Genomic DNA, 56,610 nt, shown 5'->3' with positions numbered 1-56,610 from the left:
GCGCTCCTGGTACTCGCGCGTTTGATGCAGGGCCTGTCGGTCGGCGGAGAATATGGCGCCAGCGCGACCTATCTGTCGGAGATGGCGGGCAAGGACCGGCGCGGCTTCTTCTCGTCCTTCCAATATGTCACGCTGATTTCGGGCCAGTTGCTCGCGATCTGCGTCCTGCTGATCCTGCAATCGACGCTGACCGAGGCGGCGCTGGACGAATGGGGCTGGCGCATCCCCTTCGCGCTGGGGGCGGTTCTGGCGATCGTCGTGTTCTACATCCGGCGCGGCCTCTCGGAGACCAAGAGCTTCGAGAACGTCAAGAAGGCGGGACAGCCCAAGTCCGGCCTTATCCAGCTCTTCACCAAACACCCCAAGGAAACGATGACGGTCATGCTGCTGACCGCCGGGGGTACGCTCGCCTTCTACGCCTATTCGATCTACATGCAGAAGTTCCTGGTCAACACCAGCGGCTTCAGCCGCGAGGTCGCGAGCCAGATCAACGCGGTCACCCTGTTCGTCTTCATGCTGCTCCAGCCGGCGGCGGGTGGGCTGTCCGACAGGATCGGGCGCAAGCCGTTGATGGTGGCGTTCGGGATCGCGGGCGTGCTGCTCACCTATCCCATCTTTTCGACGCTGGAGACGACGCGCGATCCGCTGGTGGCGGGTGCGCTGGTGATGGGCGCGCTGATCATCGTCACCGGCTACACCTCGATCAACGCGGTGGTGAAGGCGGAACTGTTCCCCGCGCATATCCGAGCGCTGGGCGTCGCCCTGCCCTATGCGCTGGCCAACACCATCTTTGGCGGCACCGCCGAGACGGTCGCGCTGCTGTTCAAGAAATGGGGCTTCGAGCAGGGCTTCTACTGGTACGTCACCGCGATGATCGGCATCTCGCTGATCGTTTACCTGCGGATGCGCGATACGGCGAAGAACAGCCAGATCGTCGAGGACTGATCCTCAAACCCCGCGTGCGGCAAGCACCCGCGACACGATCGGGCCGAGGCTTTCCGCCTTGGCCCGGTCCATGTGCGACCCGTGGGTGATCAGCGCCTGATCGAGCACGGTATCGATCGGTGACGGCGTCCTCTCGCTGGGCAGGATCGCGGCGAGCGCCACGACCAGGCTCCGCGCGACCGCCGCGTTGGTGCCGAGTTGTGCCAGCACCGCATCGACCTCGACATGCGCCTCGCCCTCGCGCCAGCAGTCATAGTCGGTGACCATGCCGATCAGCGCATAGGGCAGCTCTGCCTCGCGCGCGAGCTTCGCCTCCGGCATGGCGGTCATCCCGATCACGTCGGCACCCCATTGGCGGTACAGATGGCTTTCGGCGCGGGTCGAGAATTGCGGCCCCTCCATCGCCAGATAGGTTCCGCCGTGAACCATCCGCGCCCCGGCGCGCTCGCCGGCCTGCGCCGCCATGGTCGACAGCCTCGGACATACCGGATCGGCCATCGAGACATGGGCGACGAGGCCGGATCCGAAGAAGCTGGTATCGCGGTGGACGGTGCGGTCGATGAACTGATCGACGGCCACGAAGCAGCCGGGCGACAGTTCCTCGCGCAACGACCCGATCGCCGATATGGCGAGAACGTCCGTGCAGCCCGCAAGCTTCAGCGCATGGATATTGGCACGGGCATTGACGTCGGTCGGCGACAGCCGGTGTCCGCGCCCATGACGCGGCAGGAAGACGAAACGGACGTCGCCGATCCTGCCGCGCACCAGCGCATCGGATGGCGGGCCCCATGGCGTTTCGGGCGTGATCGTCTCGACATCCTCGAGGGCGTCGATCCCGTAAAGTCCGGACCCGCCAATAATCCCGATCGTCCAGCCCGTCATCTCGCGCTCCCCTGTCATCGACGGGCGGGTTAGGCGCATGTCGATGACAAAGCAAAGGGGCGCACGGGACGACATCCCGCACGCCCCCCGGCTCGAGCGCGACGGCTGGGAGGGGCTAGCCGTTCGTCGGAACCATGTTCGCCTGGCTCGTTTCACGCAGGCCACCGCCGAGCGCCACATAGAGCGTCACGTCGTTCTGGAGCGCGGCGCTGCGCAGCGTCAGCAACTGTTGCTCAGCGGAGAACAGGTTGCGTTCCGCGTCGAGCACTTCGAGATAGATGGCTATGCCATTGGTGTAGCGCAGACGTGCCGTGCGTGCGAGGCGACGCTGGGCATCGACCGCCCGGGTCTGCGCCTCGATCTGCTCGGCATAGCGGCGGCGAGCGACCAGCGCATCGGCGACCTCGCGGAATGCGCCCTGCACCGTCCGCTGATAGGCGGCGGTCAGCTCGTCGGCCTGCGCACGGCTGAGCCTGAGTTGCGCGTTGCGCCGCCCCCAGTCGAAGATCGGCAGCAGCGCGGCCCCCTGCACCTGATATTGCCTGGAACCGCCATCGATCAGGCTGCTCAAGGCCGGCGACACGAATCCCGCCAGGCCCGTCAGCGAGATGCTGGGCAGGAACGCCGCGCGCGCCGCCCCGATATTGGCGTTCGCAGCCAGCAATTGCTGCTCCGCCTGAAGCACATCGGGCCGGTTGACCAGCAGCGCGGAGGGCAGGCCGGGCTCGATATCGGCGAATTGCTTCTGATCGTTCAGCCGCCGCCCGACGGGCAGCGTGCTCGTCACCGGTCCTCCGACCAGCACGGTCAGTAGGTTCTGCGACTGCGCCACGGTGCGGCGCAGTTCGGCAAGCTGGGTCTCCGCCTGGGTCAGCAGCGCCGCCGCCTGGTCGTAATCGACGCTGGAAGTGACGCCCGCCTCCATCCGCCGCCTGGCGATGCCCAGCCCCTCGCGACGGCTGGTGACGGTCCGCTCCGCGAGCGCGATCTGCTCGTCGGCGGCACGGATCTGGAGATAGGTCGCCGCGACCTGCCCGACCAGCGAGAGGCGGAAGGCCCGCTCCGCCTCGACGGTCGCCAGATATTGCCGCCGCTGCGCCTCGGCGAGGTTGCGGACGCGCCCCCAGAAATCGAGTTCGAAGCTCGACACGCGGGCGCCCACCGCGAACTGGTTGTAGGTGATCGAGGTCGGGTTCTCCGCATCGCCCCCGCCCGGCAGGGCATCGCCGAAGCCGAGCGAGTTGAGCGGAACACGGGTCCGCGACGCCGACGCCGACGCGTCCAGCGACGGCAGCCGCTGCGCATCCTGGATCCGGTACTGCGCCCGCGCCTGCGCGACGCGTGCCACTGCCTGGGCGAGGTCGCGATTGTTGGCGAGCGCGGCGGCGATATAGGCCTTTAGCTGCTCGTCCGCGAAGAACTCGCGCCAGCCGATCTCGGCCGCCGTCCGGCTGCCCGTCACCGCCTCGGGATAGGTGGCGGAGACCGGCGCGACCGGCTGGTGATAGCGTGGGGCCAGGTTGCAGGCGGTCAGGCCGCTGGTCAGCGCCAGCATGGCGGCGATATGCGAAAAGCGCTTACGCATGGGCCGTGGCCTCCTCATCGTCGGTTCGCCGGTCGCGCTCGCGCGCCTCCTCCTCGGCATCCTCGGCCTCATGATCGGTCTCGCGCGCGAGCCATTTCTTGGCGGCGATGTAGAAGACCGGCGTGAAGAAGATGCCGAACGCGGTCGCCGCGATCATGCCACCCATCACGCCAGTGCCCACCGCCCTTCGGCTGGCCGCGCCCGCACCGCTGGCGATGAACAGCGGCACCATACCGAGGATAAAGGCCAGGCTGGTCATCAGGATCGGACGGAGGCGCTGGCGGGCCGCCTCGACCGTCGCCTCGAACGGCGAACGGCCCGCCTGCTGATCCTCGATGGCGAACTCGACGATCAGGATGGCGTTCTTGGCCGCCAGCCCGATGATCGTGATCAGCCCGACGTTGAAATACACGTCCGCCGAGAAGCCGCGCACGATCGTCATCAGCACCGCGCCGAGCACGCCGAACGGCACCACCAGCAGCACCGCCAGCGGGATCGCCCAGCTTTCATACAGCGCCGCGAGCAGCAGGAAGACGACGACCAGCGACAGACCCAGCAACAGACCGATCTGGCCGCCCGCCTGGCGTTCCTCGAACGCGGTGCCGGTCCATTCGAAGCTCATGCCGGGCGGCATCACTTCGCGCGCGATCTTCTCCATCTCGCCAAGCGCGGTTCCGGTCGACTGCCCCTGAGCCGCCATGCCCGACACGGTCAGCGACGGATACCCGTTATACCGCTCGAGCTGCTGCGGACCGTTTTGCCAGCGGACCTTCGTGAAGGACGAGAAGGGCACCATATTGCCCTGCGCATTGCGCACGCGCAGCGCCAGCACGTCCTCGGGCGACATGCGCTGCGGTGCATCCGCCTGAAGATAGACGCGCAACACATTGCCTTCACGAACGAAGTCGTTGGCATAGGCCGAGCCGAAGGCGATCGACAGCGTCTGGTTCACGTCCGCGATCTGGAGGCCGAGCGCGCGCGCCTGGATACGATCGATGTCGACATAGAGCTGCGGCGCGGGCCCCAGTCCTTCAGGGCGAACCCCCATCAGGACGGGGTTCTTCGACGCCTTGGCCAGGATCGCGCCCTGCGCCTGTTGAAGCGCCGCCTCGCCCAGCCCCGAGCGATCCTCGATCTTCATCGAGAAGCCGGTGGCGTTGCCCAGCGCCTGGATCGGCGGCGGGTCGAGCGCGAAGATGGTCGCCTCCGGGATCGACTGAACGAAGCCCATCGTCTTGCCCACCAGCGTCGTCGAGTTGTTCGCCGTCCCCTTGCGCTCCGCCCACGGCTTCAGATTGACGAAGGAGATACCCGCCGCCTGCCCCTGGCCGAAGAAGTTGAAGCCCGCGACCGACACGATGTCGGACACCTGCGGCTGGGCATGGAGGAAGTTCTCGACCTTGGTGATCGCCTCGCCCGTCCGCTCCAGCGTCGCGCCGGGGGCCGCGTCATAGGACACGAAGATATACCCCTGATCCTCGGTCGGCAGGAAGCCGCCGGGAATGCGCGTGAACATCACGCCGGTGATGACCACGACGACCGCGAACACCGCCAGCCAGCGGACGGGGCGCGCCATCATCCGCTTGACGCCGCCGCCATATTTCTCGGTTCCGCGACCGAACCTGTCGTTGAACCAGTTGAAGAAGCGCTGCGGCAGGCCTCGCACGCCGGGCCTGGGCTCGCGGCGATCCCCGGTATGCGCGTCCTCGTGCTTTAACAGCGTTGCGCACAGCGCGGGCGTCAGCGTCAGCGCCAGTACCGCCGAGAAGAAGATCGACACGGCCAGCGTCACCGAGAACTGTCGATAGATTCCCCCCGTCGAGCCGGGGAAGAAGGCCATCGGAATGAACACCGCGACCAGCACCAGCGTGATGCCGATGATCGCCCCGGTGATCTGTCCCATGGCCTTCACCGTCGCCCGGCGCGGGCTGAGCCCCTCTTCCGACATGATCCGCTCGACATTCTCGACGACGACGATCGCATCGTCGACCAGAATGCCGATCGCCACCACCATGCCGAACAGCGACAGCGTGTTGATCGAGAAACCGAACGCCAGCAGCCCGATACAGGCACCGCCGAGCGCGATCGGCACGACGATCGCCGGGATCAGCGTCGCACGCCAGTTCTGCAGGAACAGGAACATCACGAGGAACACGAGGATCATCGCCTCGACCAGCGTATGGATCACGCTGTCGACGGAGGCGGTGATAAACGGCGTCGTGGTGAAGGGCACGCTCCAGGTCACGTCGGCCGGGAAGCTCGACTGGAGCTGCTTCATCTTGGCGGTCACCGCGTCCGCCGTCGCCAGCGCGTTGGCCCCGCTGGCGAGCTGGACCGCCAGGCCGACCGTCTCCTTGCCGTTCAAGGTCAGGCGAAAGCCGTAATTGTCCTTGCCCAACTCGACCCGCGCGACATCGCCCAGCCGGATCGCCGAGCCGTCGGGATTGGCGCGGATGATGATCTGCCGGAACTGTTCGGGCGTCGCGAAGCGGTTCTGGGTAATGATCTGTGCGGTGAATTCCGCCGTCCGGTTCAGCGGCTGCGCGCCGATCGAGCCGCCCGCCGTCTGGCTGTTCTGCTCCTGCACCGCCGCCAGCGCCTCCGACGCCGACAGGCCGTACCCCGCCAGCTTCTGCGGATCGAGCCAGATGCGCATCGCATAGGGCGAGCCGAACAGCTGCACGTCGCCAACGCCGTCGATCCGGCGCAGCTCGTTACGGATATTGTTCTCGGCGAAGTTGCCCATCTCGACCGGGCTGGTCCTGCCCGACTTGGAACTGAGCGTGATGACCTCGAGGAAGCCCGCCGATCCTTCGGTCACCTGGATGCCCAGCGCGCGCACCTCCTGCGGCAGGCGGGGTTCGGCGCGGCTCAACCGGTCCTGGATCTGCGTGCGTGCGACGTCCAGATCGGTGCCGGGCTTGAAGGTGACGGTGATCTGCGCCGTGCCGTTGGAACGGCTGGTCGACGCCATGTAGAGGAAATTGTCGACGCCATTCAGTTCCTTTTCGATGACCGCGGTCACCGAACGGTCCATCACTTCGGCATCGGCGCCGTTATAGCTGATCGCAAGGTTCAGCGCGGGCGGCGCGACCGACGGATAGCTTTCGATCGGCAACAGTCGGAGCGCGATCACGCCGAATAGCGCAATGAAGAGCGCGATCACCCAGGCGAAGACCGGATGATAGACGAAGAAGCGGTTCATGCTGTTTTACTCCGGCGATCAGCGGGCCGCGGGCGGCTGGCCACCCTGCTGCCCCTGCGCCTGCTGCGCGCCTTGCTGGCTCGATGGCTGGATGCGGACCTTCTGGCCCGGCTGCACCTTCTGCCAGCCTTCCGTGACGACCTTCTCTCCGGGCTTCAGGCCGGACAGGATCACCCAGTTGCTGCCGACCTGCCCGCCCAGCGTGACCGGACGAGTCTGAACCGTGCCCGATCCGTCGACGACCATGACCGAGGCGGCCTGGTTGCTGAGCTGGACCGAACGCTGCGGAACCGCGATACCGTTTCGGATGGTCCCGGCATTGACGTGGGCGCGAACGAACTGGCCCGGCAGCAGCATGCGGTTGCCGTTGGGGAAGCGCGCACGAAGCTGTTGGCTGCCGGTCGTCGGGTCGACGGTCTGCCCCGCAAAGTCGAGCTGTCCCGTCGGGCCATATTCGCTGCCGTCCTCCAGGGTCAGGCGGACCGTGATATGCGACAGATCGGGCAGCGCCAGCCCACCCGAGCGGGCCTGCTGGATCAGGTTGGTCAGGGCGGCGTTCGACTGGGTGAAGACGGCATAGATGGGCGACATCTGGTCCACCTGGGTCAGCGGGGTGGCCTGTGTCGCGCTGACCAGCGCGCCCTCGGTCACCTGCGCGCGGCCGACCCGACCGGCGATCGGAGCGCGGACGATGGTGTAGCTGAGTTGCAGCTGCGCCCGCGACAGCGCCGCGCGCGCATCGGCGACGCTGGCATCGGCCTGACGCAGGTCCGATTGCGCGGCATCGAATTCCTGCGCGCTGACCGCTCGCTCGGCGACCAGCGGCTGATAACGACGGACGATCGAGGCGGCGTTCGCCCGCGCCGCCTGCGCCCGCGCCAGCGTCGCCTGCGCCTGCGTCACCTGCGCCCGGTAGTCGCGCTGGTCGATGCGGAACAGCGGCTGCCCCTCGGCGACGTCGGTCCCCTCGCGATAGAGCCGCGCCTCGACGATGCCGTCGGTGCGCGCGCGGACTTCGGCGGTACGCATCGCCTCGATCCGGCCGGGGAGTTCGATGATGTTGGGCACCGCGGCCGCCTGGACGGTCACCGCCGTGACCAGGGGCGGCGGCGGGGCGGCCTGCTGCTGCTGTTCGCCTTGCCCACATGCGGCCAGCGCAAAGGCCATCGCAAGCGACGACACGAAGCCGGAAAATTTGGACACGCCCTGAAACTCCCTGAACCACATGACGTTTTAGTCATCCGGTTCCCTGTACCTCGCACCTGCACAAAAGCAACGATTAGGTACAATTAAATTTGACCTATACCCATGGAGGCCGCAAAGGGGGATCATGGCCATCATCAAACGGACTGCTGGACGCCCGACGCGAGAACAGGCCCAGCATATCGACGACATCATCCTGACCGGCGCGAGAGAGGCGTTTTGCTGCCGGGGTATCGAGGGCACCTCGATGGAGGAGATCGCCCTGTCCGTGGGGGTCAGCAAGCACACCATCTATCGGCGCTATGCGGGGAAGATGGCGTTGCTCGACGCAGTGGTGAACCGCGATCTCGAACGGCTCAGCCGGGCTGTGCTGGATGTTGCGTCCGATCCGGACCCGCTCGAACGCCTGCACCTCGCCGCGCGCCGCTTCTTCTTCTTCTGCGTCGAGCCGGAGTCGATCCGCTTCATGGCCTTCCTGACCTCCGAGGCGGTATTTTCGGACGAGCTGCGCCAGCGCTTCGCGACGTGGGACCGGATCATCTCCGATCCGCTGATCTCCTGTATGCGCGACGCGCAGGATGCGGGCGAGTTGCGCACGGACGAGACGCCGCTCAGCCTCTTCAACCTTCTGACCGACATGCTCGACGGTCCCAGCCGCCGCATGCAGTTCGCGCTGCCCGACCCGTTCGGCGGCCTCACTCCCGATGCCTTTTTCGAGCATCGCTGGTCGGTCTTCCTCAAGGTGGCGACGGCAGGCTGAGCGGGAACGCCTTGGGCGCTGCGGACGTTGGCGGGCGCATGGCCGACGACCTGCTGATCTTTCGCCCCGATGATGTCGATCTCTCGCGATCCCCGCTTCGCCGGGGCATAGCCGAGCCCACCTATGTGCTGGGGGCGTTCAATCCCGGAATGACGCGGCTGGCGAACGGCAACCTGCTGCTGATGGTCCGTGTCGCGGAAGCATTGAGCCAGCCGGTCGACGGCGCTCACGTCCGTGCGATCCGCTGGACCGAGAGCGGCTATGTCCTCGACCGCTATCCACTCGACGCGGTCGACATGACCGATCCCCGCCAGTTCGCGATCCGTGGCAGCGCACACCGCATCCTCGCCCTCACCTCGCTGTCCTGGCTGCTGCCGGTCGAGCTTTCGGCCGACGCAAGCCGGATCGTGGCGGTGCATTACGACAAGGCGATCGAGCCCGCCGCGACGTGGCAGGATTATGGCGTCGAGGATGCGCGGATCAGCCGTATCGGAGACCGCTGGTACATGACGACCTGTTCGGTCTCGGCCGAGCGGCACTCGACCACGCTCCATATCTCGGACAACGGTCTGGATTACCGGCTGGCGGGCATCATCCTCGACCACCAGAACAAGGACATGCTGTTCTTCGAGGGACTGGTCGACGGCCGCTTCATGGCGCTGACCCGCCCGCTGGGCGAGGTCTATTTCGCCTATCCCGGCGAGAGCCCCTTCGTCGGCGGGCCATCGATCAACTTCGCGACATCGCCCGACGCGCTCCACTGGAAGCCCGTCGAGGCACCCGGCATCCGGGCGCGAAAGGCCGCGACCTCCGCGATGAAGGTCGGTGGCGGCACACCCCCGATCCTGACCGATCAAGGGTGGCTGACCCTTTATCACGGGGTGGAGCGGCGCGAGTCGGTCGGCATCTATCGAAGCTTCTGGGCGCTGTTCGACGTCGACGATCCGACCCGCATCCTGCGGATCGAGGACGACGCGCCGATCCTCGAAGCCGATCCGGCACTGACAGCGTCGATCGCGCACCAGATGTATCTGCCGACGCCGGTCGTCTTCTCGACCGGCATTGTCGACATGGGCGACCATTATCTGGTCGCGAGCGGCGAGGCGGATCTCGCCTGTCGCATGACCCGCCTTTCCAAGGGCCTGTTCGCATGACCAGGCGCCCCTGGTGGCAGTCGGCCGTTCTCTATCAGATCTACCCCTGGTCCTTTCAGGACAGCGATGGCGACGGCATCGGCGACCTTCGCGGGATCGAGAGCCGCCTCGACTATCTGGTCGAGCTTGGCATCGATGTGATCTGGCTTTCGCCCATATTTCCGTCACCTATGGCGGACTTCGGATATGATGTCGCCGATTATTGCGGAGTCGATCCGCGGTTCGGTACGCTAGCCGATTTCGACTCGTTGCTGGCATCGGCGCATGCGCGCGGATTGAAGCTGCTGCTCGACTTCGTACCCAATCACAGCTCCAGCCAGCACCCCTGGTTCATCGAGAGCCGAGCCTCGCGCGACAATCCGAAGCGCGACTGGTATATCTGGCGCGACGCGGCGCCGGGTGGCGGCCCTCCCAACAACTGGATCAGCGACTTCGGCGGACCCGCCTGGACATGGGACGACGCCACCGGCCAATATTATTACCATGCCTTTCTGAAGGAACAGCCCGACCTCAACTGGCGCAACCCGGCGGTGCGCGCCGCGATGCTGGACGTGCTCCGCTTCTGGTTCGCGCGCGGGGTCGACGGGTTCCGGATCGACGTCCTCTGGCACATCGTCAAACATGCGGCGTTTCCCGACAATCCGCTCAACCCAAATTGGGATCCGGCGACGGGCGAGATGAACCGCGTATTCCAGCTGCATTCCACCGACCAGCCGGAAGTCCATGACATCGCCGCCGATATGCGAGCGATCGCGGATGCCTTCGGTCGTGAGGGCGACGACCGCGTCCTGATCGGCGAGATCTACCTGCCGGTCGAACGGCTGATGCGCTATTACGGCCAGCAGGGCGAAGGGGTGCATCTGCCCTTCAATTTCCAGTTGATCGACGCGCCATGGGATGCGCGGCATCTGGCGCGGATGATCGCCGAATATGAGGCCGCGCTGCCGTCCGGCGGTTGGCCGAACTGGGTGCTCGGCAACCACGACCGCCCGCGGAGCGCGACCAAGCGCGGGGCCGCGCAGGCACGGGTGGCGGCGACGCTGCTCCTGACTTTGCGCGGCACGCCGACGCTTTATTATGGCGACGAGATCGGCATGGAGAACGGCACGATCCCAGCCGACCGGGTCCGCGACCCCCGCGAACTGCGCGAGCCGGGGCTCGGGCTGGGACGCGATCCGGTCCGCACGCCGATGCCTTGGGACGACAGCGACCATGGCGGCTTTTCGACCGGCGAACCCTGGCTGCCGCTCGGTGGGGACTGGCGGCAGCGCAACGTCGCGGCCGAAATGGCGGACCCCCATTCGATGCTTGCGCTTCACCGTGCGTTGCTGGCGCTGCGGCGGGTCACGCCCGCGCTGGCGACCGGCACCATCCGCCTGATCGAGTCGAGCGGCCCGGTTCTCGCCTATGCGCGCGAGCAGGACGGCGAATGCTATGTCGTCGCGCTCAACCTGAGCCATGACGCCGCCGTGGTGTCCTTGCCGCAGGGCCGGGTGGTATTGTCCACCCTCCCCGGCACGCTCCCCCCGCACGCCCCTTCCCAGCTCCGCCCCGACGAGGGCCTGATCCTGAAAGTCGACCGCCCAGTATGAAGATCGCGATGATCGCCCCCATCGCGTGGCGCACGCCGCCACGCGCCTATGGTCCATGGGAGTTGGTGACCAGCCTGCTGACCGAGGCGCTGGTGGCGCGCGGGGTCGACGTGACATTGTTCGCGACTCAGGACAGCCTGACCAAGGCGACGCTCGCCGGACCCGTTCCCGCCCCCTATTCCGAAGACCCCAGCGTCGATGCCAAGGTCTGGGAAATGCGCCACCTGGCCGCCGTATTCGAACGCGCGGACGAATTCGATCTGATCCACAATCAGGCGGACTTTCCCGCCCATGCCTTTGCCGGGCTGGTCGACACGCCGATGGTCACCACCATCCACGGCTTTTCCTCCGACCGGATCGTGCCGATGTACGAACCCTATCAGGATCGCGTGCACTATGTCGCGATCTCCGATGCGGACCGTCATCCCCGGCTGCGCTATGCCGACACCATTCACCATGGCATACCGATCGAAGATTTTCCTTTCGATCCAGCAGGTAGCGACGATCTTCTATTTTTCGGTCGCATCCACCCCGACAAGGGTGCGGCAGAGGCGATCGCCGTCGCGAAGGCAACCGGACGGCGCCTCGTCATGGCGGGGATCGTGCAGGACCAGGGCTATTGGGAGCGAGAGGTCGCGCCGCATGTCGATGGCGAGTGCATCGTCTATCGCGGGCCTGTCGGCGGCGTGGATCGGACCGCGACGCTGGGCCGGGCCAAGGCGTTGCTGCACCTCATCAATTTCGACGAACCCTTCGGACTGTCGGTGGTCGAGGCCATGGCCTGTGGCACGCCGGTCATCGCCATCCGCAGGGGATCGATGCCCGAATTGATCGAGGACGGGGTCAACGGCTTCCTCGTCGACTCGGTCGAGGAGGCGGTCGCGGCACTGGCGCGGATCGACACGATCGACCGGGAAGCCTGTCGCGCCGCGGCGGCCGCCCGTTTCTCGGTCGATCGCATGGCCGATCGCTATATCGCGCTCTATCGCCGCATACTCGGTCGGTAACGCGCGAGCTTACCCGCGCAGCGACAGCGCCTTGGCATCGATCCGCTGGAGCATCGCGACGAAGCTGTCCAGTTCCTCCGGCGCGAAGCCTGCGAAGAGCTGCGCCTCCAGTTCCAGTGCCTTGGGTGCGACATCGGCATAGAGCGTCCGCCCCGCATCGGTCAGGACCAGCAGGTGCGAGCGGCGGTCGCCGTCATGCGCGGTACGGTCGAGCAGCCCCCGGCCGACCATCGCGATCGCCGCGCGCGAGACCGTCACCTTGTCCATCCGGCTGCGCTCGCAGACCGCCGATTGCGCGACCCCGCCTTCCTCCGCCACGATCGCGATCAGGCGCCACTCGGGAATGGTGAGCCCGAAGAGCTGCTGATACGCGCTGGCGATATGGTCGCTGACCAGGTTCGAGGTGATCGACAGGCGATAGGGAAGAAAGCCGTCCAGCCGCAATTCGCGAGATCGTAACATTTGACACCAATTCCCCGTTCTGCGATCTAGTAACCCACGATACTGGATCAGGAGTTGGACGTCATGGCAACCACCCCGAACAATCCGCTGGGCCTGGACGGCTTCGCATTCTGCGAATTCACGACCCCCGAGCCGGAGGCACTGGCGCGCCAGTTCGACATGATGGGGTTCGTCCCCACCCACCGCCATCCCGACAAAGCGATCACCCGCTACAAGCAGGGGCGCATCACGCTGCTGCTCAATGTCGAGGGCAAGGGGCAGGCGGCCGACTTCCGTGCCGAGCATGGCCCTTCGGCCAGCGGCATGGGCTTCTACGTCGCCGACCCGGTCGAAGCGTTCGACCATGCGGTGCGCGGCGGGGCCACGCCGGTCGACGCCGCACAAGGCTGCCTGAGCCCCGATGCAAAGGCGATCGAGGGGATCGGCGGCAGCTACCTCTATCTCGTCAAGGCGGGGCAAGACCTGTTCGCCGACTGGAACGAGATCAGCGGCTGGCAGGACGCCGAGGCCGAGAAGAATGTCGGTCTCGACCTGCTCGATCACCTGACCCACAATGTCCGTCGTGGCGAGATGCGGACCTGGTCGGGCTTCTACTCCAAGCTGTTCGGCTTCGAGGAGCAGAAGTATTTCGATATCAAGGGCAAGGCGACCGGCCTGTTCAGCCAGGCGATGATCGCCCCCGACAAGGCGATCCGCATCCCCCTGAACGAGAGCCAGGACGAGAAGAGCCAGATCGAGGAATTCATCCGCGAATATAATGGCGAGGGCATCCAGCACCTCGCGCTGACCACCGACAACATCTTCGAGACGGTCGAAAAGCTGCGCGCCAACGGTGTCCGGCTGCAGGACACGATCGAGACCTATTACGAGCTGGTCGACAAGCGCGTGCCCGGCCATGGCGAGGACCTCGAGCGCCTGAAGCGCAACCGCATCCTGATCGATGGCAATGTCGGTGAGGAAGGCATCCTGCTCCAGATCTTTACCGAGAATATGATCGGCCCGATCTTCTTCGAGATCATCCAGCGCAAGGGCAACGAAGGCTTCGGCAACGGCAATTTCCAGGCGCTGTTCGAGTCGATCGAACTGGATCAGATCCGGCGCGGCGTCATCACGGTGGATGCCTGAGCATCCGCCGATGCGCGCACGACGGTGCGCGAGCAAGTCCGGCCAGCGCGGTCGAGCCAGCGCATAGCGCGCGGAGCGACCGCGTCTGACGCGCTGGCGTGTTGTGGAGAGGAAAGCGATGACGACGTCCTACATCCCCGGCTTCGGCAATCACGTCGCGACCGAGGCGGTTCCCGGTGCCCTTCCCATCGGCCGCAACTCGCCGCAGCGCCCCGCCTATGGCCTCTATGCCGAGCAGCTCTCGGGCACCGCGTTCACCGCGCCGCGCCACGAAAACCGCCGCTCCTGGCTGTATCGCCTTCGCCCGACCGCCGAGCATCCGCCCTATGAGCGCTATGACGGCGCACCCCGCTTCGCCCCTGGTACGGCCGATGCCCCCCTGCCCCCCAACCGGCTGCGCTGGGATCCGATGGCGATGCCGGAGGCGGGGACGGACTGGATCGACGGAATGACGACGATGCTCGCCAATCGCGATCCCGCCGATCTCGAAGGCGTGGCCGTGCATGTCTATGCCTGCAACCGCGACATGGACCGGGTCTTCCTTGATGCGGACGGCGAACTGGTCTTCCTGCCGCAGGCGGGGCGGCTCGCCATCCTGACCGAGCTCGGACGCATCGACATCGCGCCGGGCCAGATCGCGCTGGTTCCGCGCGGCGTTCGGTTCCGTGTCGAGTTGCCCGATGGCGAAGCGGCGGGCTATGTCGCGGAAAACCACGGCAGCCTGTTCCGCCTTCCCGATCTGGGCCCGATCGGCGCCAACGGCCTTGGCAACCCCCGCGATTTCGAGACGCCCGTCGCCTGGTTCGAGGATCGCGACGAACCCACGCAGGTCGTCCAGAAATTCCTCGGTTCGTTGTGGACGATGACGCTCGATCACAGCCCGCTCGACGTGGTGGCGTGGCATGGCAATCTGGTGCCGTGGCGCTACGACCTGTCGCGCTTCAACACGATCAATACGGTCAGCTTCGACCATCCCGATCCGTCGATCTTCACCCTGCTGACCTCGCCCAGCGACGTACCGGGTCGCGCCAATGCCGACCTCGTCCTGTTCCCCCCGCGCTGGATGGTGGCGGAGGATACCTTCCGGCCACCCTGGTTCCACCGCAACGTCATGTCGGAGGCGATGGGCCTGATAACCGGAGCCTATGACGCCAAGGCGGAGGGTTTCCGTCCCGGCGGCCTGTCGCTCCACAATCTGATGGCGGGCCATGGCCCGGATTTGGCTAGCTGGCATGGCGCGAGCGCCGCCGATCTCAAGCCGCACCGGATCGAGGGCACCATGGCCTTCATGGTCGAGAGTTGCTGGCCCTACCGCCCGACCGCCCATGCCCTGACCCACGCGCAACTCGATTACGACGCGGTGTGGAAGGATTTTCCCAAGGCCAGGCTGCCATGAGCCTGACGCTGCACGGCTATTGGCGGTCGAGCGCCGCCTATCGCGTGCGACTGGCACTGGCGCTGAAAGGTCTGTCCTATACCAGCATCGCGCACGACCTCCGCATCGGGGCGCAGCGCGCGGAGCCGTATCGGGCGCTACAACCGCAGGGGCTCGTCCCGGCGCTGGAGGGTCCGGACGGCACGCTGATCCAGAGTCCCGCGATCCTCGAATGGATCGAGGAGCGCTATCCCGATCCCCCGCTGCTCCCCGGCGACAGCGCCGGGCGGGCCGTCGTTCGTGCGATGGCGGCGATCGTCGCCTGCGACATCCATCCGATCAACAATCTGCGCGTCCTGGCGATGCTGCGGACGGATCTCGGTGCCGATGAGGATGCCGTCCGTCGCTGGATCGCGCATTGGGTGGCCGAGGGTTTCCAGGCGCTCGAAACACTGATCGCGCGTCACGGTTCGGGCTATGCCTATGGCGACACGCCGACGCTGGCGGACTGCCATCTGCTGCCCCAGGTGTATAATGCCGAGCGGTTCGGCGTCGATCTCGCGCCCTACCCCAAGTTGCTCGCCTCGGCGGCCAAGCTGCGCCGCCGCGTGCCCGAAGCGGCGCCCGAGGTGCAGGGCGACGCCGGATGAGCGACGAGCGCCTGTCAGCGACGCCGCCCGGCATCGCGCTGGGTCCGCTCGACATGATCGCCGAGGGGGCCGCGCGGAATTTCGTGATCCAGATGCGCGCGGGTCGCTTTCATGGATTCGTGGTGCGGCGGGGGGACGCGGTGCACGGCTATGTCGATCGTTGCCCGCATATGGGCTTGCCGCTCGCGCAAGACCTCGATGCCTATCTGACGCCGGACGGGCAACGTATCGCCTGTTCCTGGCATGGCGCGATCTTCGCCGTGGAGGACGGCACCTGCCTGGGCGGACCGTGCGCGGGCCAGCGACTGACCATCTGGCCCGTCACCGTCCGCGACGGGGCGATCGTCACGGCGTGACGTTGCCGACCTCGGCATGGGCGATCGCCTGCAACCGGCGGACGAGCCGGGGATCGAGCCCCAGATCGCGCGCGGCCCGCTCCTCTTCGCCCAGACGCCGAACGTCGAAGCCGGTGACCTTCCCGAAGATGACGAGCGCTTCGAGATAATAGCCCGCCGCGCTGGCATGATACTGGTCCCACGTCCACAGATCGACCTGTCCGAAGGCGATGCCGTCATAGGGATTGGGATCCGCCACACGTTCGGCCCAGGCCCGGTTCCAGGCCTGACCGACCGGGATGGTCCCGGATATCTCGGGAAAGCGCCGCACCGCGCCCGCGTTCGCCGCCGCCAGATCGTCCGCCATCGTCGTGATCGGCTTGCCCCGCCACGGGCTCTGCGTGCGGTAGGTCAGGTCGGCGCGGCTCCAGGTCGATACGAGTTCGACACGCACGCGCGGGTTGGCGCGATGGAGCATCGCGGCGAGCAGCCCCGCCGCCTCGACATGCCGGGTCGGATCGCCCGGACGCTGCGCATCGAGGGTGCTATACCCCTGAAGGATCACCACATCCCAGCGGCCATCGATCTCGCGCCGCTTCTGCTCATAGTGAAAGGCGAGGTCCCTGCCGCCCGCCGTCTCCAGACTGACGGTCCAGTCCTGCCCGGCTTCCTCGGCAAAGGTCTTGAACAGCGCGGGAACGCCGCCGATCCCCTCGCGGTTCAGGTCGCGGACGAGGTCGGGTCGATAGCGCATCACCGGCGAATTGGCGCCGAAGGTGAAGCTGTTCCCGACGAACAGGATCGACTCGGCGGCGGTCGGCGCGGCCATCGTCATCCCCACCGTGGCCGCCATCCAGCCGACTATCCTGCGCGCCACGCTCATTCCCCTTCTCGCTCCACTTCGCCGCCATCTGGCCGAAGCCCTTGGGTACAGGCAAGCCGCCACTTGCCCATGATGGTAATATACCCTATACCCCTATGCGTTATGGCGCATGTCACCACCAGCAAGGAAAAGATCATCGCCCGCGTCCGGCGGATCGCGGGTCAGGTCGCTGCGATCGAGCGGTCGGTCGTGGCCGACGCCGATTGCGCCGAGACGCTCCACCTCGTCGCGGCGGTTCGGGGCGCGGTGGCCGGGCTGATGGACGAGCTGGTCGAGGACCACCTCCACGCGCATGTCGCCGCTCCGGGGCAAAGCGACGCGGAGCGCAATGCCGCCGCCGCCGAGCTCGCCAAGCTGCTCCGCCGCCACTTCCGCTGAAAACCGATGCTCGACGATGCTGCAAGGGACGATGTCATGATCACGCAAAGCCATGACTATCTGGGCCACGCCCATGACGAGAATGCGCGCCGCACGCGTCTGGTCGTCTGGTTGTCCGCCGCGATGATGGTGGGTGAGATCGTCGCGGGCTATCTGACCGGGTCGATGGCATTGCTCGCCGACGGGTTCCACATGGCGACCCATGTCGGGGCGCTCGGCATCGCCGCCATCGCCTATTCCTATGCCAAGCGGCACGTCGCCAATCCGCGCTATAGCTGGGGCACCGGCAAGGTCGGCGAACTGGCGGGGTTCGGCTCGGCGATGGTGCTGGGTCTGGTTTCGCTCGGCATCGCCTATGAGTCGATCATGCGGCTGAGCGACCCGCACACGGTCGCGTTCGGGGACGCGATCTTCGTGGCCGTGCTCGGCCTGCTGATCAACCTGGTCAGCGCCTGGATGCTGGGCCACGGACATTCGCACGGTCATGATCACGGGCATGGTCACGGACACGGGCATGGTCACGGACACGGGCATGGCCATCATCATGGCCATGACCATGCGCATGATCGTCACGGCGGCGACACCAATATGCGTGCGGCCTATGTCCATGTCCTGGCGGATGCGCTCACCTCCGTGATGGCGATCCTGGCCTTGGTGGCGGGTCGCTATCTCGGCTGGCTGTGGCTCGATCCCGCCGTGGGCCTGTTTGGTGCGCTGGTCATCGCCAACTGGTCGGTCGGGCTGATGCGTCAGGCCTCGGCGGTCTTGCTCGACGCCGCCGACCCCGTGCTCGCCAGCGAAGTCCGCAACCGCGTCGAAGGACCCGGCGACCTTCGCATCCATGATTTCCACATCTGGCGCATCGGTCCGACCGCGCACGCCGTGGTCCTGGCGGTCGAGGGCTTCGATCCGGCACTCGACTGCGCGAGCGTCCACCGGCGGCTCGATGGCATGGGCGCGCTCGGGCATGTCACGATCGAAGTGCGCTAACGCTTCGTTGAGGGCGACCGTATAGGAGCGCGACGATGCGCGGCATGCAAATCCTGGCGGGGGCGATCCTGATCGGCGCGGTGAGCGGCGGGGCATTGCTCTGGCGCCACGGCAGCAAGCCACAGGCCGCGCAAACGCCTCAAGCCGTCGTTGCTCCCGCGCCCGTCGAACTCTCTCGGTCGCCGACACTGACGCCGAGCCCGACACCAGCACCGTTCGTCGTCCGGCACATCCTGCCGATCACCAAGCCGCTGCATCATGGCGATTTCGTCTGGGACGAGAGTGGCGCGCCGCAGGGGCCGGTCGTGATCACCGTCGACCTTGCGGCACAGGTCGTCTCGATCTTCCGGGACGGCTATGAGATCGGGGCGGCGGCGATCATCTTCGGCGCGGACAATATGCCCACCCCGCTCGGCGTGTTTCCGATCCTCCAGAAAGACGCCGACCACGTCTCCAACCTCTACGACGCGCCCATGCCCTATATGCTGCGGCTGACCAATGACGGCGTCGCGATCCATGCCAGCGACGTCCGTTACGGCAACGCCACCCATGGCTGTATCGGCGTACCGCTCGGCTTCGCGCGCAAGCTGTTCGCCGCGACCCGGCTGGGCGACCGGGTCATCGTCACCAATGGCAAACGGCTGGAAATGGGTCAGAGCATCGTCGGCTGACCCGCGACGCCCCGACCCGGCACCTCAGGCCGCCGGTGCGAGCGCCGGGCATTCCGCATCGAGCGCCGCCCCGAGATCGCTCAGGATATCGCGTGGATCCTCCAGCCCGACCGACAGGCGGACGAGGTCGGGCATGATACCGTGCGCGATCAGTTGCTCGACCGGATAGGTCGAGTGGGTCATGCTCGCGGGGTGCTGGATCAACGTCTCGGCATCGCCCAGCGACACGGCACGTCGGATCAGCGTCAGCCGGTTCATCACCCGCTTGCCGCCATCGAAACCGGTCTTCAGCCGGAAGGCGATCATGCCGCCCGGCAGCGCCATCTGCCGCTTTGCGAGGGAATGCTGCGGAAAGCTCGCCAGTCCCGGATAATGGACCACATGTACGGCCGGATGACGCTCCAGCCACTCGGCGACCGCCTGGGCCGAGGCCGCATGGCGCTGCACCCGCAGTTCCAGCGTCTTCAACCCGCGCAGCACGAGCATCGCGTTGAACGGCGACAGCACCGCGCCCGTCATGTCCTTCAGCCCGAACATCCGGATCTGCTGGATATCGGCCGCGCGCCCCAGCACCACCCCGGCGACCAGATCGCCGTGTCCGCCGAGATACTTGGTCGCGGAGTGGACGACGAAGTCCGCGCCCAGCGCGACCGGGCGGGTGATGACGGGGGTCGAATAGGTGTTGTCGACCACGCTCCACGCGCCACGCGCCTTGGCGAGGGCACACACCGCTTCGATATCGACCAGACGCATATTGGGGTTCGCAGGCGTCTCGAAATAGACCAGCCTGGTCTCCGGTCCGAACGCCGCCGCGACCGCATCGATATCGGTCATGTCGACATGCCGGACACGGATGCCGAAACGCCCCAGGCCATGCTGCATGAAGGCGAAGGTACAGCCATAAAGCGTCATGTCGGTCAGGATCTCGTCACCCGGCCGGAGCAGCGTCCACAGCGTCGCGCTGATGGCGCCCATGCCGGAGGCCGTCGCCAGCGCCGCCTCCGCCCCTTCCAGAAAGACGAGCCGCCGCTCCAGCAGGTCGAGCGTGGGATTGGAGATACGGCTATAGATATGGCCGGACTGCTCGCCCGAAAAGCGCGCCGCGCCGTCCTCCGCACTGTCGAAGGCGAAGGTCGAGGTCAGGTGCAGCGGCGGAGTCAGCGCGCCTTCATGATCCCTGGGGTCATAACCATGGTGGATCGCGGCGGTCGCGAAGCTTACATCATTCCGTATCGACATGGCGGTGCATCCTGGTGCGGCAATGCCAAATGATACCTCCACGATGCCGCGCTGAAATTGCGTATGGCGTCGTATATCGGTGCATGATTGGCAGAAGCTGCTAATTCTCACGGCATGGACGCGAAAGATCGACAGATCGTCCGGCTCCTCCAGGAGGATGGCCGCCTTACCAATCAGGAGTTGTCGGAACGCGTCAGCCTCTCCCCCTCCCCTTGCCTGAGACGCGTGCGGATGCTCGAACAGTCGGGGGTGATCCAGGGCTATGCCGCGATCGTCGACCAGCGGCTCTATGGCCTGCCGGTGACCGCCTTCATCCGCGTCCGGCTGGAACGCCACGCGCGCGAGATGGTCCAGCAGTTCGAGGAAGCGATCCGCCAGCTCGACGAGGTGATGGATTGCCACCTGCTGACAGGCGACGCCGATTATCTGCTACGGGTGATCGTCGCCGATCTGGAGGCCTATGAAGTCTTCGTCCGGCGAAAGATGCACGCCATCGCCGGAATCGCCAGCCTGGATACGACCTTCGCCTATGGCAGCGTGAAGAGCAGCCGGACCTTTCCCCGGCTGTAACGCTCCCGCTTCGCGACGGCATCCCATCGCCGATGCGGTCGCCACGGCACCGTCGCGATCTGCGCCGTAGCTTCGAGGCTTGATACCCCGACCGTATGTAGGAATCGAAGCGTACGGATTATCACTCTTCTGGCCTAATGCGACGCATTCGCATATTTATGGTTGCCTCACCACCTCCGCCTTCTTATTGCGAATGATAGTTGATAGCGAATCAGGGGGTGGAAAATGCTTTTGACGCTTGCCGCACTGGCTGCGCTTACGGATCCGACGGATGACGGAAAGGAGCTGGCAAAGCATGGCGACATCGTCGTGACCGCGACGCGCGCGCCGATCGAGGCGCAGGACGCGCCGGTCACGGTTTCGGTCAAGGACGCGGACGAGATCGCCGACGAACTGGCCACCGACATCAAGGATCTGGTCCGCTTCGAACCCGGCATCAGCGTGCGGCGCGCGCCGACCCGCTTCGGCGCGGCGATGGGATCGACCGGGCGCGCGGGCAATGAAGGCTTCGTCGTGCGCGGCATCGGCGGCAACCGCGTGCTGATCCAGGTCGACGGGGTGCGCGTCCCCTACGGCTTCAGTTTCGGAGCGCAGGATGTCGGACGCGGCGATTATGTCGATCTCGGCCTCATCAAGTCGGTCGAGTTCCTGCGCGGACCCGCCTCGGCGCTGTACGGCAGCGACGGGCTGGCGGGCGCGGTCAGCTTCACGACCAGCGATCCGGCCGACATTCTGGGGGGCAAGTCACTCGGCGGGTCGCTGCGGACCCAGTATAATTCGGCGGATGACGAGTTCACACAATCGGCGGTGGTGGCGGGACGAACGGGCGCGGTGTCGGCGATGCTGGCCTATACCCGCCGCGACTTTTCCGAGTTGAAGAACAAGGGCGATGTCGAGGGCACCGGCGTCACCCGCACCGCGCCCAATCCGCAGGACGGACAGGCCAATGCGTTGATGGGCAAGCTGGTCTGGGACGTCGCGCCCGGCCAGCGCTTGCGCGCCACCGGTGAGTATCTCGACAACCGGGTCGCGACCGACGTGCTGACCGGCATCAACACCAGCGTTGCGGACTTACAGGCACGCGACACGGGGAAGCGCTGGCGCGGGGCGCTCGACTGGACCTATGACGGTGCCGGCCTCGTCCAGTTCGCGCGGGCGGCGGTGTATGTTCAGGACGCCGGGAACCGCCAGTTCAGCGCCGAGGATCGCCGCACGCTGGCCGACCGCACCCGGCTCAACACGCTGGAGAACCGGGTCTATGGCGGCTCGGGCGAGGTGCGGCTGGGCTTTGCGACGGGGGGCATCACCCATCGCCTCGTGACCGGCGCCGATATCAGCGTGCTGCGCCAGCGGGGGTTGCGCGACGGCACGGTCCCCCCGGCGGGCGAGACCTTCCCGACCCGCGCCTTTCCCAGCACCGACTTCACGCTGGCGGGCGCGTTCGTCGGCGACGAGATCGGCATCGGCGCGCTGACCCTGCACCCCGCCCTGCGCTATGACTGGTACCGCCTGTCGCCGGACAAGGACCCGTTGCTGCCGAAACTCACCGGCGCGGGCCAAACCGCCGACCGGGTCAGCCCGCGCATCGGCGCGGTGCTGGCGCTCGCCCCGACCGTGCGGCTGTTCGCCAGCTATGCCCGCGGTTTCCGCGCGCCCGAGCCGGGGCAGATCAACCAGTTCTTCTCCAACCTCGCCTATGGTTATACCTCGGCCCCCAACCCGAATTTGCGGCCCGAGACCAGCGAGGCGATCGAGGCGGGCCTGCGCCTGAACAGCGCGGCGGTCGACCTGTCGGCCAGCGTCTTCCGCGCCGATTACCGCGATTTCATCAGCCAGGAGGTGGTGAGCGGCGCCTTCACCCCGACCAATCCGGCCGTGTACCAGTTCATCAACCTCGACCGCGCCAGGGTGAAGGGTGCCGAGGCGCGCCTGAATGCGCGCGCGGGCAACGGCCTGACCGGACAACTCGCCATTTCCTATGCCGACGGCGACCAGATCGCGCCGAACGGAACGAGCAAGCCGCTGTCGACGGTCGATCCGCTGAAGCTGGTGATGGGCGTGGGCTGGCGCGAACCGGGACGCGGCCGCTTCGGCGGGCAGCTCATCATGACGCACAGCGCGCGCAAGGCGGCGCAGGACACGACCGGCCTGTGCACCAGCACCTGTTTCCGGCCCGACGCCTTCACCATCCTCGACGCCACCGTCTTCGCCCGGCTGACCGATGCGCTGACCTTGCGCGCAGGCGTCTTCAACCTGACCGACGCCACCTATGCATGGTGGTCCGACGTGCGCGGCCTGTCGGTGCCGCGTCCCCTACCGACCGGCGCGGCCGATGTGCCCCCGGCCGCCTTTACCCAGCCGGGCCGCAACGCCAGCGCCTCGCTCACCTTCCGCTTCTGACAGGACAGACATCATGAAAAACCCTTCGATGCTGATCGTCGCGGCGCTCGCGCTGCTGCCCGTCCCCGCGCTGGCCGATGGCCCGATCCGGCAAACCACCGTGGAGACACAGGCCGCCAAGGCGGCGGATCGCGCCCAGATCCTGGCGATGGCGGGCAACTATAAGGTGCGCTTCGACATGCAGGAGACGACGCCGTGGGTGGCGGGCTATACGCCGCTGGAGCGCAAGATCTCGGGAGGGAATGAGGTCGTGCGCGTGATCGAGGACACGCCCGATCACATCGCGCTCCAGCACCTGCTGGTCGTCGAGCATGACGGCAAGACCCATGTCATCAAGCATTGGCGGCAGGACTGGGATTATCAGCCCGCGCGCGTGCTGGTCTATGCGGGACAGGGCAGATGGGTGTGGGAAGCCGTGCCGGAGCGGATGCGCGCCGGGCGCTGGTCGCAGACCGTCTATCAGGTGGACGACAGCCCGCGATATGCCGGCTGGGGCCAGTTCGAGACGCAGGCGGGCGTCCGCCGCTGGCGGTCGAACTGGACGTGGCGCCCGCTCGCGCGCCGCGATGCGGTACGCCATCCGGTCTATGACCGCTATTATTCGATCAACCGCCACCAGCCGACGCCGACCGGCTGGATTCACTGGCAGGACAATACCAAGATGGGCCTGAAGGACGGCAAGCCCGTGCCGATCGTGCAGGAATCGGTGCTCAACACCTACGAGCGGTTCGACGGTTATGACGTGAAGGCCGCCGACGATTACTGGGCGAAAACCAAGGATTATTGGGCGGCGGTGCGCGCCGCATGGACCCGGGTAGTAGCAGACACCAAGGGCGGTATCGCCATCCCGGAAGAGGCGGAGACCGGCACCGTCATCAGCGGTCGCTTGCTCGCCATTGCCGACGATATACAGGCGGGGAAGATCACCACCGCCGCCGGATCGACGGAGGCGCAATCCCTGATCGAAGGACGAACGACCCGGATCGAGTAAGCCGCCCACCGTCCGGCCTTACCCCGTCTGTCACGCGACAGGCGGGGACTAGAAAGGGCGGACAACACCCTGCGAAATGGAGATTGGCGTGGAGCGGGTGAAGGGAATCGAACCCTCGTCGTAAGCTTGGGAAGCTTCTGCTCTACCATTGAGCTACACCCGCGAGGCCATCGGGTCCGGGCATGATAGGCCGGACGCACGGTGGCGCTCGCGTGTCCTATTCAAAGCTTCCGGGCGTTGCAAGGGCAAAGCTCACGCGCCGTAATAGTCCCTGTACCAGTCCGCGAAATGGCCCAGCCCCTGCTCGAGCCGCACCTGCGGGCGATAGCCGGTCAGGGCGTGGAGGCGCGACACGTCGGCGTTGGTCGCGGTCACGTCCCCCGCCTGCATCGGCTTCATGATCTTGATCGCCTCGCGACCGATCGCGCGCTCGAGCGTCGCGATCATGTCCATAAGGCCGACCGGATGGCTGCCGCCGATATTGAGGACGCGGTGCTGGCCCCGCTCGTGCGGGCGATCGAGAACGCCGACGATCCCATCGACGATATCGTCGATATAGGTGAAGTCGCGCGCCATCCGGCCTTCGCCGTAGACCTCGATCGGCTCACCCGCCATGATCTTACGGGTGAACGAGAAATAGGCCATGTCGGGGCGACCCCAGGGGCCATAGACGGTGAAGAAGCGCAGGCCCGTCTGCGCGAAGCCGTACAGTGTCGCATAGGACTGGCTCATCAATTCGCAGGCGCGCTTGGTCGCGGCGTAGAGCGACACCGGGGAGACCGAGGGCTCCTCCTCGCTGAACCCCGCCCCGCCCATCGGCTTGTCGCCATAGACCGAGCTGGAGGACGCGTAGACCAGATGCTCGAACCCCGGCTGGTGACGGCATGCCTCCATCACCGACAAATGCCCGGCGAGGTTGGAGCGCTCATAGGCGAAGGGATTTTCGATACTGTAGCGGACCCCCGCCTGCGCCGCGAGATGGACGACGCGGGTGATGCCATGATCCGCGACCAGCGCGCGGATCGCCGCGCTGTCCGCGATGTCCAGCCGATGGAAGGTGAAATTGTCCCTGTCCGCGAAGGTCGCGAGACGCGCCTCCTTGAGCGAGGGGTCGTAATAGTCGTTGACGATGTCGACGCCGATCACCGTCTCGCCGCGATCGAGCAGGCGGTGCGCGGTGGCATGACCGACGAAACCGGCGGCGCCGGTGACGAGGACGGGGCTCTTGCTCATGCGCCGATCCCCTGCCCGGAAAGGTCGAACCAACCCGACTCCATGGCTGACCATGCCAGCTCCGCGATCACCGCCATTCCCATATACTCCACCCGGCGAGCCCTTCCCTCGTTCCGTTCCCGGAACGGGCTCCTCGACCCTGCCGTGCCGTTCGCCCCCTGCTCGAACAAGTCGGAAAAAGGGAGCGAGGCGTTGAAAACTGGCTCAAAACTGGATCGGAGCTATCAGATTCCGTCTGGAACGACGTGGTGACCCGCCGCCGTCAGGGCTTCGGTCAGCGTGGACACGCATCTATCGACCAGTGCCGGATCGGCGCTGCGCACGACGAAATTGGCGCCGGTGCGACCGTCGCGGAAAAAGGGATAGCTGCCGATCGCGACGCCGTCATGCGCCTTCTCCGTCGTCCGGAGTATCTCGGCGACCTCGCTTTCGCCGACCCAGCAGCCGATCGTCCGCGAAACGACGGGTCGCCCGCCCTCCAGCGTGCCGGTCAGCGCGTCGAGCATCCCGGCGGTGATGTGCGGTACGCCCGCCATGATATAGATATTGCCGATCCGGATCCCCGGCGCGCCCGACACGCGATTGGGGATCAGCGAGGCCCCCTCGGGCGTCCGCGCCATCCGCGCACGCGCCGCGGTGACGCCGCCACGCTCGGCATAATAGGTTTCCAGGATCGCGCGTGCCTCCCGATGTTCGACCACCGGCAGGTCGAGTGCCGCCGCGATCGCGTCGACGGTGATGTCGTCATGCGTCGGGCCGATCCCGCCGGTCGTGAAGAGATAGTCGTTGCGCGCACGAAGCGTATTCACCGCCTCGGCAATCGCCGCGGCCTCATCGGCGACCACGCGCACCTCGACCAGCCGAATTCCCTGCACGTTCAGCCAACTGGCGAGCTGCGCGACGTTCTTGTCCTGGGTACGGCCCGACAGGATCTCGTCGCCGATGACGACCAGAGCGGCGGTCCAGATACGGTCTCGGGTGGGCGCGGATTCCATGGGCAGGACATAGCCTCGCAAAATCGCGCACGCCACGCTATATCGCCGCCATGACCGATTATGTGACCGTTTCCGCCGACGCGCCCCAGGGGCGGAACGGCGCGATCAAATTGTGGGGCCGTGAGGCGTTCAACGGCATGCACAAGGCGGGGCGGCTCGCCGCCGAGACGCTGGACATGCTGGTCCCGCACATGGTGCCCGGCGTCACCACGGCCGAGATCAACCGGCTGGTCCATGAATTCATCGTCGAGCGCGCCGGCGTCCCCGCGACGCTGGGCTATCGCGGCTATGCGCATTCGACCTGCGTGTCGATCAACCATGTCGTCTGCCACGGCATTCCGTCCGACAAGGCCTTGAAGTCCGGCGATATCGTCAATGTCGACGTGACCCCGATCGTCGATGGCTGGCACGGCGACACCAGCCGCATGTACCTGATCGGCGACGTGCCCCTGAAGGCGCGCAAGCTGGTCGAGGTGACCTATGAATGCCTGATGCTGGGCATCGAGCAGGCCAAGCCGGGCAACCATATGGGCGATGTCGCCCACGCCATTCAGCGTCATGCCGAGAAGCACCGCTACGGCGTGGTCCGCGATTTCTGCGGCCATGGCCTGGGCCTGTTGTTCCACGACGCGCCCGAGGTGGTCCATGTCGGCCGTCCCGGCACCGGGCCCGAGTTGAAGCCCGGCATGATCTTCACCATCGAGCCGATGATCAATATCGGCCGACCCGACGTGAAGCTGCTCGACGATGGCTGGACGGCGGTGACCCGCGATCGGTCGCTGTCGGCCCAGTTCGAACATTCGATCGGCATCACCGAAGAAGGCTGCGAGATCTTCACGCTCAGCCCCGCGGGCTACACCCAGCCGCCTTACGTCTGAGACCATGATGCTGGGCGCGATCCGGGTGGCGGCACGCGATCGCGGGCGGCTGGCCGACGTGATCGCGACGATATCGCGCTTCGGGCTGGACGTCCTGGTCGCGCGGCTGGGGCTGGATCCTGCACGGCGCGATCCCGACGCCCTGCCCTTCGACCTGCCCAGCCGAACGCGCCAGGCGATGGAGGCGCTGGGGCCGGTCTGGGTCAAGCTCGGTCAAATCCTGGCGACCCGCGCCGATCTGCTCCCGCCCGAATGGATCGCCGAGCTGGAGCGGCTGCACAGCGCCGCCCCGCGCCTGCCCTTCGATCGACTTCGGACCGAGGTGGAGGCGGCCCTGGGCGAGTCGCCCGAAACCGCCTTTGCCCGGTTTGACCCGGAGCCGCTCGCCGCCGCCTCCATCGCCCAGGTCCACCGCGCCGCGCTGGCCGACGGGACCGAGGTGGTGTTGAAGATCCGCCGTCCCGGCATCCGCGCGGTCATGGAGGCCGACCTCCGCCTGCTGACCCAATTCGCGGCCATGGCCGAGGCGACCCATGCCGAAGCCCGCCGCTACGGCGCGGTCCGCATGATCCGCGAACTGGGCCGCGACATACTCGAGGAACTCGACTTCACCATCGAAGGACGCAACGCCGACCGCCTGCGGGAGGATTTCGCGGGTGACGCGCGGGTCGTCGTGCCAACGATCCACTGGGCGTACACGTCCGAAACGCTGCTGGTGATGGACTTCATCGCTGGCGTGCCGCCCCGCAGCGCGACCGTCCTTCGCGAAGCGGGGATCGATCCTGCCGCCATCGCACAGACGGGCGCCGACATCGTGCTCGAGATGACGCTGATCAACGGGCGGTTCCATGGCGATCCGCATCCCGGCAATCTGCTCTGCCTGCCCGGAAATCGCATCGCGATGCTCGATCTGGGGCTGATCGGCCATGTGTCCCCACGTCGCCGGGAAGAGGTGATCGCCTTCACCCAATCCATCGCCAACAGCGATCCGGCGTTGTTGGCCGAGACGCTCAAAAACTGGTCGCAAACCGACGATATCGCCCCCGAACGGTTCCAGGCGGTAGCCGACCGGCTGGTCGCGCGACACGGCGGCGGTGCGCTGAGGCTGGCGGCGATCCTGGGCGACATCTTTCCCATATTACGCGAGGAGCGGATTGTCCTCCGCCCCGACATGCTGCTGCTGTTCAAGGCGCTGATCACCATCGACGGCGTATTGAGCGGCATCCAGCCCGATTTCGACATGTCCGCCGCCCTCCGCCGGGCAACTATGCGGATCATCGAAGCGCGCATGTCGCCAGATCGCTGGACGAAGCGGGCCAACGCGCTGGCGCTGGAACTCGACCGGCTGGGCGACGATCTGCCCCGCCTCATCCGCGCCACGACGCGAAAGCTGGAAACCGCGACCCCCGCCATCGCGACCACCGGCATCGAAGCCGCGATCCGAAGCGGTGCAGGCTGGATCGCGGGTGCCCTGGCCTTCTCGGGCGTGGCGATCGCGGTGGCCATGCGGCTGGGCTAACCAAGCTTTTTCAGCTGATCCCCCAGGCCGAAGGGATGACGGCGATATTCCGCCCGCCAGTCGACACCGGCGTGCTCCAGCATCTCGGCCTCGACGGCGCCATAGACGTACAGGGCACTGCGCTTCCAAACGTTGAAGCCCTGGTCATCGATCGCACGCAGACTCGTCGCAAGACCCTTCCAGCGGCCAACCACATCCTCGCGCATCGCCGCGTCACACTGTCGCGCCAGCGTCAGTTCGGTCCAACGCGCGACGCCCTCCTGACCAACCTGAAACTCATAATAGCGGCGATCCTCCTTGCGCACTCCGGCCAGCGCCGCTTCCCGGGCAGCGATATAGGCCCTCGTCGCCGAGCGGCGCTCGTCAGGTGATCGCGCGGCCAGGAAAGCGAGCCCCGCCGTCCCCATCGCCCGGAAGCCGGAGCCGACCTTCGGATCGGCATAGGGGAAGGGATAGTTCAGCATCCAGCTTCCATCCGTCGTCCCGCCCGCAAGGCCCAGCGCGGCAACGGCTTCGGCATAGCCCGGCAGCCGCGACTGATAGAGGTGGAAGGCTTCGTGGAGCACCGTGGCCTTCCAATAGGCCGGGGTCATCTCCAGCGCCTCGGGAGAACCGATAGCAATCGACTGTTCTCCGGGAAAGAAGCCGCCCTCGCGATCCCCAGACCGATCCCCCGACCGATCATGCCTCATCATTCCGCACACCGATAGTGACGAACCGGCGACACCGCGTTAAAGGCGCGGGCCATGACCGAGATCACGCCCCAGATCGTCGCCGACCACGGCCTGTCCGAAGACGAATATCAGCGCGTCCTGAACGCGCTGGGCCGCGAGCCCAATCTCGTCGAGCTCGGCATCTTCTCGGTGATGTGGTCGGAGCATTGCAGCTACAAGTCGAGCCGCATCCACCTGAAGAAGCTGCCCACCGAAGGGCCTCAGGTCATTTGCGGCCCCGGCGAGAATGCGGGCGTCATCGACATCGGCGACGGCCAGGCCGCCATCTTCAAGATGGAGAGCCACAACCACCCCTCGTACATCGAGCCGTATCAGGGTGCGGCGACGGGCGTCGGCGGGATCCTGCGCGACGTCTTCACCATGGGCGCGCGACCGGTCGCGAACCTCAACGCGCTGCGCTTCGGTCGGCCCGACCATCCCAAGATGCGTCACCTGATCTCTGGCGTGGTCCATGGCATCGGCGGCTATGGCAACTGCGTCGGCGTGCCGACCGTGGGTGGCGAGGTCAATTTCCACCCGGCCTATGACGGCAACATCCTGGTCAACGCGATGACCGTCGGCGTCGCGGATCAGGACAAGATCTTCTATTCGGCGGCCAGCGGCGTCGGCAATCCGATCGTCTATGTCGGCTCCAAGACCGGCCGCGACGGTATCCACGGCGCGACCATGGCCTCGGCTGATTTCGGCGAGGATGCGGATGCCAAGCGTCCGACCGTGCAGGTCGGCGATCCCTTCACCGAAAAGCTGCTGATCGAGGCGTGCCTCGAACTCATGGCGTCGGACGCGATCGTCGCGATCCAGGACATGGGCGCGGCGGGCCTGACCTCGTCGTCGGTCGAGATGGCGTCCAAGGGCGGCGTCGGTATCGAGCTGATCATGGACGACGTGCCCCAGCGCGAAGAGGGCATGACCACTTACGAGATGATGCTGTCGGAGAGCCAGGAGCGGATGCTCATGGTGCTGAAGCCCGGCCGCGAGGCTTTCGCGGAAGGCATCTTCCGCAAGTGGGAGTTGGACTTCGCGGTCATCGGCCACGTCACCGACACCGGCCGCATGGTCCTGCGTCACAAGGGCGAGGTGGTGTGCGACATACCGCTCGCGCCGCTGGCCGACGACGCACCCCTCTATGACCGCCCGCATGTCCCGACCGCGGTTCCGCCCGCGATCACCTCGCCGGGCTGCCAGGATCCGGCCGCCGACCTGCTCAAGCTGATGGGCTCGCCCGACATCGCCTCGCGCCGGTGGATCTGGGAACAGTATGACCATATGGTCGGCGGCGACACGGTGCAGCGTCCCGGCGGCGATGCCGCCGTGGTCCGCGTCCATGGCACGCAAAAGGGGCTCGCGATGAGCACCGACTGCACCCCGCGCTATTGCTATGCCGATCCGGTCACCGGCGGTATGCAGGCGGTCGTCGAGACGTGGCGCAACATCACGGCGGTGGGCGCCAAGCCGCTCGCCATCACCAACTGCCTCAACTTCGCCAATCCGCAGCGGCCCGAGATCATGGGGCAGATCGTCGGCTGCCTGGAGGGCATGAGCCAGGCCTGTCGCGCGCTCGACTATCCGATCGTGTCGGGCAACGTCTCGCTCTACAACGAGTCGAAGGCGACCGGCGGCGGCTCGGCGATCCTGCCGACCCCCGCGATCGGCGGCGTCGGCCTGATGGCCGACTGGTCCAAGTCGGCGACCATCGCCTTCAAGGGCACCGGCGACGTGATCGTCCTGATCGGCGCACCGAAGGGCGAGATCGGCCAGTCGCTATGGCTGCGCGAAGTCCACGGGATCGAGGGCCGCGACGCGGGGCCGCCCCCCTCGATCGACCTCGATGCCGAGCGTCGTACCGGAGACCTCGTGCGCGCGGCGATCACCGCCGGTCATCTGACCGCGGTGCATGACGTCGCGGACGGCGGTGTCGCGGTCGCGGTTGCGGAAATGGCACTGGCCGCCAATATCGGCGCGCTGATCCAGTTCCCCGAACAGGGCGAAGCCTGCCGCCAGCTCTTCGCCGAGGACCAGGGCCTGTATGTCGCCACGGTCGAGGACACCGCGCTGATCGACTTCCTGGCGAACGCGCATCAGGCGGGCGTCGAGGTCGAGCGGATCGGGCGCACCGCGGGCAGCCGCCTGATCTTCGAGCGCGAGGATGGCGATTTCGTCGTTCCGCTCGACGATCTCCGCCGCGCGCATGAGGGCTTCTTCCCCAGCCTGATGGGCGCCGACGCCGCCCTCGCTTAAGGCATTGCCGGAGCCTCGACCGCGCGTCGGGGCTCCGCGCAGCGGTGAAGGATCAGATAGCCTATCCCCGCCGCCAGGATCGAGGCGATCAGGATGCCGAGCGATGCCGCCTCGCGCAGCTCGCCACCGCCGAACGCCAGTCCGGCGATGAACAGCGAGATCGTAAAGCCGATCCCTGCCAGCGCGCCGACCCCGACGACCATCGGCCAGCTCACCTGATCGGGCCGCCGCGCGAGGCCAAGCGCACTCGCCGCCCAGGTGAAGCCCAGGAAACCCAGCGGCTTGCCCACCACCAGCCCGAGCACGACGCCCAGGACGAGCGGACTGAAGACCGTCGACAGCAACGCGCCCGAGACATGGATGCGGACATTGGACAGCGCAAAGAGCGGCAACACGACATAATTGACCCACGGGGTCAGTATCTCGATCAGGCGGCTGCTCGCCACGCGGGTCGCCGACGCCATTTCGTGCAGATAACCCAGCCGTTCCTCCGCACGTTCGCGAAGCTGTTGCTCCTCCTCGTCATCGTCCGCACGCTCCGCCGCGCCGTGCGCATGCTGGAATTCGTCGACCCGCCGCTGGACCTTTTCGGCGAAATCACGCTGCTCGAGACGCGGAGCGACCGGGACGGTCAGCCCGATCATGACACCGGCGATGGTCGCATGGATGCCGGACTCGAGCACTCCGCCCCAGACGATCAGCGCCAGCAGCACATAGGGGACCGACGACACCCAGCCGACCCGGCGCAACCCGACGATCCCCGCCAGAGCGATCGCAGCGACGATCACCCCGCGCGGATCGATCGCGGCGCTATAGGCGAACGCGATGACCAGCAGGCCGCCGACATCGTCGACCGCCGCGAACGCCAGCATCAGCGCGCGTAGCCCGGCGGGCAGCCGCGTCGCAAAGACCGCGATCAGCGCGAGGCCGAAGGCGGTGTCGGTGGTGATCACGCTGCCCCATCCGGGCTGCCCCTCGGTGCCACCCGCAACGAGCAGGAACAGCCCGACCGGCACCAGCATCCCGCCCATCGCCCCCGCAAGCGGGAAGGCGGCGGTCCGCCAGTGCGCGAGCGGACCACTGACCATCTCGCGCTTCACATCGGCACCGATGATGACGAAGAACAGCGGCAGGAGGGCGTGGTCGATCCACTCCGCCAGCGTGTGGGACACCTGCTCCGCCCCGAAACGGATCGCGACGGGACTATCCCAGAACCCCTCAAAGGCCCGCGCCCAGGGGCTGTTCGTCATCACAAGCGCCAGGATCGTCGCCAGCAGCAGCGGTCCGCCGGTCACCTCGCTTCCTGCGAAAAACGGCTCGATCCGGCGCAGGAACGCCGTTGCGGCCGGTGAATGGTGCGCACGCGCGGTGGCACGTCCGGTCAGGCGAGGCGATAATCCCATATGAAGGCCAATGCTTTGGCGGACCGGCGGTTGCATCCTGCGCCATGCTCTCTAAGCCCGCCCGACACGCTTGGAGCAACATCTTGGTCGACGGTTCCGCCCCTGCCCCATCGCCCGCCGTGCCGCCGACCGGGGCACGCTGGGTGACGCTCGACGTGCTGCGCGGCGTCGCGGTGATGGCGATCCTGCTGGCGAACCTCCCCGGCTTCGCGCTTCCCGATCCCGCCTATTCGAACCCGATCGCGTGGGGCGGTGCGCGGAGCATCGACCGTGCGAGCTGGTTCCTGAACGAGGTCTTCGTCAACGGGCGGATGCGTGGGCTGTTCTCGCTGCTGTTCGGTGCGTCGACCTTGCTCATCCTCCAACGTGCCGACGCCGCCGGGCGCAACGGCGCGTCGATCCATCTGCGCCGCATGGCGGTGCTGTTCCTGTTCGGGCTCTTGCATCTGACATTCATCTGGACGGGCGACATCCTCGCGCACTACGCGCTGGTCGGGGTGATCGCGCTCGGCTTTGTCGGGCTGGGGACGCGCGGATTGTTCTGGACCGCAATCGCCATGGCCGGGCTGTCGATGGCGATGGGATGGCTCGAATGTTTCGGACTGCTGGCCGCGGCGGCACGCGACACGCCGCAATCGGCCGCGCTCTGGAACCTCTATCAGGCGGCCTTCGGCACGCCCGCCCCCTCGCAGCTCCTGCCCGAGATCGCCGCGATGCGCGGATCCTGGGCGACGGCCACGGCCTTTCGGCTGGAAAACAACGGTAATCCGCTGCTCGACCTGATCCAGATCGGTCCCGACACGCTCGGCGCGATGCTGCTCGGCATGGCGGCGCTCAAGTCAGGCTTTCTGACCGGCCAGTGGTCGCGGCGGGCCTATCGGCGTTGCGCCGCGATCACGATCCCGCTTGCCTGCGGCGCATATGCGGCAATGGCGCTCGCTATCATGGCCAGCGACTATGACGTTCGCGCGGTCGCACTGGTCGAGCTGTTCCTGAACATTCCCTTCCGGTTGATCGGAACCGTCGGCTATGCCGCGCTGATCCTGTTGCTGCTCACACCGGGCGGCTGGTGGACGACACGGATAGCCGCCGCCGGACGGATGGCCTTTTCCAACTATCTCGCGACCAGCGTGGTGATGACGTTCATCTTCTACGGCCACGGGCTCGGGCAATTCGCGCGCTGGAACCGCGCCGACCTCTATCTGCTGGCGCCGCCGATGTGGGCGTCGATGCTGCTCTGGTCGAAGCCCTGGCTCGACCGGTTCGGCCAGGGTCCGCTGGAGCGGATATGGCGAATGGCGACCAATGCGAGGCTCAACCAGGCCGCATAATATCTGCAAACGCCTCGCAACAGCCTTGCGATCCACTCTCATTAGCGCTATACGGACGTTGCTTTTGAAGGAGAGCGTCTTGGTCGTTTGCGTGTGCAATGCCATCCGGGAGTCGCAGGTTCGCGATGCCGCACGGGCCGGGTCGATGACCCCCTGCCAGATGTATCAGGCGCTCGGGCGCCAACCGAAATGCGGCCAGTGCGCCGTCGTGGCGCGGGCGATCATCGAAGAGGAACGCGCGGCCGCCTGAGCCCCGCGCCCGCGATCAGGCCGCCTGTTCCCAGCGCCCCTGATCATTCTGCTTCCAGTAGCGTCGCTCGACGCCGTCCCTCTCCGCAAGGGACCGCCAGGCGGATCGCGCTTCGTCGATCCGATCGCCATCGAAGAAATGAAACACGCGCTCGAAGCCCAAAGCCTCGTCGCGCCACAGTCCGTCTGCCAGTGCGATATGCCGGGCGCCGTTGCCCGCCTGTAGATCGCCCGCGATCAGAACCGGTTGCGCGGCATCGTCCGCCTCCCCCGCCTGCGCATGGGGCAGGAAACCGTCGGCGGGGATCATCCAAAGCTGCCGATCGAGTGCCGCGCGCTGGTCGGCGTCGCCACTGACGATCAGCAGGCGATTGCCGCCCGCCGTCACCCGCTCGGCGATGACGGGCAGCAACCGGTCGAGCGGCGCGATCGTCAGATGGTAGAAATCGACCTGCACGACCGCGCCGCCCTTCCCCGTTTCGCCTCGAACCGGTCCGCGACGAACTGGTCGAGCAGCCGCACGCCATAGCCCGTGGCGCCCTTGTCGTGATTGACGCCGGGCTTTTCCGACCAGACCATGCCCGCGATATCGAGATGCGCCCAGGCGACGCCCTCGTTGATATAGCGCTTCAGGAACTGCGCCGCCGTGATCGAGCCGCCGCCGCGCGGTCCGACATTCTTCATGTCGGCGATCTGGCTGTCGATCAGCTTGTCATAAGCCTCCGACAGCGGGAAGCGCCACAGCTTCTCGTCGGTGGTACGGCTCGCCGCGAGCAGCGCGTCGGCCAGCGAATCGTCATTGGCGAACAGGCCGCCATGCTCGTTGCCCAGGCTGATGATCATCGCGCCGGTCAGCGTCGCAAGGTCGACGATGGTCGACGGCGAATGGGTCTTCTGCACCCAGGTCAGCGCATCGCACAGCACCAGCCGTCCCTCGGCATCGGTGTTGATCACCTCGATCGTCTGGCCGGACATGGAGGTGACCACGTCGCCGGGACGCTGCGCATTGCCGTCGGGCATGTTCTCGACCAGGCCCATGACGCCGACGACATTGGCCTTGGCCTTGCGCGCCGCGATCGCCTTCATCGCACCCGCGACGGCACCCGCGCCGCCCATGTCCCACTTCATGTCTTCCATGCCGGCGGCGGGCTTGATCGAAATGCCGCCGGTGTCGAAGGTCACGCCCTTGCCGACCAGCGCCAGCGTCTCGGCATCCGCACCGCCGCCGTTCCATTTCAGCACCAGCAGGCGCCCTTCGCGTACCGAGCCCTGGCTGACGCCCAGCAGCGCACCCATGCCAAGATCGCGCATCTGCGCCTCGTCGAGCACGGTGACCTCCAGGCCCAGACCCTCGACGTCGTTCAGGACACGCTCGACGAAGCTTTCGGGGTAGAGCTTGTTCGGCGGCTCCGACACGAGCGTGCGGGTGAGATCCAGTCCGCCATTGACCGCATGGACGCGCGCGAAGGCCGCCTCGGCATCCGCCCCGGCCTGGACGATGGCGATCCGGGTCAGCGTCGGCTTTGCGGTTTCGGGCAGCTTGGTCCGGTACACGTCATGCCGCCAGCCGCGCTGGACCGCCGCACCCGCAAAGGCGGCCACCGCGTCGCCCGAAGGCGTGGTCGCCAGGCCCGTCAGCAGGACCGAAGCCGAGGTGGCGCTGGTCAAAAGCCTGGCCGTCAGCGCACCGCCGGCCTTGCGCCAGTCGGCATCCTTGCCCTCTCCGACGCCCAGCAGCACAACCCGGCGCACACCGCCATCGACAGGGGCGAAAACCTCGACGATCGAGCCCGCCTCGCCCTTGAAACGCGCGGCGTCGGTCGCCGCCTTGGCGATCGCGACCATGTCGTCGCCACCGACCGCCCCGGTGATCGTACCGTCCTTCGGAATCGGAACGACGAGCACGTCGCTCGCATCGATGGCGGTGGTGAAGGCGATCTGCATGGGAAACCCCTGATGAACTAGTAACTGTTGCTATCATCTAGGCCGAAAGCCTCGTCTGGCAAGCGCGCGATTGCAGCAAGCCGCCGGTGATGCGATAGGCGGACCCTTGACGGCGTCGCCCTGCCCGGGCGGCTTTTTCATCGTGTCGGCAAGGACGGACCAGATATCATCGTGTTGCGAGTGACGCTTCTGACCGGCAGCGCCCTGCCCTTCACCCTGTCGTTGGCCGTACTGGCCGCGAATCCGGCCGCCGCGCAGGACCTTCAGGATCGCCCCGTCTCGCCGCCACCGGCAGAGGGCGCCGCGCCCGAGGCCAACCAGGTACGGTTCAGTTCGAACCAGCTCGAATACGACATGAATGCGGACATCGTCGTCGCGACCGGCGAAGTGCGCATGTTCCGCGAGGGCGAGCGGCTACGCGCCGACAAGGTCACCTGGAACCGCAAGACGGGCAAGGTGCTCGCGACCGGCAATATCGCGATCACCAATCCCGAAGGCGACATCGCCTATGGCGACCAGATCGAGCTGACCGACTCGCTGAAGGACGGCGTCGTCGACAATATGCTCGTCGTGCTGGAACAGGGCGGTCGCCTCGCCGCCGACCGGGGCACGCGCCAGCCCGACGGCCGGGTCGATCTCGAGCACGCTGCCTATACGCCTTGCGCGGTCGAGACCTCGGATGGGTGCCCCAAGGAGCCGTCGTGGAAGATCACGGCGGTCAAGGTGACCTATCGCCCCGATCGCGAACGTGTCTATTTCAATGGCGCGCGACTCAACCTGTTCGGTCTGCCCACCATCCCCCTGCCGCGCCTGTCCGCGCCGGTCGGGTCGGGCGGCGACAGCGGCTTTCTGACCCCCGATATCCGACTCGACCGGGTCAACGGCGTCGAGGTCGCGGTGCCCTATTACTGGCGGCTGGCGCCGAACCAGGGGCTTACCGTCACCCCGCATGTCTTCAGCGCCGTGCTGCCGATGTTGCAGGCGCAATATGAGGCGCTGTCGACCGTCGGCGCATTCCGGGTGACCGGCTATGCCACCGCCAGCCGTCGAAGCGACGACCTGAACACGCTCGATCCGACCGATACGAGCCAGGCGTTTCGCGGCTATCTGGATGCGGTCGGACGCTATCAATTCTCGCCCGAATGGAGCCTGTCGGGTTCGATGCGGATCACGACCGACCGCACCTTCCTGCGTCGCTACGACCTCTCCCGCGACGACCGGCTGCGTACCACCGCCAGCCTCGAGCATATCGACGCCGACAGCTACTTCTCGCTGACCGGCTGGTATGTCGAGACGCTACGCGTCAACGATCCGCAGGGGCAGCAGCCGATCGCACTGCCGGAGCTCGACTATCGCCGCCGCTTCGACGACGGCCTGCTCGGCGGCAAGTTCGAGATGGAACTCAACACCCTGGCGATCAGCCGTACCGCGGGCCAGGATACGCAGCGCGCCTTTGCCAGCCTGCGTTGGGACCTCCGCCGCCTGACCAATTGGGGGCAGGAGGTGACCTTCACCGCCTATGGTCGCGGCGACGCCTATAATTCGAACAACATCGCCTCGACCCCCCTCGTCTATCAGGGGCTGGAGGGGTTCCAGGGCCGTGCGATCGGCGCGCTGGCGGTCGATGTGAAGTGGCCGTTCGTCGGCGAACTCTGGGGCGGCAGCCAGCGCTTCACCCCGCGCGTTCAGATCGTCGCGAGCCCCAAGATCAAGAATATCGACATTCCCAACGAAGACGCCCGTTCGGTCGATCTGGAGGACTCGAACCTCTTCGCGCTGAATCGATTCCCCGGTTACGACCGATTCGAGGATTCGACGCGGATCACCTATGGCGCGCAATGGGCGCTGACCCTGCCGGGCTTCACGTTCGATACTTTGATCGGACAGAGTTTCCGTCTCAACGACCGTCCGACCATTCTCTATCCGGGCACCGGCCTGTCGGATCGCTGGTCCGACATCGTCGGGCGGACCGAGATCCGGTTCCGCGATTTCGTGTCGCTCACCCACCGCTTCCGCCTGGACAAGGACAGCTTCGCGGTCCGTCGGAACGAGATCGATGCGACGATCGGTTCGCGCTCCACCTATTTCCAGGCAGGCTATCTCCGGCTGAACCGTAACATCTTCACATCGATCGAGGATTTGCAGGATCGCGAAGAGGTCCGGCTCGCCGGGCGGGTGCAGTTCGCGCGCTTCTGGTCGGCATTCGGATCGACCGTGATCGACCTGACCGACCGGCGCGAGGACGCGCTGTCGCTGTCCAACGGTTTCGATCCGATTCGCCACCGGCTGGGCGTGCAATATGAGGACGACTGCCTCCGCCTGGGCTTCACCTGGCGGCGGGACTATGTGAACACCGGCGACGCACGCGCGGGCAACAGCTACCTGTTGACGCTGGCGTTCACCAATCTCGGTCGCTAAGCCGGTATTCAGCATGGTCGAGCCATATCGCGACGGTTACGCGCCCCATTCAGGCGCGATGAGGATCACAGACACGGTGAAGAACGACATTCGTACCAAGGGCCGCTTTCTTCGCGCGGGCGTGACGATGATGATGGCCGCCATGGCCGCGGGCACGCTGGCGCAGACCGTGCCGGATCAGGCGGTGCCCGACACCGGTGGGCTTAACATCCCCTCCAATCTTCAGCTCTTCGGCAAGCTGGACCCCAATGTCCGCAAGCCGACCGCGATCGTCAACGAGACGGTCCTGACCCAGACCGACATCGATCAGCGCATGGCGCTGGCCATGGCGCTCAACAACGTGACCAATTTGTCGCCCGAGGATCGCGATCGCCTGAGGATGCAGATCCTGCGCCAGCTGATCGACGAGACGCTGCAGATTCAGGAAGCGAAGACCGCCGACATCACGATCACGCCCGACGAGATCAATCAGGCCTATGCCCGCTTCTCGCAGCAGTTCGGCAAGACGCCCGCCACGATGACCCCCTACCTCCGCTCGGTCGGTTCGTCGGACAAGTCGATGCGCCGCCAGATCGAGGGTGAGTTGGCCTGGAGCCGTTATCTGCGCAAGCGCGTCGAACCCTTCGTCAATGTCGGCGACGAAGAGGTCAACGCGATCCGTGCCCGGCTGGAAGCCGCGAAGGGAACCGAGGAATATAACCTCAAGGAGATCTTCCTCTCGGCCAACGAGGCGACGCAGCAGCAGGTCTTCGCCAATGCGCGCCAGATCATCGGCGAGATCCAGAAGGGCCAACAGCCCTTCGAATATTTCGCGCGCAGCTTCTCCGAGGCGTCGACCCGCGCGGTGAACGGCGACCTGGGCTGGGTCCGCGCGGCGCAGTTGCCGCCGGAGCTCCAGTCGGCGGCGCAGCAGATGCAGGTCGGCCAGGTGGCCGGACCGATCCAGATCCCCGGCGGCTTCTCGATCCTGTACCTGACCGACAAGCGCCAGGTGCTGACCGCCGACCCGCGCGATTCGCGTCTGTCGCTCAAGCAGCTGACGGTGAAGTTCCCGGCGGGCACCACCCAGGCGCAGGCGACCGCGCGTGCCGGGGAGTTCGCCAAGGCGACCCAGGCGATCCGTGGCTGCGGCGACGTGCAGCGCGTTGCGACCGCGCTCAAGGCCGAAGTGGTCGACAACGACCAAGTCACCATCCGCCAGCTTCCCGCGCCGCTCCAGGAAATCCTGCTGAAGCTGCAAATTGGTGAGGCGACGCCGCCCTTCGGCTCGCCCGAGCAGGGCGTCCGCTCGCTCGTGCTGTGCGACCGTGAGGAGCCGCGCTCGGGCAATCTGCCGAGCAGCGACCAAATCCAGAATCAGGTCGAGCAGCAGCGGGTCAACCTGCGCGCGAACCAGAAGATGCGCGATCTTCGCCGCGACGCGGTGATCGAATATCGTTGATCGGGCGGCAGCGATGATCCGTCCGCTGGCAATCTCCATGGGTGATCCGGCCGGTATCGGGCCCGAGATCATCGCCAAGGCCTGGACCGCGCGGCACGAGGCGGATCTGCCGCCCTTCCTGGCGGTCGGCGACGTGCGCGCGATCGAGCGGGTGTGGAGCGGACCGACGCTCCGTGTCTCCGACATGGCGAGCGCCGTGGCGGCGTTCGACCGGGCCTTGCCGATCCTGTCGATCGATGAAGCGGGCGAGATCCGCCCCGGCCAGCCGGATGTCGAGGGGGCCCGCTGCGCGCTCCACGCGCTCGAGCTTGCGGTCGGTCTGGTCCGTTCCGACGCGGCGAGTGCGCTGGTCACCGGCCCGGTCAGCAAGGCGCAGCTCTACGATATCGGCTTCATCCACCCCGGCCAGACCGAGTTCGTGGCCGAACGCTGTGGCGTGTCGGGAGCGAATGCGGTGATGATGCTTGCCGGACCGTCCCTGCGCGTCGTGCCGATCACCACGCATGTACCGCTCGCCGCCGTCCCGGGACTCTTGTCGGTCGAACTGATCGCGGCCAAGGGGCGCGCGACGGCACGCGGGCTGTGCAAGAATTTCGGCATCCGCTCACCGCGCCTCGCCTTTGCCGGGCTGAACCCGCACGCGGGGGAAAGCGGTGCGATCGGGCGTGAGGAGATCGACCTGATCGAACCCGCCATCGCACAGCTTCGCGCCGAGGGGATCGACGCGACCGGGCCGTTCGCCGCCGACACGCTGTTCCACCCACGCGCGCGGGCCGCCTATGACGCGGTGCTGTGCTGCTATCACGACCAGGCGCTGGTGCCGCTCAAGACGATCCATTTCGACGAGGGCGTCAACATCACCTTGGGCCTGCCGATCGTCCGGACCTCACCCGATCACGGCACCGCCTTCGGAATCGCGGGCCAGGATCGCGCGCATCCCGGCGCGATGATCGCGGCGATCGCCATGGCGGGCGATGCGGCGCGCCGCCGCGCCGAGGCCGCGGCCTGACATGACCCCCGTCACCCCCCTGCCCCCCTTGCGCGAGGTGATCGCGCGGCACGGCCTGTCGGCGTCGAAGTCGCTCGGTCAGAACTTCCTGTTCGACGGCCAGTTGCTGGCCCGGATCGCGGCGATACCGGGCGACCTGACCGATCGGGAGGTGCTGGAGATCGGCCCCGGACCCGGCGGACTGACCCGTGCGCTGCTGATGGCGGGCGGGCGCGTCACCGCGATCGAGCGCGACCGTCGCTGCATCCCGGCGCTGGCCGAATTGGCCGAAGCCTTTCCCGGTCGATTGAAGGTCATCGAGGGCGACGCGCTGCGCATCAACGCGCCCGAGCTGTTCGAGGACAAGCCGCACATCGTTTCCAACCTGCCCTATAATGTCGGGACGCCGTTGCTCGTCGGATGGCTCTCGGGCGCGTGGTTGCCCTGGTGGCAGTCCTGTACGCTGATGTTCCAGAAGGAAGTGGCGGAGCGGATCGTCGCCGCCGCCGACCAGTCGGCCTATGGACGGCTTGCCGTGCTGACCCAGTGGCGCAGCGAGGCGCGGATCGCGATGCCGGTTCACCGTTCCGCCTTCACGCCCCCGCCCAAGGTGATGTCGGCGGTCGTCCACATCACCCCCAAGCCCGCGCCCGAGGGGGTGAGCTTCCGCATCCTCGAACGCCTGACTGCGGCTGCCTTCGGCCAGCGGCGCAAGATGCTCCGCCAGAGCCTCAAGCCGGTGGCCGGTGCGGTGGAGGCAATGGAAGCGATCGGCATCGATCCGGCCCGCCGCGCCGAAACGCTGTCGGTGGAGGAGTTCATCGCCCTGGCCCGCACGCTGGCCTGACGCTCCTCCCCGGCACGGGGAGGGGGACCATGGCGGAGCGGCGGTGGTGGGGATTGCTATTCCTTGGTCTCACCCTTGGTATCGACCTGCGCCGTCGTGATCGGCGTGGGCGGGCCCTTGGCGATCTGCGCCGCCAGCGCGGTCGCGTCGCCGCAGTCCGACTTGCAGAGCGTCTTGATCTTGGCGAGATTGTCCTTCGCCCGCGCGACCGCGCCGCGCTGGACCAGCGCCTCCCCCTGCCCGCGCAACGCCTTCAGGTCATTGGGGTCGAGCAGCAATGCTTCGCGATAGAGCCGGATCGCCTTGCCGGGCAGGCCGCGCGCATCCGCGACCTCGGCCAGCAGGACGAATGCCGCGCGATTGCGCGGGTCGACCGCCACCGCCGTCTCCAGCGCGTCGGTCGCCCCGTCCAGATTACCCGAGGCCTTCATCCCCCGCGCCTGCTCGAGCAGTTGCAGCGACCGGGCATCGATCTGGCTGTCGGGACGCTGCCCGCTGAGCGAGGTGGAGACCGATACCACGGCGAGAGCGGCGGCGGCGGCCAGGGACGTCAAACGCATGAGGAACTCCGGACTGGGCACTGCGCCGATTGCTAGCATGGCGCCCGTAGGCAGGCGACAAAAAAGCCATCGGTGCCATGGCGCGCGGGATCGAGGCGCTGGCCGGGGCCGTGCGGCGTGCCGAACGTCGGCTCGACGGGCTCGGCAGCCCAACCGCCATGGCGGGCGAGGAAACCCGCGACCTGATCGCGCCCCTCGGCATCGAGCAACGAGCAGACGATATAGACCATCCGCCCGCCCGGCTTCACGAGCCCGGCCCCGATCTCCAGAACCTGATCCTGCATCGCCCTGAGCCGCGCGAGACGGTCGGGGGTGAGACGCCATCGCGCCTCCGGATTGCGACGCCAGGTTCCGGTGCCCGAACACGGTGCATCGATCAGCACGCCGTCGGCCTTGCCCGTCCAGTCGGACAGCATCTCGGCCTCGCGTCCGGGGTTGAGCAAGCGGCTCTCGATGATCGTCGCGCCCGCGCGTTCGGCGCGCGGCGGCAGCTTTTGCAGGCGCGCGCGGTCGATGTCGCAGGCGAGCAGCGCGCCGCGATTGTCCATCGCGGCGGCGAGTTGCAGCGTCTTGCCCCCCGCCCCCGCGCACAGATCGACCAGCCACTCGCCCGGTTCGGCGGACAGCGCGGCGCCGACCAACTGGCTTCCTTCATCCTGCACTTCGAACAGGCCGGCGCGGTACAGGTCAGTCTGCTCGACCGGCGTCCCGCTCGGCAATCGCAGCCCCAGCGGGGCGATCGGCGTCGCACTGGCCTCGGGAAGCTGCTCGCGCACCGCATCGCGTGTCGTCGCCAGGCTGTTCGCCCGAAGGTCGAGTGGCGCGCGGTCGACCAGCGCGGCCTGCTGTTCCGTGTCGAGCCCCGAGGCGCTCAGCGCCTCGACCAGCCAATGCGGCGCGACGCCCTCCTCGGCGCGCGGCTCATCCGGGGTGATCGGGGCAGGGCCGTGGGTGGAGCCATCGAAGGTCTCCGCGAGTCCCGGCTCCCGGTCGGCCACCGCGACCATCGCCGCCCGGCCCGACACCGGCACCGGCCCTGCCTGACGAATGGCGGCATAGACCAGCTCGCGTACCGCACGCCGATCCTTCGATCCGGCATAGCGGCGCGTCGAGAAATAGCGGGCGATCAGCGTGTCCGCCGCCGCGCCGCCAGTCTCGGCGGCGGCGACGATCGCGTCGAGCAACTCGATCGCCGCCTGGGTGCGTGCGGCTGGCGTCATGCGGACGGGCCCTTTGGATCAGCGGGTCGGGTAATTGGGAGCCTCACGCGTGATGGTCACGTCGTGGACGTGGCTTTCCTTCAGGCCGGCACCGGTGATCTGGACGAACTGCGCGCGTTCGCGCAGGGCCTCCAGCGTCGCCGAACCGGTATAGCCCATCGCCGCCTTGATGCCGCCGACGAGCTGGTGGATGACATCGCGCGCAGGCCCCTTATAGGCGACCTGGCCCTCGATCCCCTCGGGAACCAGCTTCATCTGGTCCTTGATATCGCCCTGGAAATAACGGTCCGCCGAGCCACGCCCCATGGCCCCGACCGAGCCCATGCCGCGATAGGACTTGTAGGCGCGGCCCTGGTACAGGAAGGTTTCGCCCGGTGCCTCCTCGGTGCCCGCGAGCAGCGAGCCGACCATGCAGGCCCCCGCCCCCGCCGCGAGCGCCTTGGCGAGATCGCCCGAGGTGCGCAGGCCGCCATCGGCGATGACCGGAACACCCGACTTCCAGCCTTCTTCGGCGCAGTCCATGACAGCGGTGAGCTGCGGCACGCCGACACCAGCGACGACGCGGGTCGTGCAGATCGAGCCCGGGCCGATGCCGACCTTCACCGCGTCCGCGCCCGCATCGATCAGCGCGCGGGTGGCGGCGGCCGTCGCGACGTTGCCCGCGATCACCTGCACCGTATCGGACAGCTTCTTCGCCGCCTCCACCGCGCGCGCGACATCGCGGTTATGGCCGTGCGCCGTGTCGATGATGACGCAGTCGACTTCGGCCTCGATCAGCGCGCGGGTCCGCTCGAACCCCTTCTCGCCGACCGTCGAGGCGGCGGCGACGCGCAGCCGACCGGCGGTATCCTTGGTGGCGGAAGGATAGGTGACGGCCTTCTCGATATCCTTCACCGTGATGAGGCCGACGCAGCGATAGCTTTCGTCGACGACCAGCAGCTTCTCGATCCGCCGCGCGTGGAGCAGTCGGCGCGCCTCGTCCTGACCGACACCGACCTTGACCGTCGCCAGATCATCGCGGGTCATCAGTTCGGATACCGGCTGCTTCGGGTTTTCGGCGAAGCGCACGTCGCGATTGGTCAGGATGCCGACCAGGCGACCATCGAATTCGACGACGGGAATGCCGCTGATCCGGTGCCTCGCCATCAGCGCCTGCGCCTCGGCCAGCGTCGCGGTGGGGGAGATGGTGATCGGGTTGACGACCATGCCACTCTCGAACCGCTTGACCTGGCGGACCGCCGCCACCTGCTGCTCGACGGTCAGGTTGCGGTGAAGGACACCCATGCCCCCCAGCTGCGCCATGACGATCGCCATGTCGGCCTCGGTCACGGTATCCATCGCCGCCGACAGGACCGGGATGTTGAGCGCGATCGAGCGGGTCAGTTGCGTGCGCGTGTCTGCGGTGCTCGGCAGAACGTCGGACTCCTGGGGCACGAGGAGCACGTCGTCGAAGGTGAGGCCGAGGCGGATATCCATGGGGCTGCCAATCCTGCGGAGGGAACAAGTGGCGGGCCATGTAACCAAAGCAAGCCGTTCCCGCTAGGCCCTAGCTGCACCGCCGTGCTAGAAGGAGGTGGGATCGTCAAGGGGGGAGAGTATCCATGGGCCTGATCATCGCCGCGCTGGCCGTGCTGCTGGTGCTGATGTACCTGATGATGTCGATCAAGATCGTCCGCCAGGGCTATCAATATACGATCGAGCATTTCGGCCGCTACACGGGCACCGCCGTCCCCGGCTTCAACTTCTATCCGGCGTTCTTCTATCGTGTCGGCCGCAAGGTGAACATGATGGAACAGGTGATCGACATTCCGGGACAGGAGATCATCACCAAGGACAATGCGATGATCTCCACCGACGGTGTCGTGTTCTTTCAGGTGCTTGACGCGCCCAAGGCGGCCTATGAAGTGTCGGACCTGTACGTCGCGCTGCTCAATCTGGTGACGACCAACCTGCGCACCGTGATGGGGTCGATGGACCTGGACGAGACCTTGTCGAAGCGCGACGAGATCAACGCACGCCTTCTGAACGTCGTCGATCATGCGACGACCCCGTGGGGCGTGAAGATCACCCGCGTCGAGATCAAGGACATCCGCCCGCCGGTCGATATCGTCAACGCCATGGCCCGCCAGATGAAGGCCGAGCGCGAAAAGCGCGCCAACATCCTCGAGGCCGAGGGCTCGCGCGCGTCGGAGATCCTGCGCGCCGAGGGCCAGAAGCAGGCCCGCATCCTGGAGGCCGAGGGTCGCCGCGAGTCGGCCTATCGCGACTCCGAAGCGCGTGAGCGCGCCGCCGAGGCCGAAGCCAAGGCGACCCGCGTCGTCTCGGAAGCGATCGAATCGGGCGGGACGCAGGCGATCAACTATTTCATCGCGCAAAAATATGTCGAGGCGGTGGGCAAGTTCGCGACGAGCCCCAATGCCAAGACGATCCTGTTCCCGGTCGAGGCGACTCAGCTTATCGGGACGCTCGGCGGGATCGGCGAACTGGCCAAGGAGGCCCTCGCCCCCAACAAGCCCGACGCCGCCGCCCCGCGTGTCTCCACCAGGCCGGGTCCGTTCGACCAGTCATCCTCATGACGATCGGCGATCTGGACCCCGCCGCGCTCTGGCTGGCGGCGGGGCTCGCACTCGGCATCGCCGAACTGCTGGTGCCGGGAGTGTTCCTGATCTTCCTGGCCATCGCGGCCGGTGTCACCGCGCTGACGAGCTGGGCGCTGCCGGACGTGCCGATCGGTGTGCAGCTTGCCTGTTTCGCGGTGTGGAGCGTGGTGTGTGTCGTGATCGGGCGACGCTGGTATCGCGATTTCCCCGTCGACAGCGACGCACCGGTGCTGAACGCCCCCGCGCTGAGATTGCGGGGACAGGTGGTGACGGTCACGACGCCGATCATCGGAGGCGAAGGTCGCGCAAGGCTGGGCGACGGCGAGTGGCCCGTTCGCGGGCCGGAGGCTGAGACGGGAACCCGCCTGCGGGTCGCTCATGTCGACGGCGGCGTGTTGCTGGTCGAGCCTTTGGCGGAGTGAGGTCGCCGGACCGGTGTGGCCTTCGACCTAGGGCCGATCGACATTCAACCATGCCTGTCCTTCCCGCGCCCCTCGCGAGGGGAGAGGGTTGCGCAGACTTGGTCTTTGCGTAGCAAAAACTTAGTCGGAGCTGGGTGAGGGGTGATGCGCTCAAAGAGCGCGCGAGCCGAAGGCTCGCTCAACCCTTCACCCAAGCTACGCTGGCCAGCACGCTGGCAAGCTTCGCTAACCCTCTCCCCTGTCCAGGGGAGAGGGGGAGAATAGGCTGAATGTCGATCGGCCCTAGGTCAGGCTGTTCGGAACGGAAGAGCGGTCATCCCAACGCAGGCTGGGATCTTCGGCCTGAGCGAAGTCGAAGGCCAAGGGAGAACGCCCGCCACGAGCGCCCTCCCCCGGCCCTTCCATCACGCCGGGACCGAAACCTTCGGCGCGGCCGCGCGCACCCCCTCGTCGACATGCTCGGCGAACTGCTGGAAGTTCTCGTTGAACAGGCCGACCAGCTTGGCCGCCGTCGCGTCATAGGCCGCCTTGTCCGCCCAGGTGTCGCGCGGGTTCAGGATCGCCGGGTCGACGCCCGGCACCGAAACCGGCACCTGGAAGCCGAAATTGGGATCGGTCCGGAATTCGGCCTGGTTCAGGCTGCCGTCCAGTGCGGCGTTGAGCAGCGCGCGGGTCGCCTTGATCGGCATGCGGTGGCCGGTGCCGTACTTGCCGCCGGTCCAGCCGGTATTGACCAGCCAGCAATCGACCCCGCCCTTGGCGATCCGCTCCTTCAGCAAGTTGCCATAGACCGACGGATGGCGCGGCATGAACGGCGCGCCGAAACAGGTCGAGAAGGTCGCATCCGGCTCGGTCACGCCGATCTCGGTGCCCGCGACGCGCGCGGTATAGCCGGACAGGAAATGGTACATCGCCTGATCGGGCGTCAGCTTCGCGATCGGCGGCAGGATGCCATAGGCGTCGGCGGTCAGCATCACGATATTGCGCGGCACACCCCCCATATTGTCCTTCGACGCATTGGGGATGAAGTCGATCGGATAGGCGCCACGGCTATTCTCGGCCAGGCTGTTGTCGTCCAGGTCGAGCTGGCGCGTGACGGGATCCATCACGACATTCTCCAGGACCGTGCCGAAGCGCTTGGTGGTCGCGAAGATCTCCGGCTCCGCCTCGGGCGACAGGCGAATCATCTTGGCGTAGCATCCGCCCTCGAAATTGAAGACCGCCGTGTCCGACCAGCCATGCTCGTCATCGCCGATCAGCGTGCGGCTGGCATCGGCGGACAGGGTCGTCTTGCCGGTGCCCGACAGGCCGAAGAACACCGCCGTCGATCCGTCCGCGCCCATATTCGCCGAGCAGTGCATCGGCATCACGCCCGTCGTCGGCAGGAGATAGTTGAGCAGCCCGAAGACCGACTTCTTCATTTCGCCCGCATAGCGCGTCCCGCCGATCAGGATCAGCTTCTCGGTCATGTTGACCGCGATCACCGTCGACGAACGACAGCCATGGCGCGCGGGATCGGCGCGGAAGCTGGGCAGGTCGATGATGGTGTAATCCGCGACGAACTTGCGCAGCTCGTGCTCTTCCGGGCGAACCAGCATCGTGCGGATGAACAGGTTATGCCAGGCCAGCTCGGTGACGACGCGGACACGGACGCGATGCTCGGGCTGCGACCCGCCATACAGGTCCTGGACGAACAGATCTTCCTTCTGGCCGAGCGCGGCGAAGAAATCGGCCTTGAGCGCGGCGAAGTCGTCGGGGCTCATCGGCTTGTTGGTCTTGCCCCACCACACGGTGTCACGGGTTTCGTCGTCGCGGACCATGAACTTGTCCTGCGCCGAACGGCCGGTATGCTCACCCGTCTCGACGACCAGCGGCCCGTCCGCAGACAGCTTGCCCTCGCCACGCGCCACCGCCGTTTCGAGCAGTCGGGCGGTCACCAGGTTCCAGTGCAGCGTGGCGCGGGTCTCGATCCCCTGCGCCTGCAAACCGATCTCCGGAATCCGTTCGTTCATAAGAGCTTCCTCGTTCCCATGGCACCGGTCTTACTGGGCCGGGCACCGTTTTCGGCGCATCCGTACACGTATGCGTTGCATGTCCCATAGCCGGTTTGTTTAACACGTCAAACACCGCAATTCGCGAAGACGGTTGAGCCGTGTCTCGCTTTGGCCTAACCGATGGGCATGGCGGTTCCTTCGCACGCAACGCTTGCCCATGGGCTCCTCGCATGACCGCGACGATCGCCCTGGTCGATGACGACCGGAACATCCTGACATCGGTCTCGATCGCGCTTCAGGCGGAGGGATTCGTCACGCGGATCTATGCCGATGGCGAGGCCGCGTTGAAGGCGCTGATCGACAATCCGCCCGACCTGGCGATCTTCGATATCAAGATGCCACGGATGGACGGGCTGGAGCTGCTTCGCCGCCTGCGCGAGAAGAGCCAGATTCCGGTCATCTTCCTGACCAGCAAGGACGACGAGCTGGACGAGGCGCTGGGACTCGCGATGGGCGCGGACGACTATATCGCCAAGCCGTTCTCGCAGCGGCTGCTCATCGCGCGCATCCGTGCGATCCTCCGGCGATCGGAATATGTCGGTGCGCCGCAGGGAACGCCCGCCGTCGACGTGCAGGGCCCGTTGACGCGCGGTGCGCTGGCGATGGACCCCGCCCGCCACCGTGTGACGTGGAAGGACGAGCCGGTCACGCTGACCGTCACCGAGTTCCTGATCCTGGAAACGCTGGCACAGCGGCCGGGCATCGTGCGGACGCGCAACCAGCTTATGGATGCCGCCTATCAGGACGACATCTATGTCGATGACCGCACGATCGACAGCCATATCAAGCGCCTGCGCCGCAAGTTCCGTCAGGTCGACCCCGAATTCGACGCCATCGAGACGCTCTATGGCGCCGGCTACCGATTCTCCGAGGAGTGAAGCCTCCGACCTGGCGTTGCGCTGGTCGGGCCAGATTTCGCTGACGCAGCGAATCCTGGCGATCAACATCTTTGCCTTGCTGCTGCTGGCGGGCGGCTTCTTCTACCTCGACTCCTATCGCACCCGACTGCTCGACAATCGCGTCGAACAGTCGCTCCGCGAGGTCCGGTTGATGGGCGAGGCCCTGACCTCGGTGCGCAGCGAGGAGCGCGACCCGCTGGTCGTTCGCCTGGCGCGCGACACGGGCGCACGCCTCAGGCTGTTCGACGCCAGCGGACGGCTGCTGAGCGACAGCCGGGCATTGGGCATCCGCAACGTCGTCCTGCGCGATCCCGACAAGCAGGATCTCGGGCAGTCGATCGCGCGCTTCCTCGACGCGGCGATCGATACCGTCGTCGGCGCCGCTCGCCCGCCGCTCTATCGCGAGCGGCGAGGTGGTGCCGAATGGCCCGACGTTCGGGCCGCCCGACGCGGCCGCATCGCCGCGACCGTATGGCGAGCGCCCGACCGTACCCCGGTGATCACCGCCGCGGCCCCGCTCCCCAGCGGCGGCGCGATCATGGCCACCGAAAATGCCCGTTTCATAACCGAGACGGTACGAATCGAGCGGTTCCGGCTGAGCGTACTGCTCGCCCTCGTCGCGTTGATCTCGGTGCTGCTCTCGCTCTTTCTCGCACGCACCATCGTCCGCCCCCTGCGGCGTCTCGCCCGCGCCGCCGTGCGCGTCCGGCTCGGCCGCGCACGCGAAGTCGTCGTGCCACGCCTGCCCGATCGCCGCGACGAGCTTGGGATGCTCGCCCGCGCGCTGTCCGACATGAGCCTCGCCCTGCGCGCGCGGATCGATGCGACCGAGGCATTCGCCGCTGACGTGACGCACGAACTCAAGAACCCGCTCGCGTCGCTGCGCTCGGCGGTCGATACGCTCGAAACGGTGCACGACCCCGATCTGCAGGCGCAATTGCTGGCGATCGTACGCGACGACGTGCGGCGACTCGATCGCCTCATCACCGACATCTCCGACGCCTCGCGCCTCGATGCGCAGCTGAGTCGCGCCAAGTTCGACCCCGTCGACCTTCACGCGCTGCTCGCCGGGCTGATCGACCAGCGCGAGGCGCGCGGGGTGGAGCGTGGCATCCGCCTCCGCTTCGATGCCACCGAGCCGGGCCCCGCGATCATCTCGGGCGAGGGCGCTCGGCTGGAACGCGTATTCGAGAATCTGATCTCCAACGCGCTGTCCTTCTCCCCCGACGAGGCGGTCGTCGCGATCAGCCTGTCGCGCGAGCAGGACGATCTGGTCGTGCGGGTCGAGGATGAAGGACCCGGCGTCCCGGAAGACGCGCGAGAGGCGATCTTCCGCCGCTTCCACTCGATACGCCCCAGCTCTGAGGATTTCGGCCAGCATTCGGGGCTTGGCCTCGCCATCGCGCGGACCATCGTCGAGGCGCATCAGGGCCGCGTCCATGTCGAGTCGCGCGAGGATCGCCTGAGCGGCGCACGCTTCGTCGTCCGCCTGCCGCTGGCCCCGGTGGCATGACGTCGCCCCTCCCGGAGCTGATCCACGGGACCTGCGTCGCGATCGGCGAGACCGGCGTGCTGCTGCGCGGACCGTCCGGCGCCGGCAAGTCCGACCTCGCGCTGCGCCTGATCGACCGGGGCGCGATGCTGGTCGGCGACGATTATCTGCATGTCGGGGAGCGCGACGGCGCGGTCGGCGTGACGGTGCCCGCGACGATCGCCGGTCGGATCGAGGCACGCGGCGTCGGGATCGTCGCCCTCCCCTATCGCGCCTCGGCAACCATCGGCCTGGTAATCGATTTATCGTCCGAACCCGGTGACGAGGAACGGCTGCCGGAGGATCGGGAGACGATCCTCGCGGGCGTCGCGCTTCCGCTCTATCGGCTCAACCCGTTTCCCGCTTCGGCCCCGATCAAGGTCGAGCTCATGGTCATGCGTCTCAAGGATCGCCGCTAATGGACCGCAAACGTATCCTGTTGGTGACCGGCATGTCCGGTGCCGGCACGTCGACGACGCTCAAGACGCTCGAGGATCTTGGCTGGGAGGTGGTCGACAATCTGCCGCTGTTCCTGCTCGACGGCCTGCTGGAAGCCGCGCCACCACGCGGCATGGAGGGCAAGAACCGGCCGCTGGCGATCAGCATCGGCGTTCGCACCCGTGACTTCGCACCCGAACACATCGCACAGAGCATCCGCCGCCTGAACCAGAGCCCCAATCTGGCGATCGAGACGCTGTTCCTGAACTGCGGCGGCGCGGAGCTGAAGCGTCGCTATGCCGAGACGCGGCACCGCCATCCGCTCGCGATGGACCGCGCCGCGGATGACGGCATCGCCCATGAGCGCGCGATGCTGGCGCCGCTGCGCGACATGGCGGACCGACTGCTCGACACGACCAACATGACCAGCAACGATCTGGGCCAGTGGATCCGGGCCAACTACGCGGTCGAGGGGCTGAGCGAGCCGGTGCTGACCGTCATGTCCTTCGGCTTTTCCAAGGGGCTGCCGCGCAACGCCGATCTGGTGTTCGACATGCGCTTCCTGCGCAATCCGCATTGGTCGGCCGAATTGCGGCCCGGCACCGGGCTGGACCAGGGCGTGATCGACTATATCCGCAGCGATCCCGCCTACGAGACGTCGGTCGGGCAGATCGAGGCGCTGCTAGACACGCTGGTGCCGCGCTACATCGCGTCGGGCAAATCCTACATCACCATCGCGATCGGATGTACCGGAGGGAGACATCGCTCGGTCCATGTCGCCGAACGGCTTGCGGGACGGTTGCGCCGGAACGGTTTTTCGCCCACGGTGATACATCGTGATTTGAGTGCCGTGCCGAAAGACTCACTGGAAGCCGGGCCGGCCAAGCAATGATGGATATGCGTGTCTGACATGATCGGTCTGGTTCTGGTGACGCACGGGCGGCTCGCCGATGAGTTCGTGACCGCGATGATTCACGTGGTCGGCCCTCAGGAGCGGATCGCGACGATCGCGATCGGACCCGATGACGATATGGAGGAGCGGCGCACCGACATCGCCGCCGCCATCGCGACGGTGGATGCCGGGCGCGGCGTCATCGTGCTGACCGACCTGTTCGGCGGCACGCCCTCCAACCTCGCCATCTCTCTGATGGAGCGCGGCCGGGTCGAGGTGATCGCGGGCATGAACCTGCCGATGCTGATCCGTCTGGGCTCGGCGCGCAAATCGATGCAGGTGGTCGACGCGGTCGCCGCCGCGCGCGAGGCGGGCCGCAAATATATCTCGGTCGCCTCCGAGGTGCTGGGCGAGGCCGCCGCATGACGGAGCAGTCGCGGACCGTCCTCATCACCAATCGTCGCGGGCTCCACGCACGTGCCAGCGCCAAGTTCGTCACCCTTGCCTCGACACAGCCGTGCGAAGTCCGGGTCGGCAAGGACGGCAGCACGGTGACGGGCACCTCGATCATGGGCCTGATGATGCTGGGCGCGGCGATGGGCGACACCATCACGATCAGCGCGGCGGGCGACGGTGCCGACGCGACGGTCGAGGCGCTCGCGGCGCTGGTGGAAGCCAAGTTCGGCGAAGACTGATGCCGCGCGAGATTACCGCCTATTCCAACCCGCTGATCAAGTGGGTCCGCGATCTGCGCGACAAGCGCCATCGCAAGCAAGCCCGCCAGTTCCTGGCCGAGGGCCTGCGCATCCTGACCGAAGCGCGTGAGACGGGACGTATCCCGACACTGCTGTTCTTCGCCAGGCCCTCGGCCAGCCATCCGCTGGTTCGCGAACTGATCGACGCGGTCGAAGCGTCGGACGGCGAGGCGATCGAGACGACGCCAGATATCCTTTCGAAGTTGTCGGGCAAGGACAATCCCCAGGCGGTCGTCGGCGTGTTCGAGGAACTCGGCGCCACGCTGGACGATCTGGATCGCAACGCGGCCGGGATATGGCTGGTCGCCGAGCGCCTGCGCGATCCCGGCAATCTGGGAACGATCCTGCGCACCGGTGACGCGGTGGGCGCCGGTGGGCTGATCCTGATCGGCGAGTGCGTCGATCCCTTCTCGGTCGAAGCCGTGCGCGCGAGCATGGGGGCGCTGTTCACCGTGCCGATCGTGCGGACCGAGTGGCAGCCGTTCCTCGAATGGTTGCGGCAGGGTCCGGGCCAGCTGGTGGGCCTCAGCCTCGACACCGAATCGGATTACCGCGCGGCGCGCTATTCGGCCCCGACCTTCCTGTTGACCGGCAACGAGGCCCAGGGGATGCCGGAGGACTATGCGGCCGCCTGCGATACGCTGGTCAAGATTCCGATGCTTGGCAAGGCGGACAGCCTTAACGCGGCAGTCGCGACGGCGGTGATGGCCTATGAGGTCCTGGCGCAACAGGGCGGCGCGAAGGCGGGCTGATCGCGGTTCCCTGTTGAGCCTGAGCGACGTCGAAGGCCACGCCCCGAACGGCAGGCGCGCCCCACGACCAACCCCATAAAACGTCAGGACGCCTCCGCCGCCTCGCCAGCGTCGGTCAGTTCGGCAACCGGCATCAGCTTGGTCAACGGACGCACGGCCTGTTCACCCAGCGGAGGCTGTTCGATGCTCTTGCCCCCGGTATCGATGTTCAGCGCCTCGAAACGCCGGGCGCTGGTCAGCACCTGGCTCTCCAGGCTACCGACAAAGGCATTATAGGCGGTCATCGCGGTGTCGAGATTCTTGCCCAGCTTCGACACATGCCCGCCCATCACCGCGAGCCGCGCATACAGCTCCTTGCCGAGCGCGCCGATCTGCCGCGCTTCCTGCGCCAGCTTCTCCTGCCGCCATACCGCCGCCACCGTCCGCGCGATCGCGATCAGATTGGTCGGGGTCGCCAGCAGCACGCGCTTGTCGAACGCGAAGTCCCACAATGTCGGGTCATGCTCCAGCGCGGCCGACAGGAAATGCTCGCCCGGCACGAACATGATGACATAGTCGGGCGCGTCCTCGAACTGGTTCCAGTAGCTCTTGTTGCCGAGACCGTTGACATGCGCGCGCATCGCCGCGGCGTGGCGCGACAGGCCCGCAAGCCGCTCGACCTCGTCGACCGCTCCGAACGCGTCCTGATAGTCGTTGAGCGAGACCTTGGCATCGATCACCAGCGCCTTGCCGCCCGGCACCCGGACGATCGCGTCGGGACGCAGCCGCCCGCCTTCGCCGTCCGCGACGCTGACCTCGGTCTGGAAATCGGCATGTTCGGACAACCCGCAGCTTTCCAGCACGTTGCGAAGCTGCTGCTCGCCCCAGCGACCACGGGCCTTCGGCGCGTTGCGGAGCGCATTGACCAGCTTGGCCGCCTCGCCCGAGACGCGCTCCTGCCCGATCCGCATCGCCTCGATCTGGCCCTTGAGTTCGCCGAACGCATCGCGGCGTTCGTCCTCGACCTTGCGGACACCGTCTTCATAGCGTTGCAGCCGCTGGTGAACGGGATCGAGCAGCGCCTTCAGCGTCTGTCCCGACGCCTCTTCCGACTGGCGGAAGCGCGCCTCGGCGCGTTCGAGGAACTGGCGCTGCGCGACTTCGAGTGCGCGCGCCGCCGCTTCGCCGAACTGCGTGTTGATCTGCTCGCGCGCCCTGCCCAGCGCCTCCAGAGTCAGGGCGTGTGCCGCCTCGCGCTCCTGCGCGCGCGCCTGTACCTCGGCCAGCTCGCGGAGCGCGGCGTTGCGCTCCGCCTCGACCGCGTCGCGCGCGGCGCGGATCACGTCGAGATCGGCGGCGCGACCACGCAATTCGGCCAGCGCCTGAAGCGCCTCGCTCTTGTCGCGTTCGGCCACGTCGCGCGCCGCGCGCAGTGGGTCGACCTCCGCCGCGCGCGCCCTTGCGGTCGCCAGTTCGGCGGCCAGGCTATCGGCGGTCCGCTTGGCGGCCAGCCATCCGGCCAGCCCCCCGACAAGGAGCGCCAGCAGCGCGACGACGATCAATTCGGGCATCATGTAAACCTGTCAGAACCAAGGACAGGCCGGAACATAGAACGAACGATCGGGATCGAACAGGGGCAATCGCCCGTCACGCCCGACCGATGCGCCGATCAGCCCTTTCGCAGCTTGCCCAGCTTGCGCATCAGCATGTCGCGCTTCAACCGGCTGACGTGATCGATGAACAGCACGCCGTTCAGATGGTCGATCTCATGCTGCATACAGGTGGCGAGCAGGCCGTCGAGTTCCGCCTCATGCGCCGCGCCCTTCTCGTCCAGCCACTTGACCTGGCACCTGGCGGGGCGCTTCACCTCGGCATATTGTTCGGGGAT

The 56,610-nt window shown here is 66.8% G+C and carries 52 protein-coding genes and 1 tRNA gene (2 of these 53 running past the window's edge); 33 read left to right on the top strand and 20 right to left on the bottom strand.

Annotated features, from left to right (window positions below):
* Positions 1–945, top strand: the 3' portion of a protein-coding gene (locus tag LRP66_RS00530) for an MFS transporter (RefSeq protein WP_230480492.1). Its footprint begins 348 nt before the window's first position; only the last 945 of its 1,293 coding nucleotides appear in the window; its start codon lies off the left edge, out of view; the stop codon is at positions 943–945.
* Between the two features lie 3 nt (positions 946–948).
* Here the strand turns inward: LRP66_RS00530 and mtnP are convergent, their stop codons facing one another.
* The 4 genes from mtnP to LRP66_RS00510 form a co-directional block, all read right to left on the bottom strand.
* Positions 949–1,827, bottom strand: a complete 879-nt coding sequence (gene mtnP / locus LRP66_RS00525) for an S-methyl-5'-thioadenosine phosphorylase (protein WP_230480491.1) — start codon at positions 1,825–1,827, stop codon at positions 949–951.
* Between the two features lie 115 nt (positions 1,828–1,942).
* Positions 1,943–3,412, bottom strand: coding sequence for an efflux transporter outer membrane subunit (locus LRP66_RS00520; protein WP_230480490.1), 1,470 nt, complete (start codon positions 3,410–3,412; stop codon positions 1,943–1,945).
* Positions 3,405–6,617 (bottom strand): multidrug efflux RND transporter permease subunit, encoded by a 3,213-nt coding sequence (locus LRP66_RS00515; RefSeq protein WP_230480489.1) that lies wholly within the window; start codon positions 6,615–6,617, stop codon positions 3,405–3,407. The genes LRP66_RS00520 and LRP66_RS00515 overlap by 8 nt, the downstream gene beginning before the upstream one ends.
* An 18-nt stretch (positions 6,618–6,635) precedes the next feature.
* On the bottom strand, positions 6,636–7,820 hold the full coding sequence (locus tag LRP66_RS00510) for an efflux RND transporter periplasmic adaptor subunit (RefSeq protein ID WP_230480488.1): 1,185 nt from the start codon (positions 7,818–7,820) through the stop codon (positions 6,636–6,638).
* Positions 7,821–7,947: 127 nt separating this feature from the next.
* Between LRP66_RS00510 and LRP66_RS00505 the strand changes: the two genes are divergently transcribed.
* From LRP66_RS00505 to LRP66_RS00490, 4 genes are read left to right on the top strand one after another with little or no spacing between them, the layout of a single operon-like run.
* Positions 7,948–8,580: a TetR/AcrR family transcriptional regulator gene (locus LRP66_RS00505; protein ID WP_230480487.1), complete on the top strand. Its 633-nt coding sequence runs from the start codon at positions 7,948–7,950 to the stop codon at positions 8,578–8,580.
* A 38-nt stretch (positions 8,581–8,618) separates the two neighbouring features.
* Positions 8,619–9,734 carry a glycosidase gene (locus LRP66_RS00500; protein WP_230480486.1) on the top strand — a complete coding sequence of 372 codons (1,116 nt, stop codon included), beginning with the start codon at positions 8,619–8,621 and terminating at the stop codon, positions 9,732–9,734.
* On the top strand, positions 9,731–11,326 hold the full coding sequence (locus LRP66_RS00495; RefSeq protein WP_230480485.1) for an alpha-amylase family glycosyl hydrolase: 1,596 nt from the start codon (positions 9,731–9,733) through the stop codon (positions 11,324–11,326). The genes LRP66_RS00500 and LRP66_RS00495 overlap by 4 nt, the downstream gene beginning before the upstream one ends.
* Positions 11,323–12,333 (top strand): glycosyltransferase family 4 protein, encoded by a 1,011-nt coding sequence (locus tag LRP66_RS00490; RefSeq protein WP_230480484.1) that lies wholly within the window; start codon positions 11,323–11,325, stop codon positions 12,331–12,333. Before LRP66_RS00495 ends, LRP66_RS00490 begins: the two co-directional genes overlap by 4 nt.
* A 9-nt stretch (positions 12,334–12,342) precedes the next feature.
* Here the strand turns inward: LRP66_RS00490 and LRP66_RS00485 are convergent, their stop codons facing one another.
* Positions 12,343–12,795, bottom strand: coding sequence for a MarR family winged helix-turn-helix transcriptional regulator (locus LRP66_RS00485; protein WP_230480483.1), 453 nt, complete (start codon positions 12,793–12,795; stop codon positions 12,343–12,345).
* A 63-nt stretch (positions 12,796–12,858) separates the two neighbouring features.
* Between LRP66_RS00485 and hppD the strand changes: the two genes are divergently transcribed.
* The 4 genes from hppD to LRP66_RS00465 all read left to right on the top strand — a co-directional run bounded on the left by hppD (position 12,859) and on the right by LRP66_RS00465 (position 16,301).
* Entirely contained in the window at positions 12,859–13,920 is a 1,062-nt protein-coding gene (gene hppD / locus LRP66_RS00480; RefSeq protein ID WP_230480482.1) for a 4-hydroxyphenylpyruvate dioxygenase, read from the top strand.
* Positions 13,921–14,038: 118 nt separating this feature from the next.
* Positions 14,039–15,316: a homogentisate 1,2-dioxygenase gene (gene hmgA, locus LRP66_RS00475; protein WP_230480481.1), complete on the top strand. Its 1,278-nt coding sequence runs from the start codon at positions 14,039–14,041 to the stop codon at positions 15,314–15,316.
* The gene (gene maiA, locus LRP66_RS00470) at positions 15,313–15,945 is read left to right on the top strand and encodes a maleylacetoacetate isomerase (protein WP_230480480.1); all 633 of its coding nucleotides are present in this window, start codon (positions 15,313–15,315) and stop codon (positions 15,943–15,945) included. Before hmgA ends, maiA begins: the two co-directional genes overlap by 4 nt.
* Positions 15,942–16,301, top strand: a complete 360-nt coding sequence (locus LRP66_RS00465) for a Rieske (2Fe-2S) protein (RefSeq protein ID WP_230480479.1) — start codon at positions 15,942–15,944, stop codon at positions 16,299–16,301. Before maiA ends, LRP66_RS00465 begins: the two co-directional genes overlap by 4 nt.
* Here LRP66_RS00465 and LRP66_RS00460 read toward each other — a convergent pair.
* Entirely contained in the window at positions 16,291–17,163 is an 873-nt protein-coding gene (locus LRP66_RS00460; RefSeq protein WP_230480478.1) for a PEP-CTERM sorting domain-containing protein, read from the bottom strand. The two genes, LRP66_RS00465 and LRP66_RS00460, sit on opposite strands and share 11 nt — an antisense overlap.
* A gap of 102 nt (positions 17,164–17,265) precedes the next feature.
* On the opposite strand from LRP66_RS00460, the gene LRP66_RS00455 reads away from it, so the two are divergent.
* From LRP66_RS00455 to LRP66_RS00445, 3 genes are read left to right on the top strand one after another with little or no spacing between them, the layout of a single operon-like run.
* Positions 17,266–17,541 carry a metal/formaldehyde-sensitive transcriptional repressor gene (locus LRP66_RS00455; RefSeq protein ID WP_230480477.1) on the top strand — a complete coding sequence of 92 codons (276 nt, stop codon included), beginning with the start codon at positions 17,266–17,268 and terminating at the stop codon, positions 17,539–17,541.
* 36 nt (positions 17,542–17,577) lie between these two features.
* A complete protein-coding gene (gene dmeF / locus LRP66_RS00450; RefSeq protein WP_230480476.1) occupies positions 17,578–18,531 on the top strand; it encodes a CDF family Co(II)/Ni(II) efflux transporter DmeF in 954 nt (317 codons plus the stop codon).
* 35 nt (positions 18,532–18,566) lie between these two features.
* Positions 18,567–19,202: a L,D-transpeptidase family protein gene (locus LRP66_RS00445; RefSeq protein ID WP_230480475.1), complete on the top strand. Its 636-nt coding sequence runs from the start codon at positions 18,567–18,569 to the stop codon at positions 19,200–19,202.
* 24 nt (positions 19,203–19,226) lie between these two features.
* On the opposite strand, the gene LRP66_RS00440 is transcribed toward LRP66_RS00445, so the two are convergent.
* On the bottom strand, positions 19,227–20,441 hold the full coding sequence (locus LRP66_RS00440; protein WP_230480474.1) for a methionine gamma-lyase: 1,215 nt from the start codon (positions 20,439–20,441) through the stop codon (positions 19,227–19,229).
* Positions 20,442–20,555: 114 nt separating this feature from the next.
* Between LRP66_RS00440 and LRP66_RS00430 the strand changes: the two genes are divergently transcribed.
* The 3 genes from LRP66_RS00430 (at position 20,556) to LRP66_RS00420 (ending at position 24,402) form a co-directional block, all read left to right on the top strand.
* Positions 20,556–21,011 (top strand): Lrp/AsnC family transcriptional regulator, encoded by a 456-nt coding sequence (locus LRP66_RS00430; RefSeq protein WP_268992418.1) that lies wholly within the window; start codon positions 20,556–20,558, stop codon positions 21,009–21,011.
* A gap of 225 nt (positions 21,012–21,236) precedes the next feature.
* Positions 21,237–23,411 (top strand): TonB-dependent hemoglobin/transferrin/lactoferrin family receptor, encoded by a 2,175-nt coding sequence (locus tag LRP66_RS00425; RefSeq protein WP_230480473.1) that lies wholly within the window; start codon positions 21,237–21,239, stop codon positions 23,409–23,411.
* A 13-nt stretch (positions 23,412–23,424) separates the two neighbouring features.
* Complete coding sequence (locus tag LRP66_RS00420) at positions 23,425–24,402, top strand: DUF6607 family protein (RefSeq protein WP_230480472.1); 978 nt, start codon at positions 23,425–23,427, stop codon at positions 24,400–24,402.
* Between the two features lie 89 nt (positions 24,403–24,491).
* Here the strand turns inward: LRP66_RS00420 and LRP66_RS00415 are convergent.
* The 3 genes from LRP66_RS00415 to LRP66_RS00405 all read right to left on the bottom strand — a co-directional run bounded on the left by LRP66_RS00415 (position 24,492) and on the right by LRP66_RS00405 (position 26,630).
* A tRNA-Gly gene (locus LRP66_RS00415) sits at positions 24,492–24,565 on the bottom strand.
* Between the two features lie 89 nt (positions 24,566–24,654).
* Positions 24,655–25,635, bottom strand: a complete 981-nt coding sequence (locus LRP66_RS00410) for an NAD-dependent epimerase/dehydratase family protein (protein WP_230480471.1) — start codon at positions 25,633–25,635, stop codon at positions 24,655–24,657.
* Positions 25,636–25,859: 224 nt separating this feature from the next.
* Entirely contained in the window at positions 25,860–26,630 is a 771-nt protein-coding gene (locus LRP66_RS00405; protein ID WP_230480470.1) for a competence/damage-inducible protein A, read from the bottom strand.
* 50 nt (positions 26,631–26,680) lie between these two features.
* On the opposite strand from LRP66_RS00405, the gene map reads away from it, so the two are divergent.
* Together map and LRP66_RS00395 are read left to right on the top strand one after the other, a co-directional pair.
* The gene (gene map, locus LRP66_RS00400; protein WP_230480469.1) at positions 26,681–27,508 is read left to right on the top strand and encodes a type I methionyl aminopeptidase; all 828 of its coding nucleotides are present in this window, start codon (positions 26,681–26,683) and stop codon (positions 27,506–27,508) included.
* A gap of 7 nt (positions 27,509–27,515) precedes the next feature.
* A complete protein-coding gene (locus tag LRP66_RS00395) occupies positions 27,516–29,027 on the top strand; it encodes an ABC1 kinase family protein (protein ID WP_230480468.1) in 1,512 nt (503 codons plus the stop codon).
* Here the strand turns inward: LRP66_RS00395 and LRP66_RS00390 are convergent.
* Positions 29,024–29,620, bottom strand: a complete 597-nt coding sequence (locus LRP66_RS00390) for a hypothetical protein (RefSeq protein WP_230480467.1) — start codon at positions 29,618–29,620, stop codon at positions 29,024–29,026. The genes LRP66_RS00395 and LRP66_RS00390 overlap by 4 nt on opposite strands.
* A gap of 153 nt (positions 29,621–29,773) precedes the next feature.
* Here LRP66_RS00390 and purL point away from each other — a divergent pair, with 153 nt between their 5' ends.
* Entirely contained in the window at positions 29,774–31,999 is a 2,226-nt protein-coding gene (gene purL, locus LRP66_RS00385) for a phosphoribosylformylglycinamidine synthase subunit PurL (RefSeq protein WP_230480466.1), read from the top strand.
* Here the strand turns inward: purL and nhaA are convergent.
* Positions 31,996–33,402, bottom strand: coding sequence for a Na+/H+ antiporter NhaA (nhaA, locus tag LRP66_RS00380; protein ID WP_230480465.1), 1,407 nt, complete (start codon positions 33,400–33,402; stop codon positions 31,996–31,998). The two genes, purL and nhaA, sit on opposite strands and share 4 nt — an antisense overlap.
* Positions 33,403–33,485: 83 nt before the next feature.
* Here nhaA and LRP66_RS00375 point away from each other — a divergent pair, with 83 nt between their 5' ends.
* Together LRP66_RS00375 and LRP66_RS00370 are read left to right on the top strand one after the other, a co-directional pair.
* Positions 33,486–34,733, top strand: a complete 1,248-nt coding sequence (locus tag LRP66_RS00375) for a DUF418 domain-containing protein (protein WP_230480464.1) — start codon at positions 33,486–33,488, stop codon at positions 34,731–34,733.
* Positions 34,734–34,812: 79 nt separating this feature from the next.
* Positions 34,813–34,983, top strand: coding sequence for a (2Fe-2S)-binding protein (locus tag LRP66_RS00370; RefSeq protein WP_230480463.1), 171 nt, complete (start codon positions 34,813–34,815; stop codon positions 34,981–34,983).
* Positions 34,984–34,998: 15 nt separating this feature from the next.
* Here the strand turns inward: LRP66_RS00370 and LRP66_RS00365 are convergent, their stop codons facing one another.
* A complete protein-coding gene (locus LRP66_RS00365) occupies positions 34,999–35,439 on the bottom strand; it encodes a DNA polymerase III subunit chi (RefSeq protein ID WP_230480462.1) in 441 nt (146 codons plus the stop codon).
* Positions 35,415–36,926, bottom strand: a complete 1,512-nt coding sequence (locus LRP66_RS00360) for a leucyl aminopeptidase (RefSeq protein WP_230480461.1) — start codon at positions 36,924–36,926, stop codon at positions 35,415–35,417. Before LRP66_RS00360 ends, LRP66_RS00365 begins: the two co-directional genes overlap by 25 nt.
* A gap of 174 nt (positions 36,927–37,100) precedes the next feature.
* On the opposite strand from LRP66_RS00360, the gene LRP66_RS00355 reads away from it, so the two are divergent.
* Genes LRP66_RS00355 through rsmA form a run of 4 tightly spaced genes read left to right on the top strand, consistent with a single transcriptional unit; the run spans position 37,101 to position 42,620 of the window.
* Positions 37,101–39,344, top strand: a complete 2,244-nt coding sequence (locus LRP66_RS00355; protein ID WP_443026650.1) for an LPS-assembly protein LptD — start codon at positions 37,101–37,103, stop codon at positions 39,342–39,344.
* A 58-nt stretch (positions 39,345–39,402) separates the two neighbouring features.
* Positions 39,403–40,785 (top strand): peptidylprolyl isomerase, encoded by a 1,383-nt coding sequence (locus LRP66_RS00350; protein ID WP_230480460.1) that lies wholly within the window; start codon positions 39,403–39,405, stop codon positions 40,783–40,785.
* A gap of 13 nt (positions 40,786–40,798) precedes the next feature.
* Complete coding sequence (gene pdxA / locus LRP66_RS00345) at positions 40,799–41,794, top strand: 4-hydroxythreonine-4-phosphate dehydrogenase PdxA (RefSeq protein ID WP_230480459.1); 996 nt, start codon at positions 40,799–40,801, stop codon at positions 41,792–41,794.
* Position 41,795: 1 nt separating this feature from the next.
* Positions 41,796–42,620 carry a 16S rRNA (adenine(1518)-N(6)/adenine(1519)-N(6))-dimethyltransferase RsmA gene (rsmA, locus tag LRP66_RS00340; protein ID WP_230480458.1) on the top strand — a complete coding sequence of 275 codons (825 nt, stop codon included), beginning with the start codon at positions 41,796–41,798 and terminating at the stop codon, positions 42,618–42,620.
* A gap of 56 nt (positions 42,621–42,676) precedes the next feature.
* On the opposite strand, the gene LRP66_RS00335 is transcribed toward rsmA, so the two are convergent.
* The 3 genes from LRP66_RS00335 to guaB are packed head-to-tail and all read right to left on the bottom strand — an operon-like array spanning position 42,677 to position 45,876.
* Positions 42,677–43,180 carry a tetratricopeptide repeat protein gene (locus tag LRP66_RS00335; RefSeq protein WP_230480457.1) on the bottom strand — a complete coding sequence of 168 codons (504 nt, stop codon included), beginning with the start codon at positions 43,178–43,180 and terminating at the stop codon, positions 42,677–42,679.
* A gap of 32 nt (positions 43,181–43,212) precedes the next feature.
* Positions 43,213–44,400 carry an RsmB/NOP family class I SAM-dependent RNA methyltransferase gene (locus LRP66_RS00330; protein ID WP_230480456.1) on the bottom strand — a complete coding sequence of 396 codons (1,188 nt, stop codon included), beginning with the start codon at positions 44,398–44,400 and terminating at the stop codon, positions 43,213–43,215.
* Between the two features lie 18 nt (positions 44,401–44,418).
* A complete protein-coding gene (gene guaB, locus LRP66_RS00325; protein WP_230480455.1) occupies positions 44,419–45,876 on the bottom strand; it encodes an IMP dehydrogenase in 1,458 nt (485 codons plus the stop codon).
* Positions 45,877–46,001: 125 nt separating this feature from the next.
* Here guaB and LRP66_RS00320 point away from each other — a divergent pair, with 125 nt between their 5' ends.
* Both LRP66_RS00320 and LRP66_RS00315 read left to right on the top strand, forming a co-directional pair.
* Complete coding sequence (locus LRP66_RS00320; protein WP_230480454.1) at positions 46,002–46,976, top strand: SPFH domain-containing protein; 975 nt, start codon at positions 46,002–46,004, stop codon at positions 46,974–46,976.
* Positions 46,973–47,422, top strand: coding sequence for an NfeD family protein (locus tag LRP66_RS00315; protein WP_230480453.1), 450 nt, complete (start codon positions 46,973–46,975; stop codon positions 47,420–47,422). The genes LRP66_RS00320 and LRP66_RS00315 overlap by 4 nt, the downstream gene beginning before the upstream one ends.
* Positions 47,423–47,826: 404 nt before the next feature.
* Here LRP66_RS00315 and LRP66_RS00310 read toward each other — a convergent pair whose 3' ends face one another.
* Positions 47,827–49,434: a phosphoenolpyruvate carboxykinase gene (locus LRP66_RS00310; protein ID WP_230480452.1), complete on the bottom strand. Its 1,608-nt coding sequence runs from the start codon at positions 49,432–49,434 to the stop codon at positions 47,827–47,829.
* Positions 49,435–49,646: 212 nt separating this feature from the next.
* On the opposite strand from LRP66_RS00310, the gene LRP66_RS00305 reads away from it, so the two are divergent.
* Genes LRP66_RS00305 through LRP66_RS00275 form a run of 7 tightly spaced genes read left to right on the top strand, consistent with a single transcriptional unit; the run spans position 49,647 to position 54,743 of the window.
* Positions 49,647–50,354, top strand: a complete 708-nt coding sequence (locus LRP66_RS00305; RefSeq protein ID WP_230480451.1) for a response regulator transcription factor — start codon at positions 49,647–49,649, stop codon at positions 50,352–50,354.
* The gene (locus LRP66_RS00300; protein WP_230480450.1) at positions 50,323–51,888 is read left to right on the top strand and encodes a sensor histidine kinase; all 1,566 of its coding nucleotides are present in this window, start codon (positions 50,323–50,325) and stop codon (positions 51,886–51,888) included. The genes LRP66_RS00305 and LRP66_RS00300 overlap by 32 nt, the downstream gene beginning before the upstream one ends.
* A complete protein-coding gene (locus LRP66_RS00295; RefSeq protein ID WP_230480449.1) occupies positions 51,885–52,325 on the top strand; it encodes an HPr kinase/phosphorylase in 441 nt (146 codons plus the stop codon). The genes LRP66_RS00300 and LRP66_RS00295 overlap by 4 nt, the downstream gene beginning before the upstream one ends.
* The gene (rapZ, locus tag LRP66_RS00290) at positions 52,325–53,236 is read left to right on the top strand and encodes an RNase adapter RapZ (protein ID WP_230480448.1); all 912 of its coding nucleotides are present in this window, start codon (positions 52,325–52,327) and stop codon (positions 53,234–53,236) included. Before LRP66_RS00295 ends, rapZ begins: the two co-directional genes overlap by 1 nt.
* Before the next feature lie 18 nt (positions 53,237–53,254).
* On the top strand, positions 53,255–53,662 hold the full coding sequence (locus LRP66_RS00285) for a PTS sugar transporter subunit IIA (protein WP_230480923.1): 408 nt from the start codon (positions 53,255–53,257) through the stop codon (positions 53,660–53,662).
* Positions 53,659–53,931: an HPr family phosphocarrier protein gene (locus LRP66_RS00280; RefSeq protein ID WP_230480447.1), complete on the top strand. Its 273-nt coding sequence runs from the start codon at positions 53,659–53,661 to the stop codon at positions 53,929–53,931. The genes LRP66_RS00285 and LRP66_RS00280 overlap by 4 nt, the downstream gene beginning before the upstream one ends.
* Positions 53,931–54,743 (top strand): TrmH family RNA methyltransferase, encoded by an 813-nt coding sequence (locus tag LRP66_RS00275; protein WP_230480446.1) that lies wholly within the window; start codon positions 53,931–53,933, stop codon positions 54,741–54,743. Before LRP66_RS00280 ends, LRP66_RS00275 begins: the two co-directional genes overlap by 1 nt.
* Positions 54,744–54,826: 83 nt before the next feature.
* Here the strand turns inward: LRP66_RS00275 and rmuC are convergent, their stop codons facing one another.
* Both rmuC and def read right to left on the bottom strand, forming a co-directional pair.
* Positions 54,827–56,293, bottom strand: a complete 1,467-nt coding sequence (gene rmuC / locus LRP66_RS00270) for a DNA recombination protein RmuC (protein ID WP_230480922.1) — start codon at positions 56,291–56,293, stop codon at positions 54,827–54,829.
* 98 nt (positions 56,294–56,391) lie between these two features.
* Positions 56,392–56,610: the final stretch of a peptide deformylase gene (gene def / locus LRP66_RS00265; protein ID WP_230480445.1), read on the bottom strand. Its footprint extends 303 nt past the window's final position; 219 of the gene's 522 nt are visible here — the last part of the coding sequence; its start codon lies beyond the right edge, outside the window — the gene reads right to left on this strand; its stop codon occupies positions 56,392–56,394.

The sequence above is a fragment of the Sphingomonas sp. Leaf21 genome (assembly GCF_916858675.1).
In the GTDB taxonomy this organism is placed as follows: domain Bacteria; phylum Pseudomonadota; class Alphaproteobacteria; order Sphingomonadales; family Sphingomonadaceae; genus Sphingomonas.
Note: the sequence above shows the minus strand (reverse complement) of the source record. Positions and strands in the feature narration are given on the sequence as shown.

Coding starts and splice junctions, on each gene's coding strand:
- mtnP (WP_230480491.1), bottom strand. CDS start 1,827: ATGACGGGCTGGACGATCGGGATTATTGGCGGGTCCGGACTTTACGGG.
- LRP66_RS00520 (WP_230480490.1), bottom strand. CDS start 3,412: ATGCGTAAGCGCTTTTCGCATATCGCCGCCATGCTGGCGCTGACCAGC.
- LRP66_RS00515 (WP_230480489.1), bottom strand. CDS start 6,617: ATGAACCGCTTCTTCGTCTATCATCCGGTCTTCGCCTGGGTGATCGCG.
- LRP66_RS00505 (WP_230480487.1), top strand. CDS start 7,948: ATGGCCATCATCAAACGGACTGCTGGACGCCCGACGCGAGAACAGGCC.
- LRP66_RS00500 (WP_230480486.1), top strand. CDS start 8,619: ATGGCCGACGACCTGCTGATCTTTCGCCCCGATGATGTCGATCTCTCG.
- LRP66_RS00495 (WP_230480485.1), top strand. CDS start 9,731: ATGACCAGGCGCCCCTGGTGGCAGTCGGCCGTTCTCTATCAGATCTAC.
- LRP66_RS00490 (WP_230480484.1), top strand. CDS start 11,323: ATGAAGATCGCGATGATCGCCCCCATCGCGTGGCGCACGCCGCCACGC.
- LRP66_RS00485 (WP_230480483.1), bottom strand. CDS start 12,795: ATGTTACGATCTCGCGAATTGCGGCTGGACGGCTTTCTTCCCTATCGC.
- hppD (WP_230480482.1), top strand. CDS start 12,859: ATGGCAACCACCCCGAACAATCCGCTGGGCCTGGACGGCTTCGCATTC.
- hmgA (WP_230480481.1), top strand. CDS start 14,039: ATGACGACGTCCTACATCCCCGGCTTCGGCAATCACGTCGCGACCGAG.
- maiA (WP_230480480.1), top strand. CDS start 15,313: ATGAGCCTGACGCTGCACGGCTATTGGCGGTCGAGCGCCGCCTATCGC.
- LRP66_RS00465 (WP_230480479.1), top strand. CDS start 15,942: ATGAGCGACGAGCGCCTGTCAGCGACGCCGCCCGGCATCGCGCTGGGT.
- LRP66_RS00460 (WP_230480478.1), bottom strand. CDS start 17,163: ATGAGCGTGGCGCGCAGGATAGTCGGCTGGATGGCGGCCACGGTGGGG.
- LRP66_RS00455 (WP_230480477.1), top strand. CDS start 17,266: ATGGCGCATGTCACCACCAGCAAGGAAAAGATCATCGCCCGCGTCCGG.
- dmeF (WP_230480476.1), top strand. CDS start 17,578: ATGATCACGCAAAGCCATGACTATCTGGGCCACGCCCATGACGAGAAT.
- LRP66_RS00445 (WP_230480475.1), top strand. CDS start 18,567: ATGCGCGGCATGCAAATCCTGGCGGGGGCGATCCTGATCGGCGCGGTG.
- LRP66_RS00440 (WP_230480474.1), bottom strand. CDS start 20,441: ATGTCGATACGGAATGATGTAAGCTTCGCGACCGCCGCGATCCACCAT.
- LRP66_RS00430 (WP_268992418.1), top strand. CDS start 20,556: ATGGACGCGAAAGATCGACAGATCGTCCGGCTCCTCCAGGAGGATGGC.
- LRP66_RS00425 (WP_230480473.1), top strand. CDS start 21,237: ATGCTTTTGACGCTTGCCGCACTGGCTGCGCTTACGGATCCGACGGAT.
- LRP66_RS00420 (WP_230480472.1), top strand. CDS start 23,425: ATGAAAAACCCTTCGATGCTGATCGTCGCGGCGCTCGCGCTGCTGCCC.
- LRP66_RS00410 (WP_230480471.1), bottom strand. CDS start 25,635: ATGAGCAAGAGCCCCGTCCTCGTCACCGGCGCCGCCGGTTTCGTCGGT.
- LRP66_RS00405 (WP_230480470.1), bottom strand. CDS start 26,630: ATGGAATCCGCGCCCACCCGAGACCGTATCTGGACCGCCGCTCTGGTC.
- map (WP_230480469.1), top strand. CDS start 26,681: ATGACCGATTATGTGACCGTTTCCGCCGACGCGCCCCAGGGGCGGAAC.
- LRP66_RS00395 (WP_230480468.1), top strand. CDS start 27,516: ATGCTGGGCGCGATCCGGGTGGCGGCACGCGATCGCGGGCGGCTGGCC.
- LRP66_RS00390 (WP_230480467.1), bottom strand. CDS start 29,620: ATGACCCCGGCCTATTGGAAGGCCACGGTGCTCCACGAAGCCTTCCAC.
- purL (WP_230480466.1), top strand. CDS start 29,774: ATGACCGAGATCACGCCCCAGATCGTCGCCGACCACGGCCTGTCCGAA.
- nhaA (WP_230480465.1), bottom strand. CDS start 33,402: ATGGGATTATCGCCTCGCCTGACCGGACGTGCCACCGCGCGTGCGCAC.
- LRP66_RS00360 (WP_230480461.1), bottom strand. CDS start 36,926: ATGCAGATCGCCTTCACCACCGCCATCGATGCGAGCGACGTGCTCGTC.
- LRP66_RS00350 (WP_230480460.1), top strand. CDS start 39,403: ATGAGGATCACAGACACGGTGAAGAACGACATTCGTACCAAGGGCCGC.
- pdxA (WP_230480459.1), top strand. CDS start 40,799: ATGATCCGTCCGCTGGCAATCTCCATGGGTGATCCGGCCGGTATCGGG.
- rsmA (WP_230480458.1), top strand. CDS start 41,796: ATGACCCCCGTCACCCCCCTGCCCCCCTTGCGCGAGGTGATCGCGCGG.
- LRP66_RS00335 (WP_230480457.1), bottom strand. CDS start 43,180: ATGCGTTTGACGTCCCTGGCCGCCGCCGCCGCTCTCGCCGTGGTATCG.
- LRP66_RS00330 (WP_230480456.1), bottom strand. CDS start 44,400: ATGACGCCAGCCGCACGCACCCAGGCGGCGATCGAGTTGCTCGACGCG.
- guaB (WP_230480455.1), bottom strand. CDS start 45,876: ATGGATATCCGCCTCGGCCTCACCTTCGACGACGTGCTCCTCGTGCCC.
- LRP66_RS00320 (WP_230480454.1), top strand. CDS start 46,002: ATGGGCCTGATCATCGCCGCGCTGGCCGTGCTGCTGGTGCTGATGTAC.
- LRP66_RS00315 (WP_230480453.1), top strand. CDS start 46,973: ATGACGATCGGCGATCTGGACCCCGCCGCGCTCTGGCTGGCGGCGGGG.
- LRP66_RS00310 (WP_230480452.1), bottom strand. CDS start 49,434: ATGAACGAACGGATTCCGGAGATCGGTTTGCAGGCGCAGGGGATCGAG.
- LRP66_RS00305 (WP_230480451.1), top strand. CDS start 49,647: ATGACCGCGACGATCGCCCTGGTCGATGACGACCGGAACATCCTGACA.
- LRP66_RS00300 (WP_230480450.1), top strand. CDS start 50,323: ATGGCGCCGGCTACCGATTCTCCGAGGAGTGAAGCCTCCGACCTGGCG.
- LRP66_RS00295 (WP_230480449.1), top strand. CDS start 51,885: ATGACGTCGCCCCTCCCGGAGCTGATCCACGGGACCTGCGTCGCGATC.
- rapZ (WP_230480448.1), top strand. CDS start 52,325: ATGGACCGCAAACGTATCCTGTTGGTGACCGGCATGTCCGGTGCCGGC.
- LRP66_RS00285 (WP_230480923.1), top strand. CDS start 53,255: ATGATCGGTCTGGTTCTGGTGACGCACGGGCGGCTCGCCGATGAGTTC.
- LRP66_RS00280 (WP_230480447.1), top strand. CDS start 53,659: ATGACGGAGCAGTCGCGGACCGTCCTCATCACCAATCGTCGCGGGCTC.
- LRP66_RS00275 (WP_230480446.1), top strand. CDS start 53,931: ATGCCGCGCGAGATTACCGCCTATTCCAACCCGCTGATCAAGTGGGTC.
- rmuC (WP_230480922.1), bottom strand. CDS start 56,293: ATGCCCGAATTGATCGTCGTCGCGCTGCTGGCGCTCCTTGTCGGGGGG.